The following is a 57,671-nucleotide window of genomic DNA, read 5'->3' as shown; positions in this document are numbered from 1 at the left end:
CCCTGCGTCCCGTACGTTCGTTCCCTTCGTACGGTGACGCGCGCTACCGCTTCTCGGCCTTCAGTTCGGCGATGACCTCGGCGAAGCGGTCCAGACCCCAGTTGAGGTCCTCCTCGCTGATCACCAGCGGCGGAGACATCCGCACGGTCGAGCCGTGGGTGTCCTTGACCAGGACACCGTGCTCGGCGAGGCGCTTGCACAGCTCCTTGCCCGAACCCAGCTCGGGGTCGACGTCCACCCCCGCCCACAGGCCGATGCTGCGCGCCGACACCACCCCGTCGCCGACGAACTCGTCCAGCCGGTGTCGGAGCACCGAGCCCAGCTTGCGGGCGTTCTCCAGGTAGGGGCCCTCGGTCAGCATCCGGACGACCGTGCTGCCCACCGCTCCGGCGAGCGGGTTCCCGCCGAAGGTGCTGCCGTGCTGTCCGGGCTGGATCACTCCGAGGACGTCCTCGTCCGCGACCATCGCCGACACCGGCAGGATGCCGCCGCCCAGCGCCTTGCCGAACAGGTAGGCGTCCGGAACGACTCCGGTGTGCTCACAGGCCCGGATCGTGCCCGTGCGCCCCAGGCCCGACTGCACCTCGTCGGCGATGAACAGCACCCGGTTGGCGTCGCAGATCTCGCGGACCCGGGGCAGGTAGTCCTCCGGCGGCACGATCACGCCCGCCTCGCCCTGCACCGGTTCGACGAGCACCGCCACCGTGGTGTGGTCGATGGCCTCCTCGATGGCCTCCGCGTCCCCGTAGGCCACCGAGCGGAAGCCCGGCGTGTAGGGACCGAAACCGGTCTTCGCCTCGGGGTCCGAGGAGAAGGAGATGATCGTGGTGGTGCGGCCGTGGAAGTTGGCTCCGGCCACGACGATGGTGGCCTGGTTCTCCGGTACGCCCTTGACCTCGTAGCCCCACTTGCGGGCCACCTTGATGCCGGTCTCCACCGCCTCGGCGCCGGTGTTCATCGGCAGGACCTTCTCCTTGCCGACCATGTCGGCGAGGGCGCTCACCCACGGGCCGAACTGGTCGTTGTAGAAGGCCCGGCTGGTCAGCGTCACCCGGTCGAGCTGGGCGTGCGCGGTCGCCAGCAGGTCGGGGTTGTGGTGGCCGAAGTTCATGGCCGAGTATCCGGCCAGGCAGTCGAGGTACCGCTTTCCCTCCACATCGGTCACCCAGGCACCACGGCCCTCAGCGATCACGACGGGCAGGGGTGAGTAGTTGTGTGCGGACCTCGCCTGGGCGAGTTCGATGTGGTCCGCGCTGGAGAGTCCCTGTCCGCCGGGGTTTCCGACGGAGTCCTGCTGTCCCAGATTCTGGGTGGTCATCTAGCCGCTCCGATCACCATTGACCGATGTCAGACAGTAGATACCCACCGTGGGGCCCGGTAGAGCCCCCGCGGCGGGATCCCCAAGAGTTGAGCAGATGATCCGGTGAGCACACAAGGGGTGGCGGAGATCACCGGTCCCCGCGCGGGCCCGAAACCCGCACGCGATCCGCACCCGCACCCTCGCTGAGCGGGCACTGTCCGGCCGGGCTCCCCGGAGGGCGATACGGGACGGTTACGCAGGTGACGCGGTACACAGCCCTCACGGCGATCGAGCTGTCCCCTGACGGGTACGTTCGCTCCTACCAGTCACAGCCGCCGCGAGCGCTCATCGCCGTGGACGGCCGTTCTCCGAACGTCAGGGAGGTCATCAGACGTGCCGCACCACACGTCCCCGGACACCCCCTTCTCCCTCGCCAACCTCATGGCGGCGGTGACCGACGCCGTGCCGGACCGGATCGCCCTGGTCGCCGGGCCCCGGCGGCTCACCTACCGCGCCCTGCACGACCGTTCCACACGGCTGGCCCGACACCTGGTCGCGGCCGGTGTGCGCCCCGGCGAGAACGTGGCGATCCTGTCCTTCAACCGCGCCGAGTGGGTGGAGTCGTTCCTGGGTGTGCTGCGCGCCGGCGCGGTGCCGGTGAACGTCAACTACCGGTACGTGGCGGGCGAACTGCGGCACGTGCTCTCGGACGCGCACGCCGTCGCCCTGATCGCCGAGGACTCCCTGGCCGCGACGGTGACGGCGGTCCGCCCGGACCTGCCGCGCCTGCGGCACGTGCTGCTGCTGGAGGACGGTTCGGCCCGCGACGCCTCACTGGGCGGCGTGGACTACGAGGACGCGCTGGCCGCGCAGGAGGACGTCAGCACTTCCGGGGAGGGTTCGGTCGGACTCCCCGAGACCAGCGGCGAGGACCACTACCTGCTCTACACCGGCGGCACCACGGGCTATCCCAAGGGTGTGCTGTGGCGTCAGGCGGACATCTTCCGCGCCGCCGTCGAACGGCGCTCCCCAGGCGCCCCGCGCGCCCGGACCCCGGAGGACGTGGCCGACCGCGCCGCCCGCTGCTTCCCGCAGCGGATGCTGGTCCTGGGTCCGCTGATGCACGCGGCGGGTCAGTGGAACGCGCTGAGCATGCTGCTGTGCGGCAAACGCGTGGTGCTGTCCACGGACCGCAGCTTCCGTCCGGACCGGGTGCTGGAGCTGGTGCACCGGGAGGGCGTGCACGCGGTGCAGCTGGTGGGCGACGCGATGGCCCGCCCGCTGGCCAGGCACCTGCTCACCGAGCCGGGCCTGTGCCCCGAACTCACCTCGGTGCGCTCCGGTGGAACCCCGCTGACCCCGGCGGTGCGCGGGCTGTGGCGGGCGTGGCGCGAGGACGTCGCGCTGGCCGACTCCTACGGGGGTTCGGAGACGGGTGTGTGCGGTTCGGCGACCGCCCCCGACGCGCGGAGCGCCGGGGAGGAGACCGTCGCGACCGCATCGGACCGGCGGAGTTTCACCATGGGCGGCAGTATCGCCGTGCTCGACGGAGCACTGCGGCCGCTGCCGCCGGGTTCGGTCGAGGTCGGCCGGATCGCGCGGACCGGTCGGATCCCGCTGGGGTACTACAACGACCCGATCGCCACCGCGCGCACCTTCCCCACGGACGGCGAGGGGCGGCGCTGGGCGCTGTCGGGCGACTACGGCACGCGGGCCGCGGACGGTTCGATCGTGCTGCTCGGGCGGGGCAGCGTGGTGATCAACACCGCCGGGGAGAAGGTGTACCCCGAGGAGGTGGAGGCCGTGCTCAAGGCCCACCCGTCGGTGGAGGACGTGATCGTGGTGCCCTCGCCGGACGAGACGCTCGGGCAGCGGGTGACGGCGCTGGTGTCGCTGGCCGCGGGGTCGTCCCCGGACGAGGACGCGCTGCGGGCGCACTGCCGGATCCGGCTGGCCGGGTTCAAGGTGCCCCGGACCGTGCACTTCGTGGACCGGGTGCGCCGTACCGCGGTGGGCAAGCAGGACTACCGCTGGGCGGCGTCGGTCGCCGACGAGGGTTCCGCGGTCTTCGTTCCGTGAGCCCGCACCCCGTTCCTGCGGAGTACCGCACCCCACCTCTCCGGCAACCCGCATTTCGGTCACAGGGCCAATGGGTACTCACCCAGCCAAAATCCCGGTTTTCTGGGTTCTCGGGCGCCTTCACCTCGGCCGGGCAACGCTAGACTTGGCGCTGCCCGGCCCGGGGCCCGACGGCTCTCCTCCCCCATCACGCGGCCCGGGCGGCAAACCTCAGCGCGGGTCCGGGCATCGGACCGGTCAGCGGTCGTCTCCGACTCGCGCGCAACAGCACCCCTTTGACCCCGCCGGTCAGCCGTCGACGCGGAACCGGTGGCCCCATCAGGACGGAGGACGGCGCTCTCCGGCACTCCCCGGACGCGCGCCCGACAACATGGCCAAGTCAGTAGGCTCCTACATCTTCAACGCGGTGCGCGGCGGGGCCGTGGGCACCTCCGAAGCGCTGCCCGGCATCAGCGGCGGCACGGTCGCCCTCATCGTCGGCCTCTACGACCAGCTGATCGGCGGCGCCGGCCACATGGTCAGCGGGATCAAGCGCTACGTCACCGACGTCCCCCGCGGCCGCGGCAAGGACCGGGCCCTGGAACAGTTCCGGCAGGTGGAGTGGTCCGTCCTGGTCCCCGCGCTGATCGGTATGGCGGTGGCACTGGTACTGGCGCTGCTCCTCATCGCTCCGCTGGTCGAGGAGCACACCCAGTACGCCTACGCCATCTTCTTCGGGCTCGTGCTCGCCTGCCTGTGGATCCCCTACACCGGCGCCGGCCGTACCTGGCACGTCGGCCACTATCTGCTCGCCCTGGTCTTCGCCGCCCTCACCTTCTTCCTGACCGGCCTTCCCGGGGCCGACCTGCCCACCCACCCGGTGGTGGTCTTCCTCGTCGCCTCGATCGCGATCTGCGCGCTGGTCCTGCCCGGCATGTCGGGTTCCTTCATCCTGCTGGCAGTCGGCCTCTACGGGCCGACCAAGGACGCGGTGGCGAACCTCGACTTCGTCTACCTGGGCACCTTCGCCCTCGGCATGATCACGGGTCTGGCGATCTTCGTGAAGGTCCTCCAGTACCTCTTGGAGAACTTCCACCACATGACCCTGGTGGTCCTGACCGGTCTGATGGCGGGGTCGCTGCGCGCCCTGTGGCCCTGGCAGAGCGAGGAGCGGGAGATCCTGCCCCCCACCGAGGTCCCGGTGACGGTCGCGCTCATGGTTCTCGGCTTCGCCGTCGTCGTCGCGGCCATCGTCTGGGAACACCGCAAGCGCGGGCAGGTGGAAACCGCCGAGCACCGGACGGGTGTCCCCGTCCGCTGACCGGACTCCGCTGACGGGCCCCGGGGGCGGTACCGCCCCCGGGGCCTCCGCTAGGGTCGAAACCACCACAAACGAACACCGATGCCGGGGCCGCGAGGGCCCTGGCGGCGCGGGGTGCCGGAGAGAGTTTTCCCGGCTGAGAGCACACCCGTCGAACCTGCCCTAGTTAGAACTAGCGAAGGAACGCCGATGAGCGCGTACAACGTCGTGTCCATCGCCGGCAGCGACCCCAGCGGGGGCGCCGGCATCCAGGCCGATCTGAAGTCGTTCTCCGCCCACGGAGTCTTCGGGATGACCGTGGTGACGGCGCTGACCGCCCAGTCCACCCGCGGGGTCACCGGGGTGCACGGCGTCCCCGCCTCGTTCGTCACCGAGCAGATGGACACCCTGTTCACAGACGCGACCGTGCACGCGGTCAAGGTGGGGATGCTGTCCACCTCCGAGGTCACCGAGGCGGTCGCGGCCGCCGTGGACCGGTACGGGCTCGCGAACGTGGTCGTGGACCCGGTGATGGTGGCCAAGAGCGGCGACCGGCTGCTGGAGAGTTCGGCGATCGAGGCCCTGCGCACCGAACTGCTGCCGCGCGCCGACCTCGTCACCCCGAACCTGCCCGAGGCCGCCGACCTGCTCGGCGAGGCCGAGGCCACCAGCCTGGAGCAGATGCTCGACCAGGCCGAACGCCTCCTCGAACTGGGTCCGCGCCGCGTCCTGCTCAAGGGCGGGCACCTGCCGGGCGAGGAGAGCGTGGACCTGCTGGTCGACGGGGTATCGGAGCCGGTGGAGTTCCGGGCCCCGCGGGTGGACACCCGCAACACCCACGGCACCGGCTGCACCCTCTCCTCCTCGATCGCCGCCCTCCTCCCGCAGCGCCCGGACACCGCGACCGCCGTGGCCGACGCCAAGGCCTACCTCACCGAGGCCCTGCGCCGCGCGGACGAGATCGACGCGGGCGGCGGCCAGGGCCCCGTGCACCACTTCCACCTGTGGTGGTAATAAGCACAGTCACCTCTGGTGGTAGCAAACACAGCCACCTGTGGTGGTAACAGGTACAGCCACGCCTGCTGGTAGCGGGCACAGCCGCCTCTGGTGGCAGCAGGCACAGCCACACCTGCTGGTAGCGGGCACGGGCACGCCCGGGACGGCGAACCTTCCGGACCGCCTTCCCCCAACAACAGCACGAGGGGGACCGGCCCGTCAGGCCGGTCCCCCTCGGTCATCCACCCCTGAGGGGTGCAGGATCTCCTAGCCGCGCACGTCGTCCATCATGACGTCCGGGTTCTTCCAGTCCGGGTGGGCGAAGAACTTCCGGGTCTCGGCGGAGATGACCGGAGCCAGCAGGATCAGACCGATCAGGTTCGGCAGGGCCATCAGGCCGTTGGCGATGTCGCTGAACAGCCAGACCGAGTCCAGGCTGGCGACGGAGCCGACGAAGATGACGACGATGAACACCAGGCGGTAGGGCAGGACGAACCCGCGTCCGGCCAGGAACTCCACGCACCGCTCGCCGTAGTAGGCCCAGCCGAGCAGGGTGCTGAAGGCGAACACCGTCACGGAGATCGCCACGACGTACGCGCCGGCCGAACCGAGCGCCGGGCTGATGGCGCCCAGACCCTCCGTCATGGCCTGCGAGGTGAGCAGCGAGCCGTCCTCGGGGTTCTCCACCTGCCAGACACCGGTGACGATGATGACCAGGCAGGTCATGCTGACCACGATGATCGTGTCGATGAAGGTCTGGGTCATGGAGACCATGGCCTGGCGGACCGGCTGGGTGGTCTTGGCCGCGGCGGCCGCGATACCGCCGGTGCCCAGACCCGACTCGTTCGAGAAGATACCGCGGGCGAAGCCCATCTGGATGGCGACCATGACGCCCGCGCCCACGAACCCGCCGGTGGCCGAGGTGCCGGTGAAGGCGCTCGTGATCACCAGCTGGAAGGCGGGCAGCAGCGCGGCCCAGTTGGCGGCGAGCACGATCAGGCAGATGCCGACGTAACCGACGATCATGATCGGGACCAGGGCCGAGGTGACGCGCCCGATGCTCTTGATCCCGCCGAGGATGACGGCTCCGGCGAGGACCATGAGGACCAGGCCGATGATCCACGGCGCCACACCGGTGACGCTGTTCATCTGCTGGGCGACCGTGTTGGCCTGGGTGCCGTTGCCGATACCGAAGGCGGCGATGGCACCGAAGACGGCGAAGGAGACACCGAGGAAGGTCCCGAGACCGCCCTTGATGCCGTACTTCAGGTAGTACATCGGACCGCCGCTCTGCTCGCCCTTGGCGTCGGTGCGGCGGTACTTCACCCCCAGGAGGGCTTCGCTGTACTTGGTGGCCATGCCGAAGAGGCCGACGACCCACATCCAGAACAGCGCGCCCGGGCCGCCGATACCGATGGCCAGCGCCGCTCCGGCGATGTTGCCGACTCCGACGGTGGCGGCGAGGGCCGTGCTCAGCGCCTGGTAGTGCGAGATGTCGCCTTCGACAGAGGGGTCCTCCTTACGCCGGACGAGGGCCAGCCAGAGCGCGTGCGGCAGCCGGAGGAGCTGGAGGAGGCGCAGCCGGATGGTCAGATAGACGCCGACACCCAGCAGCAGCGGGATGAGGACGAAGGGCCCCCAGATGATGCCGCTGACGATGTCAGCCATCTCAAGGAGTTGGTCCACAGGGGATCTCCCTTTCGGTGAGTGTGTGGGGCCGAGGTGGCCAGTGGAGGAACAGGGGAACTAGCTCCCTCGGATACGCGTTGACACTGGTAAGCGCTGCGCGATATCGGGAAAGAATGGCACTGACGCGTAACGAACGAATCACGTGTGATCCACATGAGCGTTGCGTCATGCAATGTTTTCTTAAGGCTGCCCTGTGTCGGTCAGCGCTCCTGGCCCGCCCCCTGCCCGTCCTCCGGCTCCTCCCCCTGGGCCAGTGCGAGCCTGCTGAGCACGGCGGCGGCGGCTTCCGGGTCCGCCCCCTGTCCCACGGCCACCCCGAGCAGGTAGGTCGTGAGCGGCGCCGCGGGCCGGGCCACGGAGTGGGCGGCGTCTCGCGCGAGGTCGAGGACGCGGTCGACGTCGGCCTTCTGGAGCGGGTCGGTTCCGGCGAGGTCCAACTCGGTGCGGACCAGTTCGGACCATTCCACGAGGGTCACCGAATGACTCCTTAGAGTGTTCATTTGATTACATACAGAGATCATAGCCATCCCGAGGTCACCCAGCGGACAGTTGACCGCACAGACGGTGTCATCAGCTGATCGGCCAACCCGCGTCAGCCCTTCGGACGCGGTTCTCCCGCCCGGTGATCCGGGTTCATTCCCTGACCCTAGCGTCGGAGGCAGCGACACCTCGGCGTTGGGAGCCCCCGCATGTCCCCCACACCCCCGCCCGTCGGCCACCGCCCGCCACTGCGCGTGGCGATCGTGACCGAGTCCTTCCTTCCACAGGTCAACGGGGTCACGAACTCCGTCTGCCGGATCTCCGAACACCTTGCCGCCGAGGGCCACCAGGCCCTGGTGATGGCACCCGGGCACGGGCCCGCCTCGTACGCGGGCTTCCCCGTCCTGCGGATGCCCGCGCTGCCCCTGCCCGTCTACCGCGACTTCCACGTCGGCCTGCCCGCCCGCCGGACGATGACCGCCGCGATCCGCGCCTTCGCCCCCGACGTGCTCCACCTGGCCTCCCCCGCGCTGTTCGGCGCCACGGCGGTGGACGTGGCGCGCAGGTGGGCGCTGCCGACCGTGGCGGCCTTCCAGACGGACCTGCCCGGGTTCGCCGGACGCTACAACCTGCCCGGCTCCGAGGCGCTCTGGTCCCTGCTCCACCGGACGCACTCCGCCGTCGACCGCACGCTGGTCCCCTCCTCCGCCACCATGGAGGCCCTCTCCGACCGCGGCTTCCCCCGGCTCGACCTGTGGCGGCGCGGTGTGGACACCGTGCGGTTCTCCCCCGACCACCGCTCCGAGGAGCTGCGCCGCCGACTGGCCCCGAACGGGGAGGTACTCGTGGGCTACGTGGGCCGGCTGTCCCGGGACAAGCGCGTGGACCTGCTCGCCCACGTGGCGAAACTGCGCAACATCCGCCTGGTCGTCGTCGGCGACGGCCCCGAACGCGCCCGGTTGCGCCGTCTGCTGCCCGACGCGGTCTTCACCGGGCAGCGCACCGGCGAGGACCTGTCACGGCTGTACGCCGCCCTGGACGTGTTCGTGCACACGGGCGCGGACGAGACCTTCTGCCAGGCGGTACAGGAGGCGCTGGCCTCGGGTGTGCCGGTGGTGGCCCCGGCCGCGGGCGGCCCGATCGACCTGGTCACCGAGGGACGCAACGGGCTGCTGTACGCGCCGGACTCGGTCCGGGAGCTGCGGGTGGCGGTGGGCCGGCTGGCGCACAACCGCCAGGTGCGGGCGCGGATGGCGGCCGGGGCCCGGCCGTCGGTGGCCCACCGGACGTGGGCGTCGGTCAACGCGGAGCTGGTGGAGCACTACCGCGCGGTGATCGCCCCCAGCCACGAACTGGCCGCCCGTCGGCAGAACGCGTAACGGGACCCTCCCTGGGAGAGAGTAGGGAGGGTCCCGTCGTCTGTGCCCGCCTCACCCCGTATTCGAGAGGCGCGCACGGTTCATGGGTGCGGTCGCCCGGCCGGTGCTCCGGATCGGCGCACCGGCTCAGTGCACCGGCTGGGCGACCGCCTTCGGCGCCGGGATCACGGCGCTGGGCGCCTCGGACAGAAGCGACCCCAGGACCTCGGTGAGCCGGTCCAGGTGGGCGCGGATCCACGGCAGGGCCAGGGGGTCCCCGGCGGCCAGAGCCGCGTAGCGCCTCTCCTCGGAGTCCCCGTAGAGGAGGCTGGTAGCCACGCGCATCCGCAGGGCGGTGGAGCTCTCGCCGAACTCCGCGGCGGGCAGGACGCCCATGCCGTAGCGCTCCAGGAGGAGGCCGGTCAGCTCCGGCCCGGTGGTCACACCGTGCAGGGCGGACAGCCGCTCGCGGACCGGCTCGAAGTCCGGGTAGAGGTAGAACGCGGCGCGCGGGTCGGCGACGGTGGCCCCGGACCGGGTGAAGACGTCGGCGACGGCGCGGGCCACGGTGCCGTGCAGGCGGCGGCTGCGGTCGATGTGGTCGCGGAGCTCGGCGGGCTCGGTGAAGGCGTACGCGGCCGCCTGCTGGACCGGGGCGGCCGGGCTGGACCAGATCTCGCTGGCCACGCCGAGCAGGCCGCCGCGCAGGCGTCGGCCGATCTCGGAGTCGGGCAGGCGCAGGACGCCGATCCGCCAGCCGCCCAGCGCCAGGTTCTTGCTCAGGCCGGTGGAGATGACGGTGCGCTCGGGGGCGTACTCGGCGGGACTGTGGACGACGGCGCGGTCGTCGCCGCGGGCGTCGACGTGGACGAGGTCGCGGTAGATCTCGTCGGAGATGATGATCAGGTCGAGCTCGCGGGCGACCTCGGCCACGCGGCGGACGGTCTCGGCGTCGGCGACGGTCCCGGTCGGGTTGTCCGGGACGGTGACCACCACGGCGTTGACGGTGCGGCCCTGCTCGCGGGCGTCGGTGACGGCGGCGTGCAGCAGGTCGGGCTGGGGTACGCCGCCCTGGCCGGTGGCGGTCGGCACCATGACGGGACGCTGTCCCACGAGGCGGCTCTGCGCGGCGTAGCTGACCCAGCTGGGCGCGGCGATGGCGGTGTCCCCGCCGATCTCGAGAAGAAGGCTGTACAGAAGGGGCTTGCTGCCGGGTCCCGCGATGACCGTGTCGGGGTCGGTGGGCAGACCGCGGCGGCCCCAGTATCCGGCGGCGGCCTCACGGAGGGCGCCCGAACCGGCGACGGGCCCGTAGGCGTTGGCGCCGTTGCCCGCCGTGAGCTGGTCCCGCATGACCGGGTGCACCGGCAGACCGGCCTCACCGAACCCGAGCGGAAGCACACGCACCCCCTGGCGGCGCTTGTCGTTGAGAGCTTCGTTGACGGCAAGGGTGGCGGACACAGTGACGGTCATGGATGACTCATCTCCGGCTGATCGTTCGGCGCTGGCCACCGGTGGAGCCGGGGCGTTCGCCCAGCTGGTGGCCTTTCGACCTTCAGCCTGCCCAGAATCAGTCATCAGTACAAGCGAGTCTTTTCGATGCTGAGCGTAAGATATCCTTATGCTCGATCTTCGACGCCTCCAGCTGCTCCGCGAGTTCAGTGCCCGCGGCACCATCGCAGCGACCGCGAACGCCCTCGGTTACACGCCTTCGGCGGTCTCCCAGCAACTGGCCACACTCGAACGGGAGACGGGGGTCGCGCTCCTGGACCGGTCCCCCCGGGGCGCCGAGCTGACCGATGCCGGACAGCTGCTGGTGAACCAGGCCGAGGAGATCCTGGCCCTGGTGGAGGCGGCCGAATCGGTTCTCGCCGAGCAGTCGGACATCGCCCTCGGCGTCGTGACCGTCACGGCCTTCCCGACCGCCGCGGTGGCCTTCGCCCCTCTGCTGGCCCCGCCCCTGCGCAGGCACGAGGGCATGCAGCTGGTGCTGCGGCAGACCCTGCTGGCGACCGGCACCCAGAAGGTGCGTTCACGCGAGGTGGACATCGCGCTGGTCGACGACTGGACCGGCCAGCACCCGGGCCGGGGTCCGGACAGCGGCCTGCGCCACGTGCACCTGCTGCGGGACCCCATGGTGCTGGTCGTCCCCCAGGGCCACCGGCTGGCCGATCCGGAGGTGCCGCTGGTACTGGACCGGATGCTGAGGGAATCGTGGATCGTCGCACCGGAGGGCGAGCGCTCGCGCTACGGCACGGACAAGCTGTTCGCCGAGGTGGGAGGGCTGCCCGCCGCCGCCTGGGAGTTCGAGGGGCTGGGCACGATCCTGAGCCTGGTGTCACGGGGCATCGGGATCGCGGCGGTCCCGGCCCTGGCCATGGTGGGCGCCCCGGCCGGGCTGGTGTACCGGCCGCTGCCCTCCTCGCCCGAGCGGCACGTGTACGCGGTGCTGCGTCCGGCCTCACTGCGGCGCCCGGCGGTGCAGGTGACGCTGTCGGCACTGCGCGAGGCCGCCCGCCGGGTGGAGGAGGAGCTGAGCCCGATCGCCCCCCGGGTCCAGGGGCCGCGGTAGGGGAACAGCGGAAGGTGGCCCGACCCCTGCCGGGGCGGACCACCTTCCGTCGATCTCTCGGTCGTGTCCGGTGTCCTTGTGCGGCAGCCGGTCACGTGTCGTTTCTCCGTCGGCGCGCCTTGTCGATCTTGCGGCGGAGCTTGCGACAGACGTGGCGAGCTCGGTCGCGGTCGTCGCGGGCGTTCCACCAGCGCGCGTAGGCTTCCAGTCTTCTTTTGCGCAGGGACTCGAGCTCGGCCTCCATCCGGGTCACCCGGTGCTCCAGGTCGATGCGTTCCCGTTCGAACGACGACATGTCACGCTCGTGGAACCCCGCCTCACGTTCGGCACTGACCAGCCGATCCGTGAGACCCTCGGTGACGTTTCCGCCCCGGGCGATCCGGCCGATGCCGGCTTGTCCGCTGATGCCTTCGAACCACACAGTCTCTGGTCTTTCCCGAAGCAGCCCAACATCACCGATCGCTACGCAAAGAATACGGAAAGTGGCAAAAAGGGACTTTTAGCCATAAGCCCCCTGGACGCCCGGAGAGACCTAGGCGACCATGACCCGCTCGGCCTCGGGCCGCACCCGGCCGCGCCCGCGCCCCATGACCCGGGTGTAGACCGCCTCGAACCGCTCCAGCGACCGGTGGTGGTCGTGCTCCAGGGCGAGCTCCCGGCTCGCCCGCCCCAACGCGGCCCGCTCCCGGTCCGGGCCCAGCACCGCGAGCAGGCGGTCGGCCATGAGCACCGAACTCCCCGCCGGGAACAGGAAGCCGTTGCGCCCCTCCGCCACCAGGTGCGGGAGCGCCATCGCGTCGGCCGCCACCACCGGCAGCCCCGTGGACATCGCCTCCAGCGTGGCGATGCTCTGGAGCTCGGCGACGCCCGCGATCGCGAAGGCGTCGGCGGCCGCGTACACCAGCGGCAGGTCCTCGTCGGGCACGAACCCCAGGAAGAACACCCGGTCGGCCACGCCCAGCTCGGCGGCGAGCGCGCGCAGCTCCCCCTCGCGCTGCCCGGTCCCGGCCAGCGCCAGTTGCGCGTCCCGTTCGGGGACGATCCGCGCCAGCGCCCGGATCGTGACGTCGATCCGCTTCTCCTCGTCCAGCCGGCCCACGAAGACCAGGGTGTCCCGCTCGGGCAGCCCGAACCTGGCCCGTGCGGCCGCGCGGTCCCGTGCCCGGGGGTAGAAGCGCTCCAGGTCGATGCCGCACGAGATCGCCTCGATCTCGCGGGCGAACCCCTGGTCCCGCAGGAGTTCGGCGGCGCGCGGGGTCGGTGTGGTCACGTGGTCGGCCTCGGCGGCCACCCGGATCATGTCCCGCCATGCCAGCGAACCCGCCGCACGCTGCATCGAACGCGGCACCCGGGCGTGCGCGTACAGGTTGTCCGGCATGAAGTGGTTGGTCAACACGACGGGGATCCCCGCGGTCCTGGCTCTGCGCAGGGCCGACCTGCTGAGGGTGAAGTGGCTCTGGGTGTGGACGACGTCCGGGTCCAGGCGCCGCACGAGCCGGGCGATGTGCCCGCCCATGCCCAGGGGCAGCGCCGCCCGCATGCTCGGTTGGAAGGGGATCGGGGCCGACCGCAGACGGTGCTCGGTGACCCGGCCGCCCGCCGTCACATACGGATCGCCCTGCTCCGAGGGGCACACCACGTGCACCCGGTGCCCGCGCTCGGCCAGCCCCTCCGCCAGGCGGTGGGTGAAGTAGCCCGCCCCGTTGACGTCGGGCGGGTAGGTGTCCGAGGCGATCAGGACGCTCAGCGAGCGGTTCGGCTGTGCCATCTGGGAACTCCTTTGTTCGGTGGGCCCGTGCCCGGCGGCCCCGGCCCCGTGGACGGGCGGGCCTGGCCGGTACGAACAGGTCGGGCCGGTACGGATGGGTTCCGGCACCGGACGATCAGGGCGTGCGGCCTCTGGAGGTGACGGTGGCCGCGGAGCCGCCGGCGGCCTCGGGGTTGCGGTGCCGCGACCTGGCGAGGGCGACCGTGCCCGCTGTGGCCAGGAGAGCGAAGAGGGCGGCGCCGACCTGCTCGATCGGGGTGTCCGGGACCCCCTCGCCGAGCAGGAGGGCACCGATCCCCACCCCGACCACCGGGTCGGCGATCAGCAGGGTCGCGTAGGCGGCGGCGAAGTGGCCCGTGCGGTAGGCGTTCTGGAGCAGCAGGGCGCCGAAGAGCGCGGTGGCCCCGGCCAGGACGGTCAGCCAGCTGAAGAGGCGGACCGGGTCCTCGAGGGCGTTCGAGGTGATCACGCGCGCCAGCCCCGACGTCGTCCCGAGCGCCGCACCGCCCGCTGCGGCGAGCAGGAGGGCCCGTATCCCGCTGGGCATCCAGTGCGCCGTCAGGTACACCGCGGCCCCGGCCGCGACCACCCCGCCGGACAGCCACAGCGCCGTCCCCGTGGACATGACGGGGGTGTCCGTGCCGTGCGGGAAGGTCGTCAGGACCCCGGCCAGGCCGATCATCACGGCGATCCCGGCCATGATCTGCGAGATCCGGACCCGCTGCCGGTTGAACAGGGCGGACAGCACGATCGCGAACAGCAGCCCGGTGACACCGATCGGCTGGATGACGGTCAGCGGGGCCCCGCTGAGGGCGATCAGGTGGAGGCTTGCCCCCAGCACGGCCGCGCCGGTCCCCAAGAGCCAGCGGGGCTGGCGCAGCAGGTGCACGAGGAAGCCCGCCCGCGCCACCTGCCGCCCGGGGGCGCGCACCGCGTCGCGCTCCTGCAGGGCCGACCCGAGTGCCAGGGTGAAGGCGCCCGCCACAGCCAGGAGGACGGACCACAGCATCAGAGGACACGCCCCGTTCCAGCCGAAACGCTCTCCCGTGAACCCCGCATCGCCGTATCCCCTGACACTCGGTCCTCATCCGCGTTCAACCAGCAACCGGACATGGCCAAAACAGTACGGACAGGCAGTGCGCCGCGGCGATAACGCCACCCCCCGTCTTCCTGTAGTGGTGTCCCCCTTCCCGGAGGTAGGGACACCCCACCGCGGACGGCACCGCACCACCCGGTTTCGGCACCGCCGGAATCGGTCCTCTGTCCCTACGTCTGCCGCAAAAGCCGATGCGCTAAGAGCCTTCGCGGGTCAAAAGTGGGTATCGGGTGGAACCGAATGAGGAGCCCGCCAAGACCGATTGGCCCTCGGGCCTGTGCCTCTGTCCACAGACATGGCACCATGTCCGATATTGGTCTAGACCGGATAGGAGCAGTACCCCCGTGCCTGACACCTCCCTCCCCCTCGCCCTCCTCCCCCGCCCCCGCGAGGTGGCGGTCCACGGAGAAGGCGGTCTCACCCTGACCGCCGCCACCCGCGTCTCCGCCGACCGCGAGGCACAGGGCACCCTCTCCTGGCTGCAGCGCGAACTCGGCGCGGCCACCGGCCTGCCCCTGGCCGCCGGCGACGAGGAGGTCGCCCAGATCCGCCTGAGCGTCGACCCCGGAGCCGGACTCGGCCGGGAGGGCTACCGTCTGATCATCGACTCCGAAGGCGCGATCGTGGTCGGCAACGAGCCCGCCGGCCTCTTCTACGGGGTACAGACCCTCCGGCAGCTGCTGCCCGCCGACGCCTACCGCTCCTCCCCCCTGGGCGGCGCCGAGTGGCGCCTGCCCGCGGTCAGCATCACCGACGCCCCGCGTTTCCGATGGCGCGGCGCCATGCTGGACATCGCCCGCCACTTCCAGCCCAAACGCGAGATCCTGCGCTTCATCGACCTCCTCGCGCTGCACAAGCTCAACGTGCTGCACCTGCACCTGACCGACGACCAGGGCTGGCGGATCGAGATCCGCCGCTACCCGAGACTCACCGAAGCCGCCTCCTGGCGCACCGAGAGCCAGGTGGGGGCCTCGAAGCCGCCCGTGTTCGACGGCCGCCCGCACGGCGGTTTCCTCACCCAGGACGACATCCGCGAGATCGTGGCCTACGCCGACGCCCGGCACGTCGCGGTGGTCCCGGAGATCGACGTCCCCGGCCACTCCCAGGCGGCCATCCACGCCTACCCCGAACTCGGCGAGGTCGGTGAGATCCCGGTCGGTACCCAGTGGGGCGTCTTCGAGGAGGTCCTCGCGGTCACCGACAACGTCCTGGAGTTCTACAAGAACGTCTTCGACGAACTGATCGAGCTGTTCCCCAGCACGTACATCCACGTGGGCGGCGACGAGTGCCCCAAGACCCAGTGGAGGAACAGCGCCTCCGCCCAGCAGCGCATCCGGGACGAAGGACTCGCCGACGAGGACGAGCTCCAGAGCTGGTTCATCCGCCAACTCGACGAGCACATCACCGAGCGCGGCCGCCGCCTGCTCGGCTGGGACGAGATCCTGGAGGGAGGGCTCGCCCCGGGCGCCACGGTCATGTCCTGGCGCGGCGAGGAGGGCGGGATCGCGGCCGCCCGCGCCGGCCACGACGTCGTCATGGCCCCCACCGCCACCTCCTACCTGGACTACAAGCAGTCCGACAGCCCGGACGAGCCGGTCCCGGTGGGCACGCTCCTGAGGGTCGAGGACGTGTACGGGGGTGAGCCGATCCCCGCCGACCTCACCGAGGAGGAGGCCCGGCACGTCCTCGGTGCCCAGGTCAACCTGTGGAGCGAGCACGTCGACACCCCGCGCCGGCTGGACTACATGGTCTTCCCGCGCCTGACCGCCTTCGCCGAGAAGGCCTGGTCCGAGGGCGAGCGCGACTACGCGGAGTTCGAACCGCGCCTGAGGCAGCACCTGGAGCGCCTGGACGCCGCGGGCGTGGAGTACCGCCCCCTGGAGGGCCCCCGCCCCTGGCACACCAGGCCGGGGGTCCACGGCTGGGGTCACCACCCGGGCGAGGAGGCCCCGGAGCAGGGGCACGCCACGGGGTAGCGGAGCCCGGCCTCGGACGGTGACGAGGAAGCGGCGGCCCCGCCCACGGCATCCGTAGGGGCGGAGCGGTCCTCTTCCCGGCGTTCGCCTCTCAGCGTTTGAGCTCGCGGAACCCCGGGACGCCCGACACCAGGAGGACGCCCTCCCACAGGCGGAGGGCGTCCTCCTGCTCCAGGGGTGCGTCCACCACGGGGCCGAAGAAGGCGCGCCGGGGCCCGCAGTGATCGTCCACCGCGAGGACCGGGGTGCCGACCTCCCCCTCCACCAAGGCCATCGCCTGCTCGTGGGAGGCCCGCAGCGCGGGATCGTACTCGGCGCCCTGACCCGCTTCGGTCAGGTTCTCGGGCAGCCCGGCCCGGGCCAGCGCCCGGCTCAGGTCGTCGAGCCAATCCAGGGTGCTCCCGTCCTCGGCGGTCCACAGGGCGTGGTGGAACCGCCCCAGGGCCTCGTGGCCGAACTGTGTCTGCACCGCCGCGCAGACACGGGCCGGGAACCACAGGTAGCCGGACTCGTCCCCTTCCGGGTCGACCTCCCTGTCCTCGTTGAGGACGGACAGGCTCATGACGCGCCAGCGGACGTCCACCGGCCGGTGTTCGGCGACGGTGCGGATCCAGCGCGCGGTGATCCAGGTCAGCGGGCAGGAGGGGTCCAGCCAGAAGTCGACCGTCCGGTGTCGTTCCACCATGTGTTCCCTTGTGTCAGAAGTACGCCTGCGTCAGAAGTACGTCGCGATCGCCTCGACCACGCGGTATCCGTCGTCCACGACCGGGATGACCTGCCAGCGGTCGAAGGCCGTGCACGGGTGGGAGATCCCGAAGGAGAGCAGGTCGCCCGGGCGCACGACCAGCCCTTCGGGGATGTTCAGGTAGGCGTGGTGGTCGTTGAGGCCGGTGACCTCGACACCCTCCGCCGGGACCACGGTTCCGTCGGTCCTGCGCAGCACTCGCGGAATCGGGAACCCCTGGTCGTGGTTGGCCTCGCGGCGGCCCATCGCGGCGATGGCCAGCCCCTTCTCCGGGGTGGAGGTGACCTGCGCCCACAGTTCGAGGGCCCCGGACAGCGCGTCGCCACCCCCGGGCATCCGGTTGTAGGGGGTGGTCCGCCGGTAGAGGCCGTCGTCGTGGGCGACGTAGGCGCCGCTGCGCAGGATCGGCAGCACGTCCTCCCGGCCGCCGACGGCCTCCGCGACGACGTCGAACCACGCGCTGCCGCCCACCGACAGCACCGGGCGCTCCAACCCGTGCTCGGCGGCCAGGGCGGCGGCGTCGCCGAGGAGGTCGTCGAGGAAGCCCCGAACCCCTTCGGCATCGCTGAGCGAGCCCTCGTAGCCGGCCACGCCCGCCAGTTCCAGGCCGGGCGCGCGCACGACCTCACGGGCCACCTCGAGGACCCGCTCCCGGGTACGGCAACCGGTCCGGCCGCCGGGGGTCCCGCGTTCCACCATCACCCGGAGCGGTCGGCCGCCGTCGCGCCCGACCGCCTGCGACGCCGTGGCGACCCCCTCGAGGGAGTCCGCGTAGAACAGGAAGTCGAAGTCCGGATCGGCGTCGAGTTCGGCCGCGACCCAGCGCAGGACCCCGGGGTCGAGGAGTTCGTTGGCCAGCAGGATGCGGTTCACTCCGAACCGCCGGAAGGCGAGGACCTGGTTGGCGGTGGCCGCGGTGATCCCCCAGGCGCCCGCGTCGAGCTGGCGTTGGGTGAGCACCGGCGACATGGCGGTCTTGCCGTGCGGCGCGAACAGGAGCCGGTGGTGTTCGGTGAAGCCGGCGAGCGCGGCGATGTTGCGCTCCAGCGCGGAGGCGCGCAGCACCATCAGCGGCCAGGTGAACGGCCCCGTGAACAGGTCGTCCCCACGGGAGCCGAGGGCGTCGAGGGTGATGGGCTCCCCCGGCCACCACAGACCCTTGGTCCGCCAGTCGACGTGTTCCCGGGGGATGGAAAGCCGGTCGCTCACGTGGTCTCCGCTTCCTGGTCGGACCCGGTCCGGGGGCCGCCTGCCGCCGGGTGGGTTTCGGGGCGCTTCGCCACCGATCATCCCATCGGGGGCGCTCGAGGGCACCCGTCCAGGGGCGGGAGTCGCGTGCGTGCCGCCGGCCGGGTCCGCCCCACGGGCGGTCCCGGCCGGCGGGCGGATCCGGCCGTCCCGGTCGCGGGCCCTAGTTGAGCACCGGTTCGTCGGCCTGTTCCGCTGTCTGTTCCGCTGCCTGTTCCTCGGTGTGGCCGCGGGCCGCGGCCGAGGTCCCGGCCAGGAAGTCGTCGATGGCCTGCCGCCCCACGTCCGGGAAGTCCGTGATGAAGCCGTCCGTGCCCATCTCCAGCACCCGGCCCATCACCGCGGGGTCGTTGATCGTGTACGGCATGATCTCCATGCCCGCGTCGTGCACTTCACCGACGTAGTCGGCGTCGATGGTGGTGTGGTTGGGGTTGATCATGTGCGCCCAGTCGTACTGGTCGATCTCGTCCTCCGGAACGCGGCCGAGCAGGGCGTGCGGCACCGAGGGCAGGAGCTCCTTCGAGACCCGGGTCGAATCCCAGTCGAAGCTCTGCACCACGATCCGGTGGGGCTCGCCGGGCGCGTTGGGGACCAGCCACTGCGGGCGTCTGGCGAGTTCGACGGCGATCTGGTGCTCGATGCCCGGATAGAGCTCGGGTTCCTTGACCTCCAGGAGGAGGTTCATGCCGTGGGCGTGGAGGCGGTCCAGGGCCTCGCTCAGAAGCGGGACGGGCTCACCGGCGAACTCCTCGTCGAAGAACGAGCCGGCGTCGAGCCGACGGATCTCCGCGAGGGAGAAGTCGGCGACGTCGTAGGGGGCGCGGCCGGGGAAGACCTCGGCGACGTCGGTGGTGCGGTCGAGCCGGGTGTCGTGCATGAGGACGAGGCGGTCGTCCGAGGTGAGCTGGACGTCCAGCTCCACCGTCTCCGCGCCGAGCCGGTACGCCTCGTCGATGGCGGCGAGGGTGTTCTCGGGTGCGTATCCGGAGGCGCCCCGGTGGGCGACCGCGATGAGGGGACGGGACTGCGAAGGCTGCTGGGGCGGAAGGGCGCCGGCTCTGAGGCTCACCCTTTCCGCGCCGCTCTCCGCCGTACTGCCGGAGGTGGTGTCCGGGGCGGGCCCCGGCGGTCCGGGTGCCGCCGGGGCGGCCCCGAGGTCCGGGGCGGCGAGCGCGGGGCTCGTGACGACGGCGAACGCGAGTGATACGGCTCCGACTGCGAATCCGATGCGGTGGTGCACCGGGCCTCCCAAGTGCGCGTGGACTGGCCGACTGCTACCTCAGGGTGAGTTCGTATGGTGACCGCACGGTGACAGTGTGCGGAGCAGCCGGTGATCCGCCGCCCATCTTCTGGTGGCTTCGAACCCCATCGACAAATCTCACCCTATGTGTGCGGTTGACAACTTCATGTCCTATTTTTGACTGGATGCTCCCTCGATAATTACCCCTAGTGCTGCGACCATCACTATTAGTAGTCGATGGGAAGGAACACTCATGCGCAAGCACCACACGAGGTGGGTCGCGCTCTTCAGTGCCGCCGCGATCTCCACGACGGGGCTGGTCGGCCTCGCCGGGCCCGCGGCCGCGGACGACAAGGACACGAAGGCGTTCAGCTGGCCGGTGGTACGTCAGGGGGTGTCGACGTACAGCGTCGACGGCTACGAGATCGCCTACCTGCCCGCCGGCCTGGAGCGTTACGGCATCAACGCCTCGTCCACGACGGACCGCCAGGGGAACAGCCAGTCCCAGCTCTCGTGGGTGCAGGGCCCCGACCAGCTGTACGGCCGGGTGGCCGTGCTCCGCTCGGAACGGCTCCAGGACCTGGACGACCTGCGCGAGGGGCGTTACAGCCACCTCGCGGAAAGCTCCCTGGAGGAGTTGGAGGCCGGTGAGGCCTTCGAGCACGGCGCGTACCTGTCCGAGGAGACCGGCGATCTCTTCTGGCTGGAAAGGCCGGGCGTAGCGGTAGCCACCCATCTTCAGCCCGAGCGCTGGGAGGGCGGCGAACTGCTGAAGTTCGCCGAGGCCGTCACCGCGGAGGCCGTCGAGACCGAGGCGGCGGCCGAGGAGACCGAGGCAGCGGCCGGAGAGGCCGAGCCCGAGGCCGAAGCCGAGGAGCCCGCGGAGAGCGACCCGGCCGAGGCGGAGGAGACCGAGGCGGAGGAGGCCGCCGCCGAGGCGGACGCCGGAGAGGCCGAGGCCGACACCGGCGCGGAGGAGGCCGAGGAGAGCGACCCGGCCGAAGCCCCGGAGGTCCCGGAGACCCCGGAGGCGCCGGAGGCCCCCGCGGCCCCGGCTGACGAGGCCGCCGGCGAGGAGGGCACCGAAGGGGTCGTCGAGGAGGTCGTCGACGAAGCCGTGGAGGAGCCCGCCGATCTGGTCGAGGAGGTCCCCGTCGAGGAGGAGACCACGGACGAGGCTCCGGTGGAAGAGGCTCCTGTCGAGGAGATCCCCGTGGACGAGGAGGTCGTCGACGGCGAGGAGGTCGACGAGATCACCCCGGTCGAGGGTGTGGAAGAGATCGACGAGGCCACCCCGGTCGAGGACGTGGAGGAGGTCGTTCCCCCGGTGGAGGCCGACCTTCCCGACAACGTCTCCTCGCGCGAGGTCAAGACCTGCCTGACCGAGCACTTCGTCGACTTCGGCTCCGGGCGGACCGACCTCGACCCGTCGCAGATGACCAAGAGCAGCGGAACGTTGGTCGAGAAGGCGCTGAACCGGGACGACCTCGACGACGCCGAGCGCGACCGCCTGCTGGCGACGGTCTGGTACTACGGCTACGAGAACGACAAGGTGGCCGCCACCAACGACTGCGCCCGCCAGTTCGGCATCGAACGCAGTGAGGTCGAGGACGTGCTCGCCGAGGTCGCCGACCTGATCGGGCAGCTCGTCCAGGAGGCCAACGAGAGCGTGTCCCAGACGATGGACGAGGTCGAGAAGGCGACCGGCGAGGTCACGGACCCGGTGGACGCCGAGGAGTGGGCCGAACTGTGGGAGTCCCTTCCGTGGTCCCTCCCCGAGGAGACCTCCTGAGCCGGTGACCCACTGACACGGCGTCCGTCTGACACACGGCGCGCCTTCGGACGGCACACGAACGAGGCCCGGCCGTGACCGCACCCCGGTCACGGCCGGGCCTCCTGCGTGTCCCCTTCCCCCGCCCGTCGGCTCCTCCCCGACAGCACAGGTGACCGAAGGCCCGAATCACCCGAACACCCCACATCAGGGTCAAGTGATGCGGTACCGTCGCCCTCGTTCGGCCGATGTCCGACGAGGACCGGCCGGCGCCCCGTCCTCCACCCTCGGAGCGACACCCCGCACCGGCGGCGACCCCGCCGTACCCCCACCCCCAGGAGGACAGCGCCCATGCCCGGCTTCACCACCCGACCCCAACTACGCGGCGACTTCGGCATGGTCGCCTCCACCCACTGGTTGGCCAGCGCCACCGGGATGTCCGTCCTGGAGCGCGGCGGCAACGCCTTCGACGCGGCCGTCGCGGCGGGTTTCACCCTCCAGGTGGTCGAACCGCACCTCAACGGACCCGGCGGTGAGGTCCCCGTCGTCTTCCAGGCCCGGGGTGGGTCCCCGCGCGTGCTGTGCGGGCAGGGGGTCTCCCCCGCCGCGGCCACCGTCGAGGCCTTCGAGAGCCGGGGCCTGGACCGCGTCCCCGGCAGCGGTGTCCTCGCCGCGACCGTCCCCGGCGCCTTCGACGCCTGGATGCTGCTCCTGCGCGACCACGGCACCATGTCCGTTCGCGAGGTCCTCGACCACGCCATCGGACTGGCCGAGCGCGGTTACCCCGTACTGGACCGGATCGCGGCCGCGGTCGAGGCGCTCCGCCCGGTGTTCTCCCAGCACTGGGCGGGTTCGGCCGCCGTCTACCTGCCGCACGGCACCGCCCCCGCCGCCGGGTCCCGGCTGCGCAACCCCGTGCTCGCCGCGACCTACCGCCGCATCGTCACCGAGGCCGAGGCCGCGGGCGGCGACCGCGAGGCGCAGATCGAGGCGGCCCGCCGTTCATGGTCCCAGGGCTTCGTGGCCGAGGCCGTCGGCGCCTTCCTCGCCGAGCCCGTGCCCAACGGCCTCGGCCAGCCCCAGCAGGCTCTGCTGACCGCCCAGGACATGGCGGACTGGAGCGCCACCTACGAGGACACCGTCAGCACCCCCTACGGTTCCCACACCGTGCACAAGACCGGCCCCTGGGGTCAGGGTCCCGTGATGCTCCAGCAGCTCCGCATGGCCGAGGCCCACGGGGTCGGCACGGACGTGCGCGAGGGTGTGAGCGCGGACTTCGTGCACTGGAGCACCGAGATCACCAAGCTCGCCTTCGCCGACCGGGAGGGCTGGTACGGCGACCCGGACTTCACCGACGTCCCGCTCAAGGAGCTGCTCGGCGCCGGCTACGCCGCCGAGCGCGTCCGGGGGATCAACGGCGACCGCGCCTCCCTGGAGCTGCGTCCCGGCGCCCCTGGTGGCCGTGTGCCCTTCGAGCCTCCGCTGTACCTGCCCGGGGAGACGCCCGGCGACCGCACCACCGGCGAACCCACCGTCCGCAACGCCTCCGGACAGGCCCCCGCCGGGACCGCCGGAGACACCGGTGTCCAGCCAACCGATTTGAGAGGAGACACCGGTGTCCAGCCAACCGATTTGAGAGGAGACACCTGCCACGTGGACGTGGTGGACTCCGACGGCAACATGGTGTCGGCGACGCCCAGCGGCGGCTGGCTCAGCAGTTCACCGGTCATCCCCGGACTCGGTTTCCCCCTGGGCAGCCGGGCGCAGATGTTCTGGCTCGACCCGGCCTCGCCCAACGCGCTCTCCCCGCGCCGCCGCCCCCGCACCACCCTGTCCCCCACACTGGTGACCCGTGAGGACGGCGAGGCGGTCCTGGCCATCGGCACCCCCGGCGGCGACCAGCAGGACCAGTGGACCACCACCGCCCTGCTCCGCGTCCTCAACGGGGTGGACGACCTCCAGGAGGCCCTGGACACCCCCATGTTCCACACCAACGCCTTCCCCAGCTCCTTCCACCCCCGGGAGACCCTCCCGGGTGACCTGGTCGTCGAGCCGGGCGTGGGCGAGGAGGTCGTCGGGGAACTGACCCGCCGCGGCCACCGGGTCCAGGTCGCGCAGGAGTGGTCCCTGGGCCGCCTGGCCGCCGTCGCCCGGGACCCGGAGAGCGGCGAGCTGCGTGCCGCCGCGGACGCCCGGGGCGCCCAGGGGTACGCGGCCGGACGCTGACCTGGAGGAAGACGAAAACGCACGGAAGTCCCCTCTTGCTGGACAGGAGGGGACTTTGTGGTGGCCTGCGGGTACTTGCACGGCTTGAGCCGGGCTCTTGCCAAATCGGCCGGTCACTGCTTATGTAGACCCTGTGCGACGGGGCGCTCGACCCGAGAGCCGAGCCCGTCTCCGTCACAACTCCATACCACCCAAAGGGTCGACCACCGCTGTCTCCCCCTCCCTCAGCGGCGGCCCTGTCCCCCCTCCTACCGAGACCTGCCTTCCCCTCCCGGCGGTTTTTCGGACAAGGAGAAAGAGAAGGGTCGTGGTGTCTCCTCCCCGGTGACGCCACGACCCTTCTTTGTCGTCTCCACCGCCCGAAGCACCGTCCTGCCCGACAGGACACGGAGCAGGGCCGCGGCGTTCTCGATGCGATGCGGGGCGCAGCGGCTGCGGACCGAGCACGGGCCGAGCACCGGCCAGTCGCAGGGGCCGAAACCAAGTCATCCGAGCAGTGATCGGAGCTTAGAGCCGATGAACCGAGGCGCCCGTCCCGAAGAGCCGCCGACCGAGGTCCTGGACGACGTGGCAGGCGTGGTCGGGGCGGAGGTCGCTCTTCTCAGCCGCCTGTCCGGAGGCGTCAACGGGGGTGCCATGCGCGTCCGGTTGGCCGGAGGAGCAGAGGCAGTGCTCAAAGCGGTGCCCCGGGCGCACTCCGGCCACCTGGACGAGACGTTGCGAGCCCGGAGAGTGGTCGAGCACATGCGCAGGCGCGGCTATCCCACCCCGGCCTGGCTCGGAGTGGGGGCCACAGCCACTCATGTATGGCACCTGACGGACTTCGTCGACGCGGCTCCCGCACCAGAGCTGACCCCGCCCCTCGTCGAGCAGCTGATGGAGATCATCGAACTCCAGGCCGGCCAAGCCTCCGAGCCCTACGACCACTGGTCGTACGCCTGGCGGGTCGCCACCGGTCAGGAATCGGCTGTCGCCGGGCCGGATTTCGACGAGACGCCGGAGCAGTCCTTTCTCCGCAGTTCCGTGGCCGGGCTCCCGGGGTATTCCTCCGCCGTGTCGGCCTTGGTCGAGCGCCTGCGGCTCGTGTGCGCCGACGTCCCACCGCCACGAGAGGCACCCGACATGGTCCATGCCGACCTCTCGACCCCCAGCAATGTCCTGGTCCGTGACGGAGCGGTGGTGGCGGTGGTGGACATCGGGAACGCGGGCAGCGGCACGCGGGCCACTGATCTCACCGCCCTCGTGTGGTACACCTTCCAGGATCCGCTGCTGGACGGTGTCCGGAGGCGGCTGTGGACGAGAATCCTCGACCTGGTCGGCTGGGAGGGGGCGGCGGTGCTCGCAGCGACACACACCCTCCACATGCTCGAGATCCCCATCCGTCACGGGCGCCACGATGTCGTTCCAGGAGTGGTCGGGCTCGGCCATCGCGCCCTCGACGAGCTGAACGCGCTTCGCTGACCGTCACCGGTGGAGACGGCGTGCGAAACGGGGACCTCCGACTCCTCTCGGTCGGCACAACGCACAACATCCGCCTCGAGGCCGAGAACGGCGCACTCCGTGAGTCCGTCGAGCTGCAGCTCGACCACGCGCACCTGCACACGTTCGGTGGGTGACCGTTCCCCGGTCGTCACGTAGGTGACACAACGACGAGAATCGGACAGACCTCACGAGAACCTGCGACCGCACTGCTTCGGTCAGACGTTCACGCGCACCGCACCCGCGTAGTTGGCGGTCCGCACCGAGGTGACGCGCACGTCCAAACCGGTGCGCGGGGCCTCCAGCATCTGACCGTCGCCCAGGTAGATGGCCACGTGCGAGATGTAGTCGGGGGCGGTCGGGTCCGAACGCCAGAAGAGCAGGTCGCCGCGCTGCAGGTCGTCCCACTCCACCCGCTGGCCCGCGTTCCACTGGTCGTGGGTGACACGCGGGATGGACACGCCCGCCTCCCGGAAGGCCCACTGGAGCAGCCCGGAGCAGTCGAAGCCGACGTTCGGGGTGGTGCCGCCCCACACGTAGGGCACGCCCAGCTGGGTCTCGGCGTTCGCGATGACCTGTTCGATCACCGTGGAGGGCACGGCGTCGCCGTCGACCAGCGGTTCGGGGGCGTCGGCGACGAGCTGGATCGAGGCGTCCTCGCCGAGGGCCTCCTCCAGCTCCTCGTGCAGGTCCCACAGGTCCGCGTCGGGGGCGGAGACCACGAGGGCGTTGCCTTCGGGCATGCCGAGCTCACGGGCGAGTTCGCGGGAGACGAGGGCGTCGATCCCGGCGATCCCGGAGGTGGCGTGGGTCCACACCTCCAGGGGCACCTCACCGTTGCCGCCCGCGAGGGTGACCTCGCCGCCGACGTCCAGTTCGCGTTCGGTGCCCACGTCCTTGGAGAGCGCGATCCGGCCCTCGGCGACGCCCTGCCAGATCTCGTCGGACTCGGCCGAGGGCTTCGGGGCGTGGTTGCGGAAGCTGGACGGGTTGACGCCCAGCAGCGAGGTGGGTTCCCCGTCGACCTCCACGCGCGCGGCGTCGACGGTCAGGACGTTCTCCACCCCGTCGATGTCGCGGACCGCGTCGACGACCTCGCGCGGCAGCTTCTCGGGAGCCACCGCGAAGTACTCGACGGTGCGCGCCTCACGGAAGGGCGCGACGTAGGCGTCCCGTTCGAGTTCGGCGACGTCCGCCACGTCGGGGGGCTCGGGGGTTTCGGCCTCGGGGTCCGTCGCCCGGGGAACGGAGCCGCTGGGCGCGACGGCCTCGGGCGAGATCTGCTCGGAGAGCGGGGGGCGGTCCTCGACGACGGGGGCGGCCATAGCGGGGTTGGCACCGAAGGCCGTGAAGGCGACCGCGAAGGCGGCCGTGGTTCCCGCACATGTTCTGAGACGGTTCCGCACGGGGGGCAATCACCCTTTCTGGGACCGCCGCGGGCGGGGGGAACCGCTGCGGCGCACGGCCTTCTACAACACTGTCCGCGTCCAAGAATGGGTGTACCTGGACGCGTTTGCAAGATGCCCACGCCGTCCGATACCTGACGTCCACCTTTCGGCCGCTTGTCCGTCCCCTGGGGGATTCCCGGCTTTCGACCCGGCTTCAGAGGTCCGCATAACAGTCCGTCACCGACACCGAGAGCGGGAACCGTACCGGGGTGTCCCCGAAGAGGATCTCCCGGGTCCGGACCTGGGCCCGCACGATCGCCCGAACCGTCTCCTCGGCGAGCTCCTCGGGAACGTGCAGGACCACCTCGTCGTGCACGAAGAAGACGATCCCGCCGCCCTCGGGGGTCTTCGGGATCTCCTGGCGGAGCGCCGCGAGCAGTACCAGGGCCCACTCCGCGGCGGTGGCCTGGACGACGAAGTTGCGGGTGAACCGTCCGTGCGCACGACGTCTCCGGTCACCGTCCGTGGCCGCCACGGTGGCCGCCCAGTCGCCCGGGGCGGGTGAGGTCCGGCCCAGCCACGAACGGACGATCCCGCCGCCCTCCCCCGTGCGGGCGGCGGAGTCCACGTGTTCCAGGGCTCGGGGGTAGAGGCGGCGCATGGTGGCCAGCAGGGGCGCGGCGTCGCCGGAGGTCTGCCCGTACATGGCTGCGAGCAGGCCGATCTTCGCGCGTTCGCGGTCGTCGCCCACGTGCACGGCCAGTCGCGCGTACAGGTCCTCCTCGGCGGCGGCCGCGGCGAGGGCGTCGTCCCCGGAGACGGCGGCCAGGACACGGGGTTCGAGCTGTCCGGCGTCGGCGCGGACCAGGACCCATCCGGGGTCGGCGCGCACGGCGCGGCGGACGGACTTGGGGATCTGGAGGGCGCCGCCGCCGCGGGTCGCCCAGCGCCCGGAGACCACCCCGCCCACCACGTAGTCGGGCCGGAACCGGCCCAGGCGGGGGCCCTCCCCCGGCAGCTCCCTGACCCAGGTCTCCAGCCAGGCCCAGCCGTTGGCCGAGTGCAGGCGGGCGAGCTCCTTGTAGCGCAGCAGCAGCGGTACCAGCGGATGGTCCACGGCCTCCAGGACCCAGGAGCGGGTGGACTCCACCGGGTGGCCGACCCACGCCATCGCCTTGAGGACCTGTGCCGGCGAGTCCGGGTTGACCTCGTGGCCGACGACCTCCCCGATCCGCGCGGCCAGGTCGGCCAGGACCGGCGGGCGCTCCCCCGCCCGCGGGCGGGCTCCGAGGATCTCGGTGAGGACCTGGTCGTGGACGTCCGGGCGCCAGGGAAGCCCGTCGTGGCTCATCTCCGCGGCGGCCAGGGCCCCGGCCGACTCGACCGCGGCCAGGAGTGCCATCCGCCCGGGTTCGGGCAGCTTCGCCATGCGTGTGCGCTGGTCCGAGTGGACCTCCACCAGGGCGGCGATCCGGTCGGTGCCCGGCGGCAGGGTGGAGCGGTCGGCCTCGAACAGCGCGGGCTGGGCGGCCGTGCCCTCCCCGAGCGGACGTGTCGGGTCCTCGGGGACGGGGAGGTCGTGCAGACGGGCCCAGGCCGCGCCCAGCGAGTGCGGTTCGGAGTGCCGTGCCCCGTACCCCAGCAGGAGCGCCTCGGTCAGCGCGACGTCGTGGCAGCGCGCCACCCGCACCCCGGCCCGCACGAGGTCGGGGTAGAGGTCCTCGGTGTCCGCCCAGACCCAGCGGGGCGGTTCGGTACCGGCGTGCTCGGCCTCGCGCACGGCCTCCGCGAGGTCGCCCACCCGGCGCACGGGAGCGACGGGAGTGGTCGGAGACCCCTCGCCCAGTTCCGCCAGCCACCCCCCGCCGTCCCCGTCGGCGACCACCGCGATCCGCATGCCACCAGTCTCCCCCGGAGTAAGGACAAATCGAGCACCGGTCGGACGCGTGCCGGTCGCGCTGAGCCCTGGGGCGCGGGGACCGCCCCGGGGCTCGGGGCCGCTACCTCGCCGGGCGGACGACGTTGGCGAGGGGCTCTCCGGCGGCCCAGCGGGCGAGCTGGTCGTCCATGAAGGCGCGGGCGCGCGGGTAGAAGGCGGCGGAACCGCCCGCCACGTGCGGGGTCAGGTACACGCCGGGCGCGTCCCACAGCGGGTGGTCGACCGGCAGCGGTTCGGGGTCGGTGACGTCCAGGGCCGCGCGGACCCGGCCGTTCTGGGCGAGCAGGGCGTCGGTGTCCATGACCGGGCCGCGGCCGACGTTGACCACCAGCGCGTCGTCGCGCAGCAGTGCGAACTCGTGCGCGCCGAACAGGCCCCGCGTGTCCTCGGTGAGCGGGGTGACCAGGACGACCGCGTCCACCTCCGGCAGCAGGACGTGCAGCTCGTCGACCCCGTGCACGCCCTCCTCGGGGCGGGCCCGGCTGGCCACCCGGACCACCTCGGTCTCGAAGGGCAGCAGTCGCCGCTCGATCGCCTGGCCGATGCTCCCGTAGCCGACGATCATCACCCGGCAGTCGGCCAGGGAGCGCTGCGGGACCGACCCCCACCGGTGTTCGCGCTGGTCGATCGCCCACCGGGGCAGGTCGCGCTGCGCGGCGAGGATGAGTGCGAGCGCGTGCTCGGCGGTGCTGGCGTCGTGCAGGCCACGGCCGTTGCACAGCGTGACGTGGTCCGGGAGCAGGTCGAGGACCTGCTCGTACCCCGCGGAGACCAGCTGCAGAACCCTGAGCTCGGGCATCCGGGAGATGATGTCGAGCCGCTCGTCCACTCCTTGGGTGGAGGGCGCGTAGGGCACCTGGTAGAAGGTGACGTCCTCCAGCCCCGTTCCGGGGGCCGGGCCCCCCGCGTAGAGGTCGACGTGGAGCGCTCGGGGCGCGTTGTCCCTGTTCTGCTCCCACTGCACCAGTGCTCGGCCGCCCATGGCGTGCGTCCTCCCTGCTGTTCGGTCCGTGTCACGCGCCACCCTACGGGCTCACCCCGGCCCGGGGACCTCGACGGCCGCCCCGAGCTGCGGGTACGCCCGGTTCAGGCCAGGTGGTCCCGGGTGGCCACGGTGCCGAGACGGGAGAGTTCGTAGCAGGCGACGGCCGCGGCGGCGGTGACGTTGAGGGAGTCGACGTCGCGGTCGGCCATCGGGATGTGCACGCGGGAGGTGGCCCGCTCCAGCCAGCGGGCGGACAGGCCGTCGCCCTCGGTGCCCAGCAGCAGCCCCACCCGGGCGTCGGGTTCGAGGCGGTCCATGGCCTCGCGCAGCGGCAGAGAACCCTCCCCCGGGGTGAGCGCCATGAGGTCGAAGCCGGCGTCGCGCAGGGTGTCCAGACCGCCGTACCAATCGTCGAGGCGGGTGTAGGGCAGGGTGAAGACCGCACCCATCGACACTTTCACGGACCTGCGGTAGAGCGGGTCGGCGCAGCGCGGCGCCAGGACCACGGCGTCCACGCCCAGCCCCGCGGCGCTGCGGAAGATCGCGCCGACGTTGGTGTGGTCGACCAGGTCCTCGAGCACGACGATGCTGCGGGCCCCGGACAGGAGCTCGCCGAGTCCGGGCAGGGGTTTGCGGTGGTAGGCGGCGAGCGCTCCGCGGTGCAGGTCGAAGCCGACCACGCGTTCCGCGGTCTCCTCGCTCACGACGTACAGCGGAGCCCCGGAGGAGGCGACCACGTCGTCCAGGGCCTCGGCCCGGCGCTCGGTGAGCAGGAAGCTGCGGGGCGCGAACCCGGCGGTGGCGGCACGGCGGATCACCTTGTCGCCCTCGGCCATGAACAGGCCGTGCTCGGCTTCCAGGTGGCGGCGCAGATTGACGTCGCGGAGCCGGGTGTAGTCGGCCAGGCGCGGGTCGGCGGGGTCACTGACCCTGATGACATCCATGGTCAGCGATTATCCCGCAGTGTCCTCCCGCGCCAGCCCGTCCACCCCGTGATCTTGCCCGTGGCGCAGGTCTCGGACGCCGAGGGGTGCGCTGGGAGCAGGACCGCAGGGGAGACCGGTCAGCCGATCTGGTCGGTGACGGCGCGCAGGCGCTGCCAGCGGGCCTCTTCGCAGGAGCCCTTGCGGGAGAGCGTGGTGTCGATCTCCTGGCCCTCCCAGGTGCCCTCGATCATGGCCTCCTGCGGCCCGTACACCTTGTCGGTGCAGACGGTTCCCTCGCGGACCTCGGTGAACAGCTGGTCCGCGGAGACCTCGACGGGCGTGTCCCCGTCGTCCGCGGGCTCGGTGGCGGTGGGGTCCCCGGCGAGCTCCTCGGCGGCCTCCGCCATCACGCCGCAGGGCTCGGGGTCCTCGGCCAGGTTTCCGGTGCAGTTCAGGGTCTGCACCCAGGCCAGGCCCCGGTCGCTGACGTGGATCCGCAGATGGCCCACGGGACCGGTCCGGTCGTCGGCCTCCTCCGGCTGGGGCTCGGCGACGTTCCCGAGCACCTCCGGGCTGGCCGCGTTCGTGGTCTCCACGTCCTGCGGTGGCAGCATCGACGGCCCGACCAGCACGGCGTAGGCCACCGCACCGGCGCAGCAGGCTCCGGCGAGCAGCACGGTGCCGAGACTGCCTCGGTTCCGACGGTCACTGTGCGAATGGGACATGCCATAACCCTCGGGGGTCGATTGGTCGCGGGGGCCGTTCGCCACGCAGGGAGCCTCCATTCGAGGGCCCCCGCCAAGCGGACGTCAAGTATCGGTCAAGCGCATACCGGGGGCCAATGGTAGCCGGGAGTGAACAGTGGTACTCGACGTGCACCGTAACAAAGCGATCACCGGCCCCTCCGGCGCTCCCCCCGCGGGCCACGTGTGAGCCACAACACCCCCGCCCTTCCGCTCTCGCGTTACCAACGAGTAAGGTCCTGGTGGGAATCGTTCGCGTGCCGACGTCCGGTCGATCGCACACCGTGTGTGATGCCGTTCGCCGCGCGAAGGTTCACACACTTCCCACCGCGGGGTGCCGGGCGCCGCACCCCGTGGCCGCCCCCTGAAGACCGGTCCCGGACAGGCTCCCACCCCCGGTACCGGACACAGCCACACCCCCGGAGTGCCCGTGTCCAGTGGACGCCACCGTCTTCCATCACCGACCGTCACCCGCACCAGCAGGGTGGCGCGGTCGCCGCTGGGGATCACCGCGATCGCCGTCGCCCTGATCGCCGTCGCCGCGATCGCCGTACCGGTCACCATGAACGCCCTCGGCTGTGACGAGACCCAGTACCTGCGGGTCTCCACCACCCAGAGCATCGCCCCCGTGATGCGCGAGGCGGCGACGGAGTTCAACGCGCAGGAGCACCGCTACGACGGCAGGTGCGTGTACGCGCAGGTCGACGAGATCGCGCCGCACCGGATCATGGGGGCGTTGACCAGCAGTCCGCTCGACCGGTCCACCACCGCCGTCGCCCAGTCCAGCTTCGCCCCGCACGTGTGGGTACCCGAGTCCTCGGCCTGGGTGGAACTGGCCCGCGTCTCCGACACCGGGGCGCACGGGATCGAGACCGACCCGCCCTCCCTCGCCAGCTCACCGGTGGTGCTCGCCGCCCCGCCGGACACCGAGGGGATGCCGGACCCGGACGACGCCAGCTGGACCCTGCTCCTGCCCGACGAGCGCGACCCCGACCGGCCCGTGGTGATGGTCGACCCCAACCGGGGCGCCGACGGCATGACGGTCATGCACGCGATCCGCGACCACCTGGGCAGCGGCGACGACGCCGACACCGCGATGACCGACTTCGTGCGCGACGTCCAGCTCGACAGCGCGTTCGGCGAGATCGACCTGACCAACGTCTTCACCGGTTCGGCCGCCGCGGAGGAACGGGTGGACCCGGTCATCGCCGTGCCCGAGCAGGCCGTGGTGTCCTACAACGACCGCCGGGCGGACTCCGCACCCGTCCTCCAGGCGCACTACGTCAGCGACGGCACCGTCAACCTGGACTACCCGTACGTGACCACCACCGACAACCCCGTGCTGCGGTCGGCCGCCGCCGACCTGTACGAGGTGGTCCGGAGCACCGACTACCGGGAACGCCTGCGTGAACTGGGCTTCCGCGATCCGAACGGTGAGGCGCCGCCGGCGCTGGCCGACCGACCGGGGATCATCGCGGACCAGCCGCCCGTCCACGACGACCTGACCGGAGACGCGCTTCTGGCGTCGGTCACCGACTGGAACCGGCTGTCCATGCCCAGCCGGACGCTGGTGCTGGCCGACGCGTCGGAGAACATGTCGGACGACCTCGACGGCGGCCCCGAGCGGATCGAGGTCGCCAGGCAGGCGGCGCTGATGGGGCTCTCACTGTTCCCCGACGAGACCGACATGGGCCTGTGGCTGATGTCCGAGGAGCTCGACGAGGACGGCCGCGACGAGGCCGCGGACATGCACCCGCTGGGCGCGGCGGACAACGGCGACACCACCCGACGCCAGGAGCTGGTCGAGGTGGCCCGGGAACTGGAGGTCGCGGGCGGCGGGTCCCGTCTGTACGACAACATCCTGGCCGCCTACGACGAGGTGCAGGACAACTACCACGAGGACAAGATCAACAGCGTCATCCTGCTGACCGCGGGGCAGGACGAGGGGTCCAGCGACATCTCCCACGAGGAGTTGGTCGCGGCGCTGCAGGACCGGTTCGACCCCCAGCGCCCGGTCACGATGTTCATCATCGCCTTCGGCGAGCAGGCCGACGAGCTGGAGCTGACGCAGATCGCCCGCGCCACCAGCGGTTCGTCGTTCGTGACCGAGGAGCCGGACGAGATCGGCGACATCTTCCTCAGCTCGATCTCGCGGCGCCTGTGCGTGCCCAACTGTGACAACTGATCCGTTCGGCCGGCCGGGCCCTGGGGGCGCGGCTCCGGGCCGTCGTTCCCCGGGCCGGGGCCGTGGTTCCTCGGCCCCGACCCGGGGGTCTCGATTCGGTATCGGAATGGCATTTCGGACAGACCGCTTCCGGAGAGCCCTCACCGGCCGGAACGCTCGGATTCCCCAAGGTGGCCGGTGCTCCGCGAGCGATCCGGGCGCACCCGGCCGAGCTCTGCCCGCACCCCTCCGATACAGGCCCCATTCACGTCGCGTGGGGTGTTGAGTAACGTTCCCACCAGTAACACACTCGTGTTCGCTTCACTCCGGATTCGAACCGGTACGTACGGCATCGCCCGTATCGCACACACCTGAACCCCTGGGGCCGGTCTCCCCGGACACCTGCCACCCGACCCCCTGTACCGACTCATCCCCCTGTACGACACCTCGTCCGTACACCACCCCGTGAGGAAAGCTGTGGGACGTCACCGCGGAAAATACGCAGAAGAACCCTCCGGCCGGAGCAGACGCCGGCGCGGCCGGGGCGGAGCCTTCGCCGCTCTGGCCGCCGCGATGGTGATCGTGGTCGGACTCGCCGTGGCGGGCGTGTACATGTTCGGGCAGGGCGACGGCTGCAGCGGCTCCGACATCGAACTGGACATCGCGGTCAGCCCCGAGCTGGGCCCCGCGCTGACCGACGTCGCCAGCGACTTCAACGCCGAGGAGCACACCGTCGACAACAGCTGTGTGCGCGCCAACGTGCGCCAGGCCGACTCGGCCAACGTCGCGTTCGGCATCACGGGCTCCGGCGCCACCATGGGCGACACCGACTCCGACGTGTGGATCCCGGACTCCTCGGTGTGGCCGCGCCTGGTCCAGAGCCAGGCCGGGGACGCCGTCATCACCGAGACCGGCACCTCCCTGGCCCGCAGCCCGCTGGTCCTGGCCGAGCTCGTCGAGTTCGCCGACGACTCCGAGGACGAGACCACCTGGATGGACGTCGTCCCCACCGCCGCACCCGGCGAAGAGACCGACCGCGTCGTCCGCGTCATCGACCCGGCCCGCAGCTCCAGCGGCCTGGGCACCCTCTACCTGCTGAACGGCGCCCTGGAGGAGTCCAGCCCCGACGCCGACACCTTCAACGCGCACATGACCGCCGCGCTCCAGGCCCTGCACCAGGGAGCCTCCGCCGACGAGGACGCCGCCTTCCTCGCGCTGAGCGGCGGCAGCGAGGCGGCCCCGCCCGTGATGGTGATGTCCGAGCAGGCGCTGTGGCGCTACAACTCGGCCCACGCCGACGCCCCCGCCCAGCCCAGCTACCTGAGCGACGGCACCTACTTCCTCGACTACCCGTACATCGTGCGCAGCGAGGACAGCGCGATCACCCGCGCCGCCGAGGTGTTCCGCACCGCCGTGCGCTCCGACGAGGCCGCCGCGCGCTTCCTCGACGAGGGCTTCCGCGGCCCCGAGGGCGAACTCAACAGCTCCGTGCTGGCCGAGGACGCCGGGTTCCGGACGGAGGAGCCGAGTGAGCTGCCCGCGCCCTCGGAGAACTCCATCACCGAGCTGACCCGCTTCTGGAACCAGCTGAAGATGGACTCCCGGGTACTGACCATCGTCGACATCTCCGGGTCGATGCTGGCCGAGGTCCCCGGAACCGGGCTGACCCGCATGCAGGTGGCCGGCGCCGCCTCGGCGGAGGGCCTGCAGATGTTCTCCGACACCTCCGAACTGGGCCTGTGGGAGTTCTCCACCAACGTCAACAACAACCTGCACTACCAGGAGATCGCCCCGATAAGGGAGCTGCAGGCCACCGACGACGCCGGCAACGAGCACAGGGACGTGATCGGCGCCGCGCTCCAGGGCCTGGAGCCGCTGCCGCAGGGCGACACCGCGCTGTACGAGACCTACCTGGCCGCCTACCAGGAGATGTCCCGTACCTACCGGCCCGACCGCACCAACGTGGTCCTGATGCTCACCGACGGGGACAACGACAACCCCGGCGGCATGGAGCTGGACGAGCTGATGGAGCAGATCAACTCCCTCTCCAGCCCGTCCCGGCCCATCCCGATCATCACGATCGCCTTCGGCCCGGACGTGCAGAACCTGGAGCCGCTCCAGGAGATCGCGGCGGCCACCGGAGGCGCGGCGTACATGACCGAGGACCCGACCGAGATCGGGGAGATCTTCCTCCAGGCGTTCTCGCTGCGCATCGCCGAGGACGAGGAGAGCTAGGGCCGTCGTCGGCCGACCGGGCCCGTTCAGGGCGCCGGGCACCGACCGGGGGATCGACCGACCGGGTCGTGGCCGTGCGCCGCGGCCCGGTCGTCGTGGTCCGGGCCCGACCCGCTCCGCGGGTGCCGGGGGCCCGGGGGCGCCCCGGGGAACGGCCCGGGGACGGCCCGGGAACGGTCCGCCGCTCAGCTGTGGGAACGGTCTTCCGTCCGGGCGCGGAACGGGGATCGTCGGCCGGGCGAGGACCGGCGCAAGAGGTTCGGAACAAAAGGTGACATGAACCTATCCACCGTCCGCGGGGCTATGGACTTCTCCCCCGGCGTGGCGTACCACGGGAAGGACCTGGATCCGAGGCCCTGCCGCTCTTTCCGCCTCGGACCCGCAGGCTTCAGACCCGCTGCGGTCGGATTGGGGAGTGCCATGGCGAAGGCGTGGATGCCCGGGGCCGAGAGGATCGACGGAGGGACGACGCGGACCGCCGTCGGGATCGGCGCCCCGCGTGCCGTCTGGACGGTGACCGACACGGACCCGAACATGTGGTCGGCGCGTGAGGAGGCCCTCCGGCTGGTCCACGAGGGCAAGACGGCCCACCTGGTGTGGAACCCGCTGACCGGAACGGTGGCGCAGATCCTGGCGGCCACCCGGCGGAGCGAGCTCGTCCTGGGCCACACCTGGCGCTACGGGCAGTTCCTGGACCACGGTGACGAGGGAAGGGTGTGCCTGGTGATCTCCGTGGTGTCCACGGAGAAGGAGCCGTTCACCGACGGCCCCCTCGTCGGCCTGGCGCCGATCCTGGCCTGGTTGGAGTCGTGGGGTGTGCCGGGGCGCTGGCCGGCCGGCCCGCCCGGCCTGTGGGGCGAGCGGCGCCCGGGCCCGGAGGAGGCGACCCGTGTGTGGTCCCGCGGCGGCCACTTCGGCCACGACCAGGTACCGGGGTCCCTGGCGACCGCCCCCGGTCGGATCGACCCCGGGCACGTCCTGGCTCCCGGACGGAGTGAGGCGGTTTCGGTGAACCGGGCCCCTCTGCCCCGCGAGCACGCCGAGCGACAACCCTCAGTGATCAGATAAGTACAAAAAGGGGAGGGATGAACCTACCAAATCATCGCCTTCGCGGAGAATCGGATACCACTGGTTAAGTACAGCTCCAAAACCCCTTAGTCTGTCGCCCATGGGTGGATCTATCGAGCCGGGTTGGTACGCGGACCCGCAGGGCGACGCGCAGACGCTCAGATGGTGGAACGGTGACGAGTGGACGAGGCATACCCGTTCACTGAGCGAACTCCAGGGCGGCGCCGACGGCTCCGACGAGGAAGCCGCCACCACCTACCTGGGCGGCCAGAACAGGGACGACTCGTCGTCCGAGGACGAGGAGGGGACGGTCCGGTTGGGCTCCTCCGCCCCCGCGCCGGTCCCGGTCGACGACGAACCCAGCACCATGCGCATCGACCCCTCCTGGGCCCAGCAGGCCTCGACCCCCGACGCCGCGCCCCCTCCCCCCGCGGCCCCCTCCGAGGACGAGCCCAGCACCGTCCGGATCAGCCCCTCCTGGGAACAGACCCCCTCTGCCCAGCAGACCCCGCCGACCCCCGCCCCACCCGCTGGACCCGCTCCCGTCGAGGACGAGCCCAGCACCATGCGCATCGACCCCTCCTGGGCCCGGCAGGCCCCGGGCGCGGGCGCCGCGACCCCGGTGGACGACGAGCCCAGCACGATGCGGATCAGCCCGTCCTGGAGCCAGGGCCCCGCCGAGGAGGCGCCCACCGCCGACCCCGCCGACGAGGAGGCGACCGCCGACCTGAGCGGTGTCGGCGCCACCATGCGGGTCAACCCCTCCGACTTCCCCGGCGCGGGTGACGAAGCGCCCACCGCCGACCTCGCCGACGACGAGGTGCCCACGGCCAACCTGACCGACGACGACCTCGGCGCCACCCCCCGTACCGCCGTGTTCGACCCCAACGCGATCGGCGACACCCCCGGCACCGCGGTGTTCGACCCCAACGCGATCGGCGACACCCCGGGCACAGCCGTCTTCACACCCGGCGGCGGCGCTCCTTCCCCCGGCGGTACCGCCGTCTTCGACCCCAACGACCCGATGTTCTCGGGCGGCGCGGACCAGGGCGAAGGCCAGGACGACGGGCAGAAGGGCGGCAAGCTCAACAAGTTCCTCGGCAGTCTCAAGGAGGGTTGGGCCGACCTCTCCGAGGAGCGCAAGGAGCAGCGCCGCCAGGCCGAGGAGGAGGCCGCCAAGAAGCGCGAGGAGGAGCGGGTCCTCCGCGAGGCCGAGGCCAAGAAGCAGGCCGAGGAGGCCCAGAAGCGGTCCGAGGAGGAGCGCAAGCGAGCCGAGGAGGCCGCCAAGCACGCCCCCGCGTTTCCGCAGGCCGACGACCCCCGCTCCGCCGGCGCGCCGCCGGTCGGTTGGACCCCGCAGAACCCCGGACAGCCCCAGCAGGGCCCGGCCCGGCCCTCGACCGGCCCGCAGCAGGGGGCCACCCCCGCAGGAGCCCCGGGCGGGCAGCCTCCGTCCGGTCCCCAGCAGGGGTTCAACCCCGCAGGGACCCCGGGCGGGCAGCCCCCGTCCGGCCCCCAGCAGGGCGGGTTCCCGAACCAGCAGCCCCCCTCCGGCCCCCAGCACCCGCAGTCGGGGCCGAACCGGCCTCCGACCGGACCGCAGCCCGGCTACCAGCAGCAGGGCTACCCGCCGCCGATGCAGCAGCAGGGCCAGCCGCAGCAGCAGTTCGGGCCGTCCGGAGGGTTCCCGCCGCCGCAGCAGATGGGCAGCCGCCCCCCGATGCCGCCGCAGGGTCCGCCGCCGGGGTACCAGCAGGGGCAGCACCCTCAGCACTTCGGTCCGCCTCCCGGCGGCCACGGTCCGCGTCCGCCCATGGGCGGTGGCCCGGGCGGTCCCGGACGGCCGCAGCAGGGCCCCATGGGAGGCCCTCCCGGAGGCCCGCCGCCCGGCGGCGCCCCCAACTGGGGCCCGCCTCCCGGCGGCCACGGCCAGAATCCTTACGGCGGCCCCGGCCAGAATCCTTACGGCCAGCCGCCCCAGCAGCCCAAGAAGAAGAAAAAGGGCGGTTGCGGCTGCGGCTGCTTCGCCTTGATCGCGATCCTGCTGGTCCTGCTGGTCCTGGCCTACCTGCAGTTCTGGGACGTCTGGGACTGGATGTACGACATCTTCGCCGTGGGTGAACCGCAGGGCGTCTCGGACCCGTTCGTCTGGGACTGACCCCCGCACAGCGGCAACGCACGGGGGCGGTGGGTCGATGACCCGTCGCCCCCGTTCCCGTCTCCGGCGCGGTCCGAACACGCCCTAAGCTGACCGGTATGAATGACAGTTTGGTGTGGATCGACTGCGAGATGACAGGCCTCGACTTCGAGAACGACGCACTGATCGAGGTTGCCTGTCTGATCACCGACGGTGATCTGAACATCCTCGACGAGGGTGTGGACGTCGTGATCAAGCCCCCGCAGGAGGCCTTGGACCGGATGGGCGACTTCGTCCGGAACATGCACACCACCTCGGGGCTCCTGGAGGAGCTCGACAAGGGCGTGACGCTGGAGGAGGCCGAGGACCGGGTCCTCGAGCACATCCGCCAGTACGTGACCGAACCGCGCAAGGCCCCTCTGTGCGGCAACTCGATCGCCACGGACCGGACCTTCCTGGCCCGCGACATGCGGCGTATCGACGATTTTCTGCACTACCGGATGGTGGACGTCTCCTCCATCAAGGAGCTCCTGCGCCGTTGGCATCCGCGTGTCTACTACGCGAGCCCGGAGAAGAACGGCGGCCACCGGGCCCTCGCCGACATCACCGAAAGCATCCGTGAGCTGCGCTACTTCCGCGCCGCCGCGTTCTTGCCCGAACCCGGCCTGAGCTCGTCCACGGCCCGCGCCATCGCCGCGGAGGTCGTCGCCGACGGCACCGGATTCGAGGCACGTGACGCGGCTCTCGAGAAGCCCGACCCGGAAAACTGATCGAAGCACTCCTCGGAGTCCGATAAGCTTTCATACGTACGCAGGGCCGAGAGGCCAGGCGGACGTGGTGGGTGTAGCTCAGCCGGTAGAGCACTTGGTTGTGGTCCAAGAAGTCGCGGGTTCAAGTCCCGTCACTCACCCCAGGTAGAAGGCCCCGATCCAACGGATCGGGGCCTTTCTCGTTGCAGGAGGAGCGGCATGGGCCACGAGGACCCGAACCCATGGCTCGGAGCGAGGGCCGACCACGACGACCCGAACCCATGGCTCGGGGCGGGAACCGACCACGGCGACCCGCACCACGAGTTCGGGGCGGGGACCGACCACGACGTACGCGTGCTGGTGGAGTGGGTTCACCGTGAACCAGCACCCCGCATGGAGTACACGGAAGTACCGTGGGGCCGTTTCCACCACGCCGGAGGCCCGGCCGAGGACGTCCCCGATCTGCTGGCGCGCATCCGTTCCAGCGACCCCCGCAACGCCGCGCGGGCCCTCGCCCTCCTGCACCACGCTGTGCGCCACCAGAGCACGGTCTACCCACCCGCGGCCCTGGCCGTGCCGTTCCTTCTCCGTATCGCGGCCGCTCCCTCCACCCACCACCGCGCCGACGTACTGTGGTTGGCCGCCAAATCCGGTCGGACCGACTACCACGGCAGCGGATTGCGGACCGACCTGCTGAAGGTCACCGATCCGCCTGAGCAGTGGGTGTTCGACTCCCGCGGTTATCCGATGAACTGGTCGGTCCAGGCCGCCCGGCAGGCCCTTGCCGCGAACGTCCACACGCTCCGCACGCTTCTCGCTGATCCCGACGCCCAGGTGCGCTGCCTGGCCGGCTACGCCCTCTCCGCCGTTCTCAGCGGGGCCGAGGACGCCACGGACGCCCTGCGCGGACGACTGCGCGCGGAGGAGGTCCCGGAAGTCCGGATCAGCCTGGTTCTGGCGATCGGGCAACTGGCCCGTGAACACCACGACCGCGCCGGTGCCGTCGACTGGACCCGTGAGCTGTGGTCGTCCCCGGAACAGACCGCTGAGACCCGCCTGGGCGCGGCGCTCGCATGGCTGGCCCTCACGGAGGAAGCGGTGCCCGACCGGCTCCTCACGATCCTGACCCGGGTCATGACACCCGCGGCGGTCGACGCCATGTCCCGGGTGCCGTGGACGTGGGACTTCGGTACCGCCGACACCGGGGTGTACCTCTGCCTGACTCGGATGCTCGGCGTGCACGCACGGCGGGTACTCGGCGAGCGCACACAGGAACTGGCGGAACCCGAACCCTGGGGTTGAGCGCGCCGCAGGTCGGGCAGGGCTCGCCCGGAAACCGGGTGATCACCGGCGCCGACCGCTCTGGCCGCCGATCCCCGTGCGTGGCAGGATGACAGCCATGTCCCCAGCGCCTCCCCCGGGGTTCCCCCCGAACACCCCCCAGCACGGCCCTCGATGGGCGCCCGTGCCACACCCCCCGCAGGGTTCGCCTGCGGACCGGGTGGCCACGATCGTCCAGATCTGCCTCGCGCCGCTGGTGTGCCTCGGGGCGAGTTTCTGGGGCCTCTTCTCGGTCATGGCGACCGCGAGCTGCGGAAGCGACTGCGGCGGCGCCGTGGACGCGGCCGTTCCGCTGATGGTCTTCTCGCCCTGGGCGGTCTGGCTGATCGTCACCGTCTGGGCGATCGTGCGCCTGATCAGGAAGAAGTCCGCGGCCTGGGTGATGCTGATCGGCCTGGGGGTGGCGACAGTGGTCTACATCGCGGCGAACATCGTGCTGTTCATCAGCGTGGGCTGAACCTCCACAGACCCTGGGATCGCCTCACACCAGGGTCGGCGTGATGGGGCAGGAGACCCCCGACGCCCACAGCACCGAGACCGGCCGCTCGTCCACCGGCTCGACCCCGGCGGCGGACAACAGGTTGCCGTCGTAGTGCAGCAGCGTGGCGCTGTGCAGCGGCCAGGGCCGGTGGCTGACCCGGAACCACCACGTGCGGCCCAGGTGCCGGGTGTGCAGCCCCCAGCGCGCCGTCAGGAACCGGTCCAGCACGGAGGTCTCCCGCAGCCGCTCCCCCACCCGCAGCTTCCACGTCCCCTCGGCCGCGCCGGGGAAGCGCCGCCGCACCGCTCCCGCGCGGCGCCCGCCCGCTCCTGAGTTCAGCGAGACGTCGGACCACACGTAGGGAAGCCCCGTCACCGCACGGGCCGCCGCGACCACATGGGCCGCGTCGGTGTCCATCGTCAGGAACACCACGCCGCGCCGCCCGTGCTCGTCGACCGAGTACAGGCGCACGTTCACCTCCCCGAACCCGCCCAGCGGCACCGCCCCCAGCACCAGGGTGCTGGGCACCCGGAAGGCGACCAGCCCGGCGTAGGTGACCCCGTCCAGCGTGTCCGGCCGGGTGCCCTCGGGAAACAGCGGCGCCACCGCCTCCGCGTCCACCGCCCAGTGCACGAACGCGGCGTCCACCCACGCCTGCCGCAACAGGGCGGGTCCCGGCATCGGAGGAGGGAGCGCGGACGCCGGTCCCCACCGGCCGCGCTCTTCGGCGGGTGTCCCCTTCGAGGAGGCCCCGCTGCCCGGGCCGTCGGGGCGGGCGTCACGTGCGTGTGCGGTCATGCCCCCATCCTGACCGAACGCCCTGCCGTCCGGAACCGGTCCGCACGGCCGGCACTCGTCAGAGCAGGCCCCGGTACCAGTCGACGGTGGTGGAGAGGCCTTTCCCCAGCTCCGTCGGACGGACTCCGAACTCGCGCTCGAACGCGGTCGAGTCCATGGTCTGGGGCTCGGTGTGCTGGTAGAACAACTCGGCGTACTCGTCCATGAAGACCTCGTCGAAGGGGCCCCACGGCCGCGGTTCGGCCATGACGTGAACGTCCAGGGGCCGTTCCACGCGGGCTTCGACGAGGCGGTGCACGTCACGCGTGGTCACGGGTCCTGCCGTGGGCAGGTGCCAGACGCGTCCGTCGCCGCGGGGGTTCTCACCGAGCGTGGCCAGGCCCGCGGCGACGTCGCCGATGTAGGTGTAGCTGTGCGGCAGGTCGATGTCGCCCAGGCCGAGGACCGCCCGGCCGGTGAGCGCGCCGGGGAAGACGGCGCCGCCCAGGCTGGAGTTGAGAACCCGGGGTCCGTAGAAGTCCGCGGAGCGGGCCAGTACGACCCGGGCACGGCCACCGTCATGGGCTCCCAGGTAGGCGCGGTCCAGTTCGGCGCGCATCAGGCCCTTCGCGCCCGTGGCGTTCCAGGCGGAGTCCTCGGTCATGACCGCTCCGCCCGTGGGGCCGTAGGGGTAGAGGGTGTCGAGCACGACCAGGCGCGCGCCCTCCCTCTCGACGGCGGCCAGGACGGCCCGCTGGATACCCGGCATGAGTTCGACCTGGCGGTGGTAGGCGACGTTCACGGCGTGGTGGACGACCGCGGCACCGGCGACGGCGTCGAGCGCCCCGCGCTCGGTGCTGACGTCACCGACGACGCGGGTCACACCGGGAAGGGCCTCACCACCGCTGGAACGGCTGACGAGGCGGACCTCGTGGCCGCGGCGGACGAGTTCCTCCGCGAGTGTGGTGCCGGCCGGGCCGGCACCGAGCACGACGTGCAGGTCACGGGACGGGGTGCTGGTGCTCATTGCTTGCTCCTGGGTCGGGCGGCGCGAAGCGCGGGCCGGGTTGCTACGGAACTTCACCTTAGTTATGGAGCATAACTATTGCTAGAGTAGCTCGTGAAAATGTGCTCCACCTCACGGAGGCGAGAGCGCGAAACGAGAGGAAGCACCGATGTCTCCGACGCAGACCGGCCCTCGGGCCCGATACCGGGAACACACGAAGGAGGAGATCAAGCAGATCGCGTTGGCCCAGCTCGCCGAAGGGGGCATCGGCTCGGTCGCACTGACGCGGGTCGCCAAGAGCCTGGGCATGTCCGGACCGGCGATGTACCGCTACTTCACCAACCGCGACGACCTGCTCAGCGCGCTGATCAGCGACGCGTACGACGACCTGGGCGCTGCCACCGCCGACGTGCCCGCCGACCTCCCACCGCGCGAGCGCCTGCACCGCATGAGCGCCGCCTACCGGGCCTGGGCCCGGGAGGAACCGCACCGCTACCTGCTGATCGCCGGTGACCCGCTGCCCGGATACCAGGCGCCGGCGGACACCCTGTTGCGGGCCCGGGCCGCGTTGGGGCCGTTCCTGGCGGTCTTCGCCTCCTCACGGCCCTCGGAACACGTACTGCCGCTGGCACGACAGACGGCGGCATGGGCTCTGCGGGATCCGGCCGTGTCGGAGTGGGTCCGCGGCTACACGGGCGCGAGCGAGGACCCGGAGGCCGCCGGAAGGGCCCTCGCCGGCGGGATCCTGTCCTGGGCCCGGATGCACGGGCCGGTCAACCTCGAGGTCAGCGGGCACTTCGAGGGGATGGGATTCGACCCCGGGGCACTGCTGCACGGCGAGTTCGAGGCTCTGGCCGACCAGTTCGGCCTGCCCTGAGCGCCGTCGGCGACCAACCGGGCCCAGCCCCCAGGCCGTGTCCGACCGGTCGACGCGGTCGTGACCGGGCGACGCTCAACCCAGGGGGCGTTCGACGCCCTCCTCCGCGAGGACCTCCTCCAGCACGGAGGGCTCGGCCGGCATCAGCCCGTCGGGGCCGGCCCTCAGGACCTCGCGATAGGTCTGCGCGTCGTCGGGGGCGGTGCCGCTGAACCAGACGTGCACCGCGTACCCGTCGCGGTGGGCGCGCCGGACGAACCACCGGGTCGCCATCGGGACGCCCTCGTAGCGGACCGGGACGTGCAGCGCGACCGTGTGCTCGGGCGGCCTGATCCCGAGCAGGAAGTAGAGGGCCGTCCCCTTCATCCCCGGCGCGGTGCCGATCCGCGGCGCGCGCTCGTGGAAGTCCCCGATCACGTCGTCCTTGAAGGACACGACGATGACGTCGGTGCGCCCGCTGTCGTTGAGGAACTCGGCGAGCAGCCGGCCGGTGCGCAGGTACGAGTCGATGTCGTCGTCGGCGGTGCCCTTGATCTCGATGACCATCGACGTCCCGGGGAAGGCATCGAAGACCTCGGCCAGCGCGGGGATCCGGAAGTCCTCGGGCCCGTACCCCGCCACCTCCACCTCGCCGTACCGCGCTCCGCGCAGCGGGTAGGAGCCCTCCGACAGGTCCGGGACGGCGCTGCGGCCGGGAACGAACCAGTGCGCCGCGTCGAGTTCCTGGACCTCGGCGAGAGTCAGGTCCTCGACCCTGCCGGTGCCGTCGGTCGTGCGGTCGACGGTGGAGTCGTGGATCACCACGAGTTCGCCGTCGGCGGTCGAGTGCACGTCCAGCTCGATCAGGTCGGCGCCGACGCCGACCGCGCGCCGGTACGCGTAGAGCGTGCTCATCGGGGCCTCGTTCTCGCCTCCGGAGTGCGCGATGTTCACCACCCGCTGCTCCAGCCACGGATGGTCCACGGAGGCCGCCCTCGCGCCGGTCACCCCCACGGCCGCCCCGGGGACGAGCAGGACGAGGAGGACCGCGAGGGTCAGTGGTCTGCGCATCGGGGGGCTCCTACGAGGGCGGGGGGTTCCTCGCCCAAGAGGCTAGTTCACAGGCCCACCCCCGAGAAGGCCCGCACCACGGCAGCCGCACCCTCCCAGCCGGTTGTTCTCGTAGAACGCGACCGGGCGCAGGGGGCCTGCCCGTCGTTCGTCGGGCCCGTGGACCTGATCCTCCACGCACGTGCCGTCAGCACGCGTCCGCGTGCTGACGGCACTCGGCCTACGCGATCCGGCGTAGGCCGCGCGTACTCATCCGGTCGGTTCGCTCACGGCCCAGAAGCGGGCGTAGTGGCCGTTCCACCGGAGCAGTTCCTCGTGGGTACCGCTCTCGGCCACGCGCCCGCCGTCCAGGAAGACGATGTGGTCGGCGTCCTGGACGGTGCGCATGCGGTGGGCGACCACGACGACCGTCCTGTCTGCCATGAGTCGTTCGACGCCCGCGTGGACAGCGGCCTCGTTGGCCGGGTCCAGAGCGGACGTGACCTCGTCCAGCAGTACCACCGGGGCGTCCTTCAGGAGGGCGCGGGCGATCGAGACGCGTTGGCGCTCTCCGCCGGACAGGCGGGCCCCGCCTTCGCCGACACCGGTGGCCCAGCCCTCGGGCAGGCGTTCGATCACCTCGTCCAGCCCTGCGGCGGTCGCCGCCGCCCGTACCTGGCCGGGGTCCGCGTCGGGGCGGCCGAGGCGGACGTTGGCCTCGATGGTGTCGTCGAAGAGGTACACGTCCTGGAACACGATCGCGAACCGCGCCATCAGGTCCTCGGCGTCCATGTCGCGTACGTCCACGCCGCCGACGCGCACCGCCCCGGCGGCGACGTCGTGGAACCGGGCGAGGAGGAGCAGCAGGGTGGTCTTGCCCGCGCCCGACGGGCCGACCACGGCGAGCCGCTGCCCGTCGGGCACGGACCACGTCATGTCGTCCAGCACGGTGCGGTCCCCGTGGCGGAAGGTGACGGAGTCGAACTCCAGGCCGTGGTGGGGCGGGCGGACCGGGTCGGGGGCCTCGGGCAGCGGTTCCGTGTGCAGGACCGTGTCGAGCCGGTCGAGTTCGGTGCGGGCGGCGCGCACCTGGCTGCCGATGTCGGTGAGGGAGAGGAGCGGATCGGCGCAGCGGGCGGCCAGCACGAGGACGGTCAGCATCTCCGGGACGCCGAGGGTCCCGCCGAGTGCGAGGTAGGCGCCTAGGGCCAGCAGCACGGTGAACACCGTCTGCACGGTCAGTGCCAGGCCCAGGGCTCCCGGCAGCGCGGACAGGAGGGTCCGGCGGGAGGCCCTCTGGAGGGCGCTGAGGGACTCGTCGACCGTGCGCAGCCCGTGGTCGACCCGGCCTCCGGCGCGCAGCACCGGCTGCGCCTGGAGGTACTCGACCACCCGGTCGGTCGCCTCGCGGTCGCGGTCGGAGCGCTCGGCGTCGTCGGCGGCCATCGCCCGGCCGGTCCAGAACCGCACGGCAGCGACGAGGGGCACCGCGAGCAGAGCGGCCGCCCCCATCCGCCAGTCGAGGGCGAACACCACGGCGACGATGGTCAGCGGTGTCACCGCGGCGTACACGAACGGTGCCAGCAGGTGCGCGATCACGCTCATCGCCTGCATCACCCCCTGGCTCGCCAGGGCGGTCACCTCACCGACCCGGCCCGAGGTGTACCAGCCGAGGGGCAGGCGAACGAGGTGGCCGCCGAGCCGGTGGTACATCCCGCGCAGCAGCGAGATCCCGCCGCGGAAGCCGGAGAGGTCCCCGAGGTAGCGCAGCACCGCGTACAGCGCGACCGCTGCGGCGAAGCCGGTCAGCCAGGGCACCGCTTCCTCGGGGCGCTCGCCGAACAGCGCGCGCAGGACGGGGACCAGGAGCGCGTAGGACAGGCCCTCGACCACCGCGGCCAGGACCATCAGGGTCAGAGTGCGCCGGACCGGGGCCGTGTGCTCGGCCCCCAGCACACGCAGCAGCGTGCGGATCATCGGAGTTCGTCCCCTTCGGGTGCGCTGGCGTCGTCGCGGGTGCCGTCGGTCACCCGGGGCCGCCAGAAGGCGGCGAAGGCCCCGTCGCGGGTGAGCAGGTCGGCGGGTGGGCCGTGTTCGACGACCGCTCCGTCCTGGAGCATCACGGCGGTGTCGGCGTCGGCGACGGTCTCCCAGCGGTGGGCGATGAGCAGGATGGTGCGGTCGCCGCGCAGTTCGGCCAGGGCCCGGCGCAGCGCCTGTTCGGTCAGCGGGTCCGCGAAGGCGGTGGCCTCGTCGAGCACCAGGACCGGTGTGTCGGCCATCAGGGCGCGTGCGATCGAGAGCCGCTGCGCCTCACCGCCCGACAGCGCGGCCTCGTCGCCGAGCACGGTGTCGTAGCCGCGGGGCAGTTCGAGGATCCGGTCGTGGAGGCCGACCGCTCGGGCGGCCCGCACCACGGCGTCGGATGCGGCGGCGGAACCGGTGGCCGGCACGGCCAGGGCGATGTTCTCCGCGACCGACGCGCGCAGCGGGCGGGTCTCCTGGAAGACGAAGGAGACCTTGCGGTAGAGGTCGTGGCCGGTGGTCCGGCGCAGGTCGACGCCGCCGAGGGTGATGGACCCGTGGGTGGGGTCGAAGAAGCGCGGGAGCAACCGCACGAGTGTGGACTTGCCGCTTCCGGAGGGGCCGACGACGGCGGTGACCGTCCCCGGTTCGAGGACCAGGTCGACGCCGCGCAGCACCTCGTGGTCGGGCTCGTAGCCGAACCGGACACCGCGCAGTTCCACACGGTGGCCCCGGGGCGGGAGCGGGTGCGCGGGCTCGGGCAGGGGCGGTTCGGCGAGCACGTCCCGGATCCGGCCGACCGCGCTCCGGGCCGCGACGAGGTCGTCGAACCCGTGGCTCAGCGCCGCCACCGGAGCGGTCAGCCCCACCCCCAGGAGGAGGAAGGGCAGCAGGTCGGCCGGGACCAGGCCGCCGGTGGTGATCAGGACCGTTCCGCCGACCAGCACGGTCAGCATCACGAACGGCGGCGACACCGCCAGCTGCATCCCGGCGCCGATGGGTGCCAGTCCGTGCACCATCCGCTGGAAGACCCGCGTGAACGCGTCCGTGGCGGAGACGAACCGGTGGTGGGCGCGCTCTCCCCCGCCGAAGGCCTTGACCACCGTGATCCCCTGGACGAACTCGACGACCGAGTTCGAGATCCGGCCCATGGCCGTGTTGTACTCCTCCTCCTCGCGCCTGCGGGTCGGGGTCATCAGCAGCGGTACGTGCGCCAGCGCCAGGAACACCGGGACGAGCGTGACCAGCGTGAGCCGCCAGTCCACCGTGAACAGGTAGACCAGGGCGACCGCCGGCACCACGAACGCGGAGACCAGTTCGCCGGGGGTGTGCGCGACGAACGGGTGCACGGCGCTCACGTCCTCACCCACGGCCTTCGCCAGCTCGCCGGTGCGCCGTCGGGCCAGCCGGCCGATGGGCATCCGCCCCAGGTGCGCCGCCAGTTCCCGACGCAGCGACAGTTGGATCCGGTCGTCCAGGATGTGCCCGACGGTGGACGAGGCGGAGGTGAAGAGCAGCCGGACCAGCAGACCGACCACCCCGGCGAGCACGATCCACCGGACGTGCCCGGGGTCGACCGGTCCGGGGGCCAACAGGACACGGCCCAGTTCGGCGACGGCCAGCAGCGGGACCAGACCGGCGACGGCGCCGATGACCTGCAGGACGATGAGCCCCGCGAACCCTCCCAGGTACGGACGCAGGAGCCCGCGGGGGCGTGCTTGCGGAGGGGGGCCGGTCCCGTGTGCCGAGGGCCGCCCGGGTGTCACAGGTGGTTCGGGTACCGGTGGCTGTTCGCCCGGCACTGCGCGTTCGGTGGTGGTCATGGCGTTTCCCGTTCCTGTCGGTCCCGGTGCGCGGTCGGCTCGGCGTCGGTCTACGCGGCCATGGCCCGGCGCAGGGCCCCGGTCAGCTCGGCGACCTGGCGCTGGGACACCTCCGCGGACAGCACGGCCTGCGATCCGTGGAAGGTGCCGGGCCACTGGTGGAGTTCGACCGACACCCCGGCCTGCAGCAGCCGCAGCGCGTAGTCGATCTGCTCGTCCCGGCTGGGGTCGAACTCGGCGGTGGCGATGTAGGCCGGCGGCAGCCCGGACAGGTCCGTGGCCCGGGCCGGTGCGGCGTACACGGTCGCCGGGACGGCTCCCAGGTAGAGCTGCCAGGCCTGGGTGAGCAGCTTCCGGGTCGCCCAGGGCGTGTCGGTGAAGTTGCGCGCCGACCAGCTCTCCTGGCGGTCGTCGAGGGAGGGTTCGTTGAGTAGCTGGAAGCGGATCGGCGGGCCCTGTTCGTCGCGGGCGCGCAACGACACGGCGGCGGCGAGGTTGGCTCCGGCGCTGTGCCCGCCGACCGCGATCCGGTCGGGGTCGATACCGAGTTCGGCCGCGTTCTCAGCGGCCCAGTTCAGGACGGTGTAGACGTCGTCCATGGCGGCGGGGAACGGGGCTTCCGGGGCGAGCCGGTAGCCGACCGAGATCACCACCAGGTCGGCGTCCAGGGCGATCCGGGCCGCCCACGGGTGTTCGGTGTCCACGTCGCCCATGGCCCACCCGCCGCCGTGCATCCACACCAGGGCGCCCCGTGTCCGACGGGGGCGGTAGAGGCGCACCGGCACGCCCGGGGCAGTGGAGGCGGCGGTATCGGAGGCGGCGGGGACCGTACGGTCCTCGACCTCCAGGTCCGAAAGATCGGGCAGCGGTCTGGCGGACGCCACCTCGGCGTAGGCTCGGCGAGAGGCGAGCGGGTCGCTCAGGTCGCCTTGGGGAACGAACGGCAGGAATGCTTCGAGTTCGGGATCCATACCGTTCATCCTTCCGGCCGGCACCTTCGGGGTCATCCGACATCCGTCGCGCGTTCGCTCTGGCCCGCCCGCCGCCTGGCGGGTATCGTGCGCTCATGGAAGCGCTGGCGGACCGCTTGACCCAGCTGGACTCACACGTCGAGGGCGCGATCAGGGTCGTCGCGTTCTACGACACCCTGATGCGCAGGCGGGTGGACCCGGACGCGCTCGCCCGGGCCTCCGCGGGGTTGGCCGAGTGTGTGGCCGGGAGCCGGCTCCACGCCACGGGTCAGGTGATCCGCATGGCGCCCGACGGCCGACCGGCTCCGGCTCCGGTCGCGGCTCCAGTCCCGGTTCCGGTTCCGGTTCCGGTTCCGGTTCCACCGTCTTCGGGGGCCTCGACGCCCGTATCCGCGCCCCCGTCGGAACCCGCACCGGCGGCGGTTCCGGCCCCGACAGCGTCCACCACGGTTCCGGTGCTCCTCGACGAGGAGGAGATCGGCGCGGTGTGGCTGGAACGGCCCGGTGCGCCCGAACCACTCGACGACGTCCTGTTGGACCGGTTCTCGATCGCCCTCGCGGCGGCCGTCGAACGCTACGGGCCGACCGACACCGCCATGGCCGATCCCGCTCTGGTCGAGCTCGTGATCAGTGCCGACAGCGACGAGCCGGCCCGGGCCCGGGCGCTCCGGCTCCTGGGGTTCGCCGCGAGTCCGCCGGTGCAGGTCGTCGCCCTGCGGTCCGAGTTCCCGTTGGACAGGATCGGCGAGCTGGTCAGCCCGTCCCACCAGGTGAAGGCGGCCCGGCTGGCCGACACCGACGTCCTGCTGAGCACGGGGGTCGATCCGGACCGGTTCCCGCCGGGGGTCCGGGCCGGTGTCGGTGCCACCGAGTCCCCGGACCGTTCCTGGTGGCAGGCCCGCACCGCGCTGCGCTTCACCAGCCCCCGCGAACCCGTCCTCCGCTACGACGCCCTGGGGGCGCTGGCGCTGCTGGCCGAACTTCCTCCGGCGTCGATTCGGGCCAACGCCGACGTGGCCGCCCTCGATCGGCTCGCCGAGCAGCCCTCGGCTCTGGAGACCCTGGACGTCTACTGTGCCGCCGGGTCGGTGCGCCGGGCCGCCGAGCTCCTGCATCTGCACCACAGCAGTGTCGGTCGCCGGATCGAGCAGATCGGCGGCGCCCTGGGAATCGGGATCACCGAACCCGACGGGCTCCTCCGGGCCAGGATCGCCCTCGCCGCCCGGCGGTTGCTGGACGGCTGACACCTCCCGGCCGCACAGGCGGATGCGTGCTCCGCGGCGTCCGCTGCGGAGCGGACGCCGTGCGGGCTTCAGGACTCCGTCGCGGCCCGGTCGGACTCGCTGCGGAGCACGCAGAACTCGTTGCCCTCGGGGTCGGCGAGGACCGCCCAGCCGGTGCCGTCGGGGTTCCGGTGGTCGCTGACGAAGGCGGCACCGATCCCCAGCAGGCGTTCCACCTCCTGCTCACGCGAGGTCTCGGGGCGCAGGCACAGGTGGATCCGGTTCTTGGACCGCTTGGGCTCGGGCACCTGGTTGAAGTGCAGTACCGGGCCCTCGGCCAGCATGACCTGGGTCTCCTCCTCCCCCGGCCGGTCCTCCGGATGCAGTGGACGGCCCGTCACCCTGCTCCAGAACCGGGCCAGCTCGTAGGCATCCGCACAGTCGATCGCCACGTTCTGCAGTATTGAGACCATGCGCGCCAGTCTCCCCGAGATCCCTCCCCCGCGCCACCGGATTGACGCCCGCCGCGAGCGCGCACGGTCCGGGCGCGTGTGGTGGCGCGCCGGGCACGGGGCGCGGCGTCCGGCACCTCCGGACAGGCGGCCGGAACCGCAGCTCGGAAGGGCGCGGGTCAGGTGTGCCGGGGGTCCTGTGGCGTCTCATCGAGCCGAAGGCGGCTCGCGAGCCGGTAGTCGACGTGGACGTCCGTGTAGACCTCTCCGGGCCGGACCGGGCGGGGCAGCCCCGTGCGCTCGCTGCCGGACGTGCCCTCACCGGCCGGCTCGGCCCAGGTGTGCGAGCTGACCTCCGCCGCCTCGCGGAAGGTCAGTTCGTCCGCGGACACCGACGCGCTGACCTCGACGTCGAACGCAGCGGCTTCCTCGTTCTCGTGTCTCATGACCCGTCCCCGTCCTCCGGCTCGTCGTCGAGCTCCTCCGCTGCCCCTGTGACTCCCCCGGCCACCGCCTCCGCCGCCCTTCCGGCTCCCCGGCCCGCCTCACCCGCGAGCTCGCCGGCGCCTCTGGACACCTCCTCGAGCGAGGTCCGCGCACCCTTGGCCACGTGTTCGAGGATCTGCGGATTGGAGTCGATCGTCTTGAGGACCCTGGTGATGATCTCCCGGACGTTGTCGAGCTGGACCTTGAGCAGGGCCTGGGCCTCGACCCCCTTGATGCCGAGGTCCACCCGGCCGAGGTCGACGTCCACGCCCACCTTCAGCTTGAGCAGGTCCAGGACCTCGGCCTGGAGCGAGACGGAGGCCGACAGGTTCTCGACCTCGAGTTCGATCTCGTCGACCTTCACCACCGGGATGTCGAGGTACACATCGGGGTCCCCCGCGCCGGGGGCGGTGCGCTCCCGGCCCGGCTTGGGCTCCCGCGCCCGAACCTCGGACCGCTCCGAACGCGCCGTCCTCGCCCTGGGGGCCCGTTCGGCCGTCGTACCGTCCTTCGCTTCCTTGTCTCCGGTGCTCCGGCCCGCGGCGCCCTGACCACTCCGCTTCATCCCCCGCACCCTTCCGAGCGGTGGGGCACGCTCCGCGCTCTCCTTTCCCGGGAAAGCCCCCGGAGAAGGCCGACCGCCGTCCACCACCCCGTTCGCATGCCTGATCTCCGTGCCCGTCAGGCAGTGTGTGAGTGTGTCGGCCCCTACCCCGGGCCTCTCCCACGAAAACGGTCTCCGCTGGTCAGAGCGGGCGAAAACGCCGGAGAGAGGGACCGATGAACGGCCCTGGGGCTTCCGGAGGCCCAGTGGGGGCGGGGATCCCCGAACCGCCCGTCAACGAGCCGCGCAAGGTGATGTGTACGGGCCGAGGGGGTCGGGTAGTCGGCCCTCCGACAGGGAAAAACGTGACACCGAGGAGGTTGTCGTGGCTGAACCGGCGAGCCCGCTCAAGGACAAGAACTACAACCTGGTCTGGGCCGTGCACCAGTCCCTGGAGAACGTCTGGCGTCTGGAGGGCTACATCAAGGACGCCGAGAGCCAGGGCGACGAGGAACTCGCGAAGTGGTTCCGCCGCATCCAGGAGAACAACCAGAAGGCCGGCGAGCAGGGCAAGCAGATGCTCGTCGAGCGGATCCGCAAGGAGAACGGCTGAGCCCCGCGCGTTCGGTCCACCTGTGGTGAACAAGGGCGGCCCCGGTCCCGACCGGGGCCGCCTCCGTGTCGTGGGGGGTCCCGGACGGCGCCGTTCCCGGAACGGCCACGGTCGTCACGGGCGGTCGGGACCCGCTGCACCGAGACCGTGCTCCCGCCCTCACCGCCCTCCGGGTGCACCGCGGGTGGCCGTCGGCTTCCGGTTCGGTGAACGTCCGACGGCCGCTTCCCCCACGCCTGGACACCGGCCTCCCGTCGGCAGCAGGATCGGTTCCCTGCCGGGCCGGAAAGCCCTCACAAGTCCGGCTGAAACGGAGAATCCGGGTTTCGGGAGAGTCATGGTGAGCCGACGGTCCGATGGCCAGGGCGTCCCCCCGCGGCGCCGGTGGCGGCCGGTCCACACGGGGCTGACGGGCACGCTGGCGACCATGGTCGGGCTGGGAACAGCGCTCCAGGGAATCCCGGAACTGGTCTCCGGGGACAGCGGGCTCCTGCTGGCCGCGATCGGGCTGCTGGGCACCGCGACCGCGGTCACCGCCCAGGTGCTCCTGGAGCGCCCGGAGCGGGCGCCGGAGGCCGGGGACCGCCCGGCGCTGCGGCGCCGCCTGCCTCCCCCGGTGGACCACTTCACCGGGCACGAGGCCCTCATGGCGGAACTGCTGGAGCAGTTCGAGCGCTTCCCTCGCCCCGGTCCCCGTGGTCTGCTCCGCCGAGGGCTGGGGCGGGTACCGGGAGGGCGTTCCCGCAGCCCCCTGGTCCTCGCGATCACCGGTGAGGGCGGCACGGGGAAGAGCCAGCTGGTGGCGCAGATCGTGGACCGGGTCGCCGACCGCTTCCCCGACGGCAAGCTGGAGTTCGAGCTCTACGGTGTGACGGAGCAGGGCCCCTCGGGTCGGCGGGAACCGCGCAGGCCCGAGGACGTGCTCGCGCAGATGGCGGCCGAACTCGGCGGCAGGCCCGCTGACGGTGCCTCCCAGGACGAGCTCTCCGGGCTGTGGAAGACCGCCACCGAGGAACGCCGCCTACTGGTCGTCCTCGACAACGCCAAGGACTACGCGCAGGTCAGGCCCCTGCTTCCCAGCGGCCGGGGCTGTGCCGTGCTGATCACCGGCCGCACCGGGTTCACCGACGCCGAACAGCCCATGCTGCAGCGCAGGCTGGGCCCACTGTCTCCGGAGGAGAGCCTGGAGCTGGTGGACCGGCTGGTCGGGGCCTCCGGGCGCGAACTCACCGCCGGGGACCGCGACGCCCTGCCCGATCTGGTCGAGGCCTGCCACGGCCTCCCCCTGGCGCTCTGCCTGGCGGGCACCCAGCTCACCCTGGAGGACGGCCCGAGCGTCCGGACCCTGCTGGACCGCATGAGGAAGCTGGACGTCCCCGGTCCCAGAGCCGTCGCGCGGTCCCTCGCCTTCAGCCTCCAGCAGTGCGAACCGGGGGAACGGCTGCTCCTGAGCAGACTGGCCGGGGCCGGGCTGACCACCTTCACCGCCTGGGCGGCCGCCGCCCTGCTGGACACCGGGGAGGACGACGCCGGGCGGATGCTGGTGCGGATGAGCCACCGCTACCTGGTGACGTACCTGTACCGCGCGGGCGGGTTCGACCGCTTCCAGCTGCACGACCGGGTCCGGGACACCCTGCTGCTCGCAGGGCCGCACGTTCTGGGGGTCCCGGAGGAGGAACGGGCGGACTGGTCCGCGGAGGAGCTGCGAGCCGCGGTGGACCGCCTGCTCGGCGCGTTCGAGCGGGTCGCCGAGGCCGCGGCCCGCGGCGCCGCCCCGCACGAGTGGAACTTCGGGGCCCCCGTCCCCGGCCGGGACAGAGCCTCCGCGGGGCCTTCGGCCGCAGTGCGCGGTCCGGCCGCCGCACCCGGTCCGAGCGCCGGGCCCGAACCGGCCGCGGTACCGGTTCCGCCCGCGGGGCCCGACCGGCGCGCCGACGCTCCGGTCGCGGTGCCCGCTCCCACCGACGGACTGGCCTGGCTGGACTCCGAGCGCCGAGGGTTCGAGGTGTGCTTCCGGTGGACCGCCCCCGAGCGGGACGGCCGACGGTCCCCCGCGCACGGATGGCGGCTGCGCCGGGCCTTCACCGTCCTGTCGCGGACCGGCCGTACGCACTGGGGCGCCGTGCGCGAGGCCACCAAGGAGGCCACCGAGCTGGCCCTGGAGATGGCGGACCCGTTCGCCTACGGTGTGGCGCTGCTCGACCGGGCCGAGGTGGCCGGGGGCCAGGGCGACCACGAGACCGGGTACGAGCGGGCCCTGACCGCGCTGCACGTCCTGGAACAGCTGGACCCGCCGGTGGATCCGCGCTGGTCGGCGCGGGCGCACCGGGCGGTCGGGGTGAACCTGTACCGCCGCGGCGACCTCGACGACGGCCGGGCCGAGATCGAGCGGGCGGTGCGGATCTTCGAGGAGCACGAGGACCGCTGGTGGTGGGCCCGGACCCTGTGCAACCTGGCCGAGGTCGACCGGTTCCAGGGGCACCTCGAACGCGCCTACGCGCTGCTCTCCCAGGCGGAGAAGCTGCTGGTGGGCTCCCGGGACGTGCCCGAGCAGTGGGCCCGGGTCCAGCTGCAGCGCGGCGAGGTGCTGCGGTTGCGGGGGTACACCCTCAACGCCTGGTTCGTGCTGGCCGACGGCCTGGAGCAGCTCTCCACGGCCCCGAAGGAGAACTGGTACCGGGCCCGCTACCTGCGCTCGCTCGGCCAGCTGTCCACCAACGAACTCAACCGTGAGGCCTGGGCGTGTGAGCTGCTGCTCGGCCCCGGGCACGAACGGGAGCGCCGTCGGCTGACCGCACGGGACCCGGGGTGGCCGCGGCGGCAGCTCGCCAAGGTGACGGGGCTGTTCGTCGAGGGCAGCCAGGAGTACGCACACAGGTGCGCCGAACCCGGCCCGTCGCGCGGACCGCTGCGCGGCCGGAGGATGCTCCGGGACACCTGGCAGGGCGAGCGGCAGATCGACCGGCTGCGGGAGGCGGAGCGGGCGTTCGAGGAGATCGGCGACGACTGGGGGCGGTGGCGCACCTGCCTGGTGTTGGGCCAGGCCCTGCTGGCGGCCGACGGCGGCCGGGGCAAGGAGGAGTTCCTGCGGGCCGCGCGGGGGTTCCGGGAGCTGGGCGACAAGTGGTGGCACGCCCGGGCCCACCGGATGGCGGCCGAGTCGCTCCAGCGGGTGGGTCGGCTGACCGAGGCCGAGGAGCTGGCCCGGGTGGCGATCGAGGGCTACCGGGGGCTGCAGCACCGTTCCGGCCAGCTGCGCGCGATGCGGCTGCTGGCCGGGATCGTGTCCCGGCGCGACCTGCTGGAGGCGTGGCGGATCCTCAACCGGGCCGAGGAACTGGCGGAGGAGGGCGTCCTGTCGGGGGTGGTGCCGGAATCACTGCTCGTGGAGGTCCGGGACATGCTGCGGGTCATCGAGCACGGATCCGATTCCGCCCTGCCCGGCGGCCCGGTGGGCCGTGCCGAGCCGCCCGGACTGCGTGCCGCCGCGGTGGAGGAGCAGGGAAGCGAGAACCCCCGGTAGCCGCCCCCGCTCCCTCCTTCTCCCTCAGGCCAGGAGGGCGGCCGCTGCGCGGAGCAGCTCGGCGGGCTCGGCCCCGGGGTTGAGTGCGGCGGCCAGCTCTTCGGTCAGGGGCTCGCCCTCGAAGAACGCGCTCACCGCCGCGAGGTCGATGGGCTTTTCGTAGTAGTCCTGGAAGCGCTCGTGGAGGACCCGTGCGGGATCCGGCGTGTACAGGGACCTCAGCAGCCAGTCGGAACCGTCCTGCTCGTGACCGGTGATCCCGGTGCGCCAGGCGGTGTCCTGCGGCAGGAACCACAGCAGCGCCGTCACATCCCACTCGTCGCCGCCGGTGAACCCGGCCTCGTCCAGGAAGGGCCTGAACCGGTCGGGCAGGGCGTCCACCGTCCCCGGCCAGTACTCGAGGTCGTCGTTGATGTAGGGACTCACCTCGGACTCGTGGTCGAAACAGCGGATGAGACCGGCGGAATCCGAGAGCGCGACGGAGTAGTCGTCCCCTCCCCCGTTGGACATCGTCGCCAGGTCCCAGCCCGGCCGCCAGTCTGTGGCGTAGTCGTGGAGGCGATACCTGTTCCCGGGCGCGACGAGGAACTCGAGCAGGGCGGTCAGGCGGGACCGCTCCCGCACCGCGGCCGGTTCGGGCAGGAGCGGGGCGACTTCGGAGGCGTTCATGCGAGTCATGCAAGCAGAGAGGTAGGACAGGGCGGGCACGGTCGCCGCCACGCCGCCGACGCGGGGCACGTGTGGAACGCCCGGGCTCGGGTCTCACGCCAGGCCGGTCTCTCTCAGCCGGCAGAGGGCTCGGCGGGGCCGGGCGCGTTCGAGAGGGACGGCGGCCCTCTTGCGCGCGGGCCTGTGGCGGCCCGG

The 57,671-nt window shown here is 71.9% G+C and carries 46 protein-coding genes, 1 tRNA gene and 1 riboswitch; of the genes, 22 read left to right on the top strand and 25 right to left on the bottom strand.

What is annotated here, in order from left to right; all coding sequences use genetic code 11:
- Window positions 1-43: 43 nt before the first annotated feature.
- On the bottom strand, window positions 44-1,318 hold the full coding sequence (rocD, locus tag D458_RS0124640) for an ornithine--oxo-acid transaminase (protein WP_017589392.1): 1,275 nt from the start codon (window positions 1,316-1,318) through the stop codon (window positions 44-46).
- A 375-nt stretch (window positions 1,319-1,693) separates the two neighbouring features.
- Here rocD and D458_RS0124635 point away from each other — a divergent pair, with 375 nt between their 5' ends.
- The 3 genes from D458_RS0124635 to thiD all read left to right on the top strand — a co-directional run bounded on the left by D458_RS0124635 (window position 1,694) and on the right by thiD (window position 5,672).
- Entirely contained in the window at window positions 1,694-3,379 is a 1,686-nt protein-coding gene (locus tag D458_RS0124635; protein WP_017589391.1) for an acyl-CoA synthetase, read from the top strand.
- Between the two features lie 370 nt (window positions 3,380-3,749).
- Window positions 3,750-4,679: a DUF368 domain-containing protein gene (locus D458_RS0124630; protein WP_017589390.1), complete on the top strand. Its 930-nt coding sequence runs from the start codon at window positions 3,750-3,752 to the stop codon at window positions 4,677-4,679.
- 100 nt (window positions 4,680-4,779) lie between these two features.
- Window positions 4,780-4,880: riboswitch (TPP riboswitch) on the top strand.
- On the top strand, window positions 4,869-5,672 hold the full coding sequence (thiD, locus tag D458_RS0124625; RefSeq protein WP_017589389.1) for a bifunctional hydroxymethylpyrimidine kinase/phosphomethylpyrimidine kinase: 804 nt from the start codon (window positions 4,869-4,871) through the stop codon (window positions 5,670-5,672). Its footprint overlaps the riboswitch before it by 12 nt.
- Window positions 5,673-5,921: 249 nt before the next feature.
- Here thiD and D458_RS0124620 read toward each other — a convergent pair whose 3' ends face one another.
- Both D458_RS0124620 and D458_RS0124615 read right to left on the bottom strand, forming a co-directional pair.
- A complete protein-coding gene (locus tag D458_RS0124620; RefSeq protein WP_026119661.1) occupies window positions 5,922-7,340 on the bottom strand; it encodes an alanine/glycine:cation symporter family protein in 1,419 nt (472 codons plus the stop codon).
- Window positions 7,341-7,543: 203 nt separating this feature from the next.
- A complete protein-coding gene (locus D458_RS0124615) occupies window positions 7,544-7,819 on the bottom strand; it encodes a DUF6457 domain-containing protein (protein WP_017589387.1) in 276 nt (91 codons plus the stop codon).
- 213 nt (window positions 7,820-8,032) lie between these two features.
- Between D458_RS0124615 and D458_RS0124610 the strand changes: the two genes are divergently transcribed.
- Window positions 8,033-9,202, top strand: a complete 1,170-nt coding sequence (locus D458_RS0124610; RefSeq protein WP_017589386.1) for a glycosyltransferase family 4 protein — start codon at window positions 8,033-8,035, stop codon at window positions 9,200-9,202.
- 126 nt (window positions 9,203-9,328) lie between these two features.
- Here D458_RS0124610 and D458_RS0124605 read toward each other — a convergent pair whose 3' ends face one another.
- The gene (locus tag D458_RS0124605) at window positions 9,329-10,654 is read right to left on the bottom strand and encodes a pyridoxal phosphate-dependent aminotransferase (protein ID WP_017589385.1); all 1,326 of its coding nucleotides are present in this window, start codon (window positions 10,652-10,654) and stop codon (window positions 9,329-9,331) included.
- A 148-nt stretch (window positions 10,655-10,802) separates the two neighbouring features.
- Between D458_RS0124605 and D458_RS0124600 the strand changes: the two genes are divergently transcribed.
- Window positions 10,803-11,753, top strand: a complete 951-nt coding sequence (locus D458_RS0124600) for a LysR family transcriptional regulator (RefSeq protein WP_017589384.1) — start codon at window positions 10,803-10,805, stop codon at window positions 11,751-11,753.
- A 91-nt stretch (window positions 11,754-11,844) separates the two neighbouring features.
- Here D458_RS0124600 and D458_RS0124595 read toward each other — a convergent pair whose 3' ends face one another.
- From D458_RS0124595 to D458_RS0124585, 3 genes are all read right to left on the bottom strand, one after another.
- Window positions 11,845-12,174 carry a hypothetical protein gene (locus D458_RS0124595; RefSeq protein ID WP_017589383.1) on the bottom strand — a complete coding sequence of 110 codons (330 nt, stop codon included), beginning with the start codon at window positions 12,172-12,174 and terminating at the stop codon, window positions 11,845-11,847.
- Between the two features lie 111 nt (window positions 12,175-12,285).
- Window positions 12,286-13,521: a glycosyltransferase gene (locus D458_RS0124590; protein ID WP_017589382.1), complete on the bottom strand. Its 1,236-nt coding sequence runs from the start codon at window positions 13,519-13,521 to the stop codon at window positions 12,286-12,288.
- Window positions 13,522-13,636: 115 nt separating this feature from the next.
- A complete protein-coding gene (locus D458_RS0124585) occupies window positions 13,637-14,530 on the bottom strand; it encodes a DMT family transporter (protein WP_017589381.1) in 894 nt (297 codons plus the stop codon).
- Window positions 14,531-14,961: 431 nt separating this feature from the next.
- Between D458_RS0124585 and D458_RS0124580 the strand changes: the two genes are divergently transcribed.
- A complete protein-coding gene (locus tag D458_RS0124580) occupies window positions 14,962-16,593 on the top strand; it encodes a beta-N-acetylhexosaminidase (RefSeq protein ID WP_017589380.1) in 1,632 nt (543 codons plus the stop codon).
- A gap of 91 nt (window positions 16,594-16,684) precedes the next feature.
- Here the strand turns inward: D458_RS0124580 and D458_RS0124575 are convergent, their stop codons facing one another.
- The 3 genes from D458_RS0124575 to D458_RS34135 form a co-directional block, all read right to left on the bottom strand.
- Window positions 16,685-17,278 carry a mycothiol-dependent nitroreductase Rv2466c family protein gene (locus tag D458_RS0124575; protein WP_017589379.1) on the bottom strand — a complete coding sequence of 198 codons (594 nt, stop codon included), beginning with the start codon at window positions 17,276-17,278 and terminating at the stop codon, window positions 16,685-16,687.
- A 30-nt stretch (window positions 17,279-17,308) separates the two neighbouring features.
- Window positions 17,309-18,547 carry an alanine racemase gene (locus D458_RS0124570; RefSeq protein WP_017589378.1) on the bottom strand — a complete coding sequence of 413 codons (1,239 nt, stop codon included), beginning with the start codon at window positions 18,545-18,547 and terminating at the stop codon, window positions 17,309-17,311.
- 202 nt (window positions 18,548-18,749) lie between these two features.
- Window positions 18,750-19,826, bottom strand: a complete 1,077-nt coding sequence (locus D458_RS34135) for a glycerophosphodiester phosphodiesterase (protein WP_017589377.1) — start codon at window positions 19,824-19,826, stop codon at window positions 18,750-18,752.
- 253 nt (window positions 19,827-20,079) lie between these two features.
- Here D458_RS34135 and D458_RS0124560 point away from each other — a divergent pair, with 253 nt between their 5' ends.
- The 4 genes from D458_RS0124560 (at window position 20,080) to D458_RS38010 (ending at window position 25,439) form a co-directional block, all read left to right on the top strand.
- Window positions 20,080-21,618 carry a hypothetical protein gene (locus tag D458_RS0124560; protein ID WP_017589376.1) on the top strand — a complete coding sequence of 513 codons (1,539 nt, stop codon included), beginning with the start codon at window positions 20,080-20,082 and terminating at the stop codon, window positions 21,616-21,618.
- Between the two features lie 330 nt (window positions 21,619-21,948).
- Window positions 21,949-23,823, top strand: coding sequence for a gamma-glutamyltransferase family protein (locus D458_RS0124555; protein WP_017589375.1), 1,875 nt, complete (start codon window positions 21,949-21,951; stop codon window positions 23,821-23,823).
- Between the two features lie 516 nt (window positions 23,824-24,339).
- Window positions 24,340-25,284: a phosphotransferase family protein gene (locus tag D458_RS0124550; protein ID WP_017589374.1), complete on the top strand. Its 945-nt coding sequence runs from the start codon at window positions 24,340-24,342 to the stop codon at window positions 25,282-25,284.
- Window positions 25,285-25,304: 20 nt separating this feature from the next.
- Entirely contained in the window at window positions 25,305-25,439 is a 135-nt protein-coding gene (locus tag D458_RS38010; RefSeq protein WP_017589373.1) for a hypothetical protein, read from the top strand.
- A gap of 81 nt (window positions 25,440-25,520) precedes the next feature.
- On the opposite strand, the gene D458_RS0124540 is transcribed toward D458_RS38010, so the two are convergent.
- The 5 genes from D458_RS0124540 to D458_RS0124520 form a co-directional block, all read right to left on the bottom strand.
- The gene (locus D458_RS0124540) at window positions 25,521-26,708 is read right to left on the bottom strand and encodes a C40 family peptidase (RefSeq protein WP_026119660.1); all 1,188 of its coding nucleotides are present in this window, start codon (window positions 26,706-26,708) and stop codon (window positions 25,521-25,523) included.
- A gap of 196 nt (window positions 26,709-26,904) precedes the next feature.
- On the bottom strand, window positions 26,905-28,587 hold the full coding sequence (locus D458_RS0124535; protein WP_017589371.1) for a bifunctional 3'-5' exonuclease/DNA polymerase: 1,683 nt from the start codon (window positions 28,585-28,587) through the stop codon (window positions 26,905-26,907).
- A 103-nt stretch (window positions 28,588-28,690) separates the two neighbouring features.
- Window positions 28,691-29,611 (bottom strand): 2-hydroxyacid dehydrogenase, encoded by a 921-nt coding sequence (locus D458_RS0124530; RefSeq protein WP_017589370.1) that lies wholly within the window; start codon window positions 29,609-29,611, stop codon window positions 28,691-28,693.
- 104 nt (window positions 29,612-29,715) lie between these two features.
- Window positions 29,716-30,558, bottom strand: a complete 843-nt coding sequence (locus D458_RS0124525) for a TrmH family RNA methyltransferase (protein WP_017589369.1) — start codon at window positions 30,556-30,558, stop codon at window positions 29,716-29,718.
- Between the two features lie 119 nt (window positions 30,559-30,677).
- Entirely contained in the window at window positions 30,678-31,265 is a 588-nt protein-coding gene (locus D458_RS0124520) for a hypothetical protein (RefSeq protein WP_026119659.1), read from the bottom strand.
- 448 nt (window positions 31,266-31,713) lie between these two features.
- Here D458_RS0124520 and D458_RS0124515 point away from each other — a divergent pair, with 448 nt between their 5' ends.
- The 8 genes from D458_RS0124515 (at window position 31,714) to D458_RS0124480 (ending at window position 41,434) form a co-directional block, all read left to right on the top strand.
- Window positions 31,714-33,468 (top strand): substrate-binding domain-containing protein, encoded by a 1,755-nt coding sequence (locus D458_RS0124515; RefSeq protein WP_026119658.1) that lies wholly within the window; start codon window positions 31,714-31,716, stop codon window positions 33,466-33,468.
- A 456-nt stretch (window positions 33,469-33,924) separates the two neighbouring features.
- The gene (locus D458_RS0124510) at window positions 33,925-35,682 is read left to right on the top strand and encodes a substrate-binding and VWA domain-containing protein (RefSeq protein ID WP_026119657.1); all 1,758 of its coding nucleotides are present in this window, start codon (window positions 33,925-33,927) and stop codon (window positions 35,680-35,682) included.
- 420 nt (window positions 35,683-36,102) lie between these two features.
- Window positions 36,103-36,750: a hypothetical protein gene (locus D458_RS0124505; protein WP_017589365.1), complete on the top strand. Its 648-nt coding sequence runs from the start codon at window positions 36,103-36,105 to the stop codon at window positions 36,748-36,750.
- 100 nt (window positions 36,751-36,850) lie between these two features.
- Window positions 36,851-38,908: a DUF2510 domain-containing protein gene (locus D458_RS37175; RefSeq protein ID WP_083936415.1), complete on the top strand. Its 2,058-nt coding sequence runs from the start codon at window positions 36,851-36,853 to the stop codon at window positions 38,906-38,908.
- A 98-nt stretch (window positions 38,909-39,006) separates the two neighbouring features.
- On the top strand, window positions 39,007-39,657 hold the full coding sequence (orn, locus tag D458_RS0124495; RefSeq protein WP_026119655.1) for an oligoribonuclease: 651 nt from the start codon (window positions 39,007-39,009) through the stop codon (window positions 39,655-39,657).
- A 67-nt stretch (window positions 39,658-39,724) separates the two neighbouring features.
- Window positions 39,725-39,800 (top strand) — tRNA-His (locus D458_RS0124490).
- A 55-nt stretch (window positions 39,801-39,855) separates the two neighbouring features.
- The gene (locus D458_RS34960; RefSeq protein WP_017589363.1) at window positions 39,856-40,938 is read left to right on the top strand and encodes a HEAT repeat domain-containing protein; all 1,083 of its coding nucleotides are present in this window, start codon (window positions 39,856-39,858) and stop codon (window positions 40,936-40,938) included.
- A gap of 199 nt (window positions 40,939-41,137) precedes the next feature.
- Window positions 41,138-41,434 carry a hypothetical protein gene (locus tag D458_RS0124480; protein WP_017589362.1) on the top strand — a complete coding sequence of 99 codons (297 nt, stop codon included), beginning with the start codon at window positions 41,138-41,140 and terminating at the stop codon, window positions 41,432-41,434.
- Between the two features lie 24 nt (window positions 41,435-41,458).
- Here D458_RS0124480 and D458_RS0124475 read toward each other — a convergent pair whose 3' ends face one another.
- Window positions 41,459-42,256 carry a DUF2071 domain-containing protein gene (locus tag D458_RS0124475; protein ID WP_017589361.1) on the bottom strand — a complete coding sequence of 266 codons (798 nt, stop codon included), beginning with the start codon at window positions 42,254-42,256 and terminating at the stop codon, window positions 41,459-41,461.
- A 58-nt stretch (window positions 42,257-42,314) separates the two neighbouring features.
- Entirely contained in the window at window positions 42,315-43,262 is a 948-nt protein-coding gene (locus tag D458_RS0124470) for an NAD-dependent epimerase/dehydratase family protein (protein ID WP_017589360.1), read from the bottom strand.
- A 148-nt stretch (window positions 43,263-43,410) separates the two neighbouring features.
- On the opposite strand from D458_RS0124470, the gene D458_RS0124465 reads away from it, so the two are divergent.
- Window positions 43,411-44,118, top strand: a complete 708-nt coding sequence (locus D458_RS0124465) for a TetR/AcrR family transcriptional regulator (protein WP_017589359.1) — start codon at window positions 43,411-43,413, stop codon at window positions 44,116-44,118.
- Window positions 44,119-44,193: 75 nt separating this feature from the next.
- Here the strand turns inward: D458_RS0124465 and D458_RS0124460 are convergent, their stop codons facing one another.
- From D458_RS0124460 to D458_RS0124445, 4 genes are all read right to left on the bottom strand, one after another.
- On the bottom strand, window positions 44,194-45,168 hold the full coding sequence (locus tag D458_RS0124460; protein ID WP_017589358.1) for a glycerophosphodiester phosphodiesterase: 975 nt from the start codon (window positions 45,166-45,168) through the stop codon (window positions 44,194-44,196).
- Between the two features lie 249 nt (window positions 45,169-45,417).
- Window positions 45,418-47,124, bottom strand: a complete 1,707-nt coding sequence (locus D458_RS0124455) for an ABC transporter ATP-binding protein (RefSeq protein WP_017589357.1) — start codon at window positions 47,122-47,124, stop codon at window positions 45,418-45,420.
- Window positions 47,121-48,995: an ABC transporter ATP-binding protein gene (locus D458_RS0124450; RefSeq protein ID WP_017589356.1), complete on the bottom strand. Its 1,875-nt coding sequence runs from the start codon at window positions 48,993-48,995 to the stop codon at window positions 47,121-47,123. Before D458_RS0124450 ends, D458_RS0124455 begins: the two co-directional genes overlap by 4 nt.
- Before the next feature lie 50 nt (window positions 48,996-49,045).
- Window positions 49,046-49,966: an alpha/beta hydrolase gene (locus tag D458_RS0124445; RefSeq protein WP_026119654.1), complete on the bottom strand. Its 921-nt coding sequence runs from the start codon at window positions 49,964-49,966 to the stop codon at window positions 49,046-49,048.
- Between the two features lie 95 nt (window positions 49,967-50,061).
- Between D458_RS0124445 and D458_RS0124440 the strand changes: the two genes are divergently transcribed.
- Complete coding sequence (locus D458_RS0124440; protein ID WP_017589354.1) at window positions 50,062-51,210, top strand: helix-turn-helix domain-containing protein; 1,149 nt, start codon at window positions 50,062-50,064, stop codon at window positions 51,208-51,210.
- Between the two features lie 68 nt (window positions 51,211-51,278).
- On the opposite strand, the gene D458_RS0124435 is transcribed toward D458_RS0124440, so the two are convergent.
- The 3 genes from D458_RS0124435 to D458_RS37710 form a co-directional block, all read right to left on the bottom strand.
- Window positions 51,279-51,662 (bottom strand): VOC family protein, encoded by a 384-nt coding sequence (locus tag D458_RS0124435; protein ID WP_017589353.1) that lies wholly within the window; start codon window positions 51,660-51,662, stop codon window positions 51,279-51,281.
- Window positions 51,663-51,820: 158 nt separating this feature from the next.
- Window positions 51,821-52,087, bottom strand: coding sequence for a hypothetical protein (locus D458_RS0124430; RefSeq protein WP_017589352.1), 267 nt, complete (start codon window positions 52,085-52,087; stop codon window positions 51,821-51,823).
- Window positions 52,084-52,692: a hypothetical protein gene (locus D458_RS37710; RefSeq protein WP_017589351.1), complete on the bottom strand. Its 609-nt coding sequence runs from the start codon at window positions 52,690-52,692 to the stop codon at window positions 52,084-52,086. Before D458_RS37710 ends, D458_RS0124430 begins: the two co-directional genes overlap by 4 nt.
- 364 nt (window positions 52,693-53,056) lie before the next feature.
- Between D458_RS37710 and D458_RS0124420 the strand changes: the two genes are divergently transcribed.
- Both D458_RS0124420 and D458_RS0124415 read left to right on the top strand, forming a co-directional pair.
- Window positions 53,057-53,284 (top strand): hypothetical protein, encoded by a 228-nt coding sequence (locus tag D458_RS0124420; RefSeq protein ID WP_017589350.1) that lies wholly within the window; start codon window positions 53,057-53,059, stop codon window positions 53,282-53,284.
- A gap of 427 nt (window positions 53,285-53,711) precedes the next feature.
- On the top strand, window positions 53,712-56,807 hold the full coding sequence (locus D458_RS0124415) for an NB-ARC domain-containing protein (RefSeq protein ID WP_239648056.1): 3,096 nt from the start codon (window positions 53,712-53,714) through the stop codon (window positions 56,805-56,807).
- A 24-nt stretch (window positions 56,808-56,831) separates the two neighbouring features.
- Here the strand turns inward: D458_RS0124415 and D458_RS0124410 are convergent, their stop codons facing one another.
- Window positions 56,832-57,476, bottom strand: coding sequence for a hypothetical protein (locus D458_RS0124410; protein WP_017589348.1), 645 nt, complete (start codon window positions 57,474-57,476; stop codon window positions 56,832-56,834).
- Between the last annotated feature and the right edge of the window lie 195 nt (window positions 57,477-57,671).

It is taken from the genome of Nocardiopsis ganjiahuensis DSM 45031, from assembly GCF_000341085.1.
Lineage (GTDB): Bacteria > Actinomycetota > Actinomycetes > Streptosporangiales > Streptosporangiaceae > Nocardiopsis > Nocardiopsis ganjiahuensis.
Note: the sequence above shows the minus strand (reverse complement) of the source record. Positions and strands in the feature narration are given on the sequence as shown.

Bases quoted from the DNA above. Each gene is read 5' to 3' on its own strand.
- D458_RS0124415 (WP_239648056.1), top strand. From the start codon at position 53,712: ATGGTCGGGCTGGGAACAGCGCTCCAGGGAATCCCGGAACTGGTCTCC.
- D458_RS0124610 (WP_017589386.1), top strand. From the start codon at position 8,033: ATGTCCCCCACACCCCCGCCCGTCGGCCACCGCCCGCCACTGCGCGTG.
- D458_RS34960 (WP_017589363.1), top strand. From the start codon at position 39,856: ATGGGCCACGAGGACCCGAACCCATGGCTCGGAGCGAGGGCCGACCAC.
- D458_RS0124435 (WP_017589353.1), bottom strand. From the start codon at position 51,662: ATGGTCTCAATACTGCAGAACGTGGCGATCGACTGTGCGGATGCCTAC.
- D458_RS0124585 (WP_017589381.1), bottom strand. From the start codon at position 14,530: ATGCTGTGGTCCGTCCTCCTGGCTGTGGCGGGCGCCTTCACCCTGGCA.
- D458_RS0124465 (WP_017589359.1), top strand. From the start codon at position 43,411: ATGTCTCCGACGCAGACCGGCCCTCGGGCCCGATACCGGGAACACACG.
- D458_RS0124575 (WP_017589379.1), bottom strand. From the start codon at position 17,278: ATGGTGGAACGACACCGGACGGTCGACTTCTGGCTGGACCCCTCCTGC.
- D458_RS0124530 (WP_017589370.1), bottom strand. From the start codon at position 29,611: ATGGGCGGCCGAGCACTGGTGCAGTGGGAGCAGAACAGGGACAACGCG.
- D458_RS0124605 (WP_017589385.1), bottom strand. From the start codon at position 10,654: ATGACCGTCACTGTGTCCGCCACCCTTGCCGTCAACGAAGCTCTCAAC.
- D458_RS0124535 (WP_017589371.1), bottom strand. From the start codon at position 28,587: ATGCGGATCGCGGTGGTCGCCGACGGGGACGGCGGGGGGTGGCTGGCG.
- D458_RS0124445 (WP_026119654.1), bottom strand. From the start codon at position 49,966: ATGGATCCCGAACTCGAAGCATTCCTGCCGTTCGTTCCCCAAGGCGAC.
- rocD (WP_017589392.1), bottom strand. From the start codon at position 1,318: ATGACCACCCAGAATCTGGGACAGCAGGACTCCGTCGGAAACCCCGGC.
- D458_RS0124520 (WP_026119659.1), bottom strand. From the start codon at position 31,265: ATGTCCCATTCGCACAGTGACCGTCGGAACCGAGGCAGTCTCGGCACC.
- D458_RS0124455 (WP_017589357.1), bottom strand. From the start codon at position 47,124: ATGATCCGCACGCTGCTGCGTGTGCTGGGGGCCGAGCACACGGCCCCG.
- orn (WP_026119655.1), top strand. From the start codon at position 39,007: ATGAATGACAGTTTGGTGTGGATCGACTGCGAGATGACAGGCCTCGAC.
- D458_RS0124590 (WP_017589382.1), bottom strand. From the start codon at position 13,521: ATGGCACAGCCGAACCGCTCGCTGAGCGTCCTGATCGCCTCGGACACC.
- D458_RS0124555 (WP_017589375.1), top strand. From the start codon at position 21,949: ATGCCCGGCTTCACCACCCGACCCCAACTACGCGGCGACTTCGGCATG.
- D458_RS0124470 (WP_017589360.1), bottom strand. From the start codon at position 43,262: ATGAGCACCAGCACCCCGTCCCGTGACCTGCACGTCGTGCTCGGTGCC.
- thiD (WP_017589389.1), top strand. From the start codon at position 4,869: ATGAGCGCGTACAACGTCGTGTCCATCGCCGGCAGCGACCCCAGCGGG.
- D458_RS37710 (WP_017589351.1), bottom strand. From the start codon at position 52,692: ATGAAGCGGAGTGGTCAGGGCGCCGCGGGCCGGAGCACCGGAGACAAG.
- D458_RS37175 (WP_083936415.1), top strand. From the start codon at position 36,851: ATGGGTGGATCTATCGAGCCGGGTTGGTACGCGGACCCGCAGGGCGAC.
- D458_RS0124630 (WP_017589390.1), top strand. From the start codon at position 3,750: ATGGCCAAGTCAGTAGGCTCCTACATCTTCAACGCGGTGCGCGGCGGG.
- D458_RS0124440 (WP_017589354.1), top strand. From the start codon at position 50,062: ATGGAAGCGCTGGCGGACCGCTTGACCCAGCTGGACTCACACGTCGAG.
- D458_RS0124525 (WP_017589369.1), bottom strand. From the start codon at position 30,558: ATGGATGTCATCAGGGTCAGTGACCCCGCCGACCCGCGCCTGGCCGAC.
- D458_RS0124550 (WP_017589374.1), top strand. From the start codon at position 24,340: ATGAACCGAGGCGCCCGTCCCGAAGAGCCGCCGACCGAGGTCCTGGAC.
- D458_RS0124505 (WP_017589365.1), top strand. From the start codon at position 36,103: ATGGCGAAGGCGTGGATGCCCGGGGCCGAGAGGATCGACGGAGGGACG.
- D458_RS0124460 (WP_017589358.1), bottom strand. From the start codon at position 45,168: ATGCGCAGACCACTGACCCTCGCGGTCCTCCTCGTCCTGCTCGTCCCC.
- D458_RS0124410 (WP_017589348.1), bottom strand. From the start codon at position 57,476: ATGAACGCCTCCGAAGTCGCCCCGCTCCTGCCCGAACCGGCCGCGGTG.
- D458_RS0124560 (WP_017589376.1), top strand. From the start codon at position 20,080: ATGCGCAAGCACCACACGAGGTGGGTCGCGCTCTTCAGTGCCGCCGCG.
- D458_RS0124475 (WP_017589361.1), bottom strand. From the start codon at position 42,256: ATGACCGCACACGCACGTGACGCCCGCCCCGACGGCCCGGGCAGCGGG.
- D458_RS0124600 (WP_017589384.1), top strand. From the start codon at position 10,803: ATGCTCGATCTTCGACGCCTCCAGCTGCTCCGCGAGTTCAGTGCCCGC.
- D458_RS0124450 (WP_017589356.1), bottom strand. From the start codon at position 48,995: ATGACCACCACCGAACGCGCAGTGCCGGGCGAACAGCCACCGGTACCC.
- D458_RS0124430 (WP_017589352.1), bottom strand. From the start codon at position 52,087: ATGAGACACGAGAACGAGGAAGCCGCTGCGTTCGACGTCGAGGTCAGC.